Genomic DNA, 55,887 nt, shown 5'->3' on the forward strand with positions numbered 1-55,887 from the left:
CCCAGCCCCGCCTCGGTGTACATGTTGGCGGGGTTCACCACCGCCGGCATGCCGGGCACGGTGGTCACGGCCGAAGCCGCCAGGGCGGTGCCGCCCAGGCACGCTGCGGCAAGCGCGAACGGTGCGAGACGGAACAGACGGGAGGAGCGCAGGGATTTAGCGATGGCCATGGGTCACAACTTGGTTGAGTGATACAGGGGGAAGTCGTTCAGTGCGCCTGCGTGTCGCGACGCAGGGCGTTGGCGGTATTTACCACAATAGCATCCACGCCCAGCTGACCGAGGTCAGCCGAGGAGCGGCGAGGGTCGCCGCCGTAGACGCCGTCAGCCGTGCCCAGCTTCGGGCCGTGCTGCAGGCGATCCAGCCGTACCATCTGCGGAGCCACGGCGAGCTGCAGCGAGGTATCGGCCAGGCCGGCGTGCGTGCCGATCTCGTCGTCCTTGATGCCGTGCTGGCGCAGGATCTGGTTGAAGCCGTCCGACGAGGTGGCGTAGTACTCCGGCGGCACGATGGCGCGGGCCTTGCCGCCCCACGCCTTGTTCAGCTTTGCCGCCACGCGGTCCAGGTCTTTCTGGTAACCGCCGTGGTCGCCCAGGAACACCACGTTGCGGAAGCCGTGCACGGCAAAGCTCTGCGCGGCAGATTCCAGCATTTGCTCGAATGCAGTGTCCGATACGGTGATGGTGCCCGGGAAACGCATGTGCGAGCTGGGCGGCGCGGTATTGCCCTCGGGCACGTACGCCACCACAGGGGCCACCAGGGCATTGCCCAGGCGCTCGGCGATCTTCTGCGAAAGATAGGCCGCCCGCGCGTTGTGCTTGCCCACGGCAATGCCCGGGCCACTCTGCTCGGTGCCGCCGATGGGAATGATGATGGTGGTCTTGCCGGCCTGGACCTGGTCGCGGATCTCGGTCCACGTGAGGTCTTCGAGCTGCACCGTGCGCGGGGTCTGGGCCATGGCAGCTTGCGCGCCCAGCAGCAAGAGCCCGCACAGCAGGGCTCGCAACGACGGGTAAGGCATTGGATCGTCCTGAAAAACCAGACGCCAAGTGTAAAGCCCTGCCTGTAGGAGCGCACCCCGTGCGTGACCGCGGCCGGCCTGCGTCCCGGTTCGTCGCGCTCCCCACAAGCGTTACCGCAACAAGGGCTTACCCGCTACACAGGCCTTTCATGCCGGCCATGGTCTGTTCCAACCCAGCGGCATTTGCCCTCGCCCTGCCACGGAGCTGCCCATGCGTCGCCAGATTCTCGCCGTTGCCCTCGCCCTGTCCGCATCGATGGCCACCGTCTCGTCGTATGCCTGCACGCGCACGCTGTACGTGGGCCAGGACAACACCGTCATCACCGGCCGCAACATGGACTGGTCCGAAGACATGGACTCGAACATGTGGATCTTCCCTGCGGGCATCCAGCGCGACGGCAACGCCGGGCCCAACTCGCCCAAGTGGACCTCGCGCTATGGCAGCGTGATCGTTGCCGGCTACGACATCGGCAGCGTCGATGGCATCAACGAGAAAGGCCTGGTGATGAATGCGCTGTACCTGGCCGAAACCGACTTCGGCAAGCCCGACCCCAAGCGCCAGCACCTGGCGATCAGCCTGTGGGGCCAGTACATCCTCGACAACTTCGCCAGCGTGGACGAAGCGGTGAAGGTACTGGCGAAGGAGCCGTTCCAGATCATCGCGCCGCCGCTGCCCAACGGAAAGCCGCTCACCATCCACATGTCCATGTCCGACGCCAGCGGCGATTCGGCCATCCTCGAATACATCGGCGGCAAGCTGGTGATCCATCACGGCCACCAGTACAAGGTGATGACGAACTCGCCGGTCTACGACGAGCAGCTGGCGCTGAACACTTACTGGGAAGGCATTGGCGGCCTGAAATTCCTGCCGGGCACGAACCGCGCGGCCGACCGCTTCGTGCGCGCCTCGTTCCTGCTGGATGCCGTGCCCAAGAAGCCCGACCCCAACTACATCAAAGGCGTGCCCAACCAGAACTACCAGTACCAGGCCGTGGCCGAAGTGCTGAGCGTGCAGCGCGCGGTGAGCGTGCCGCTGGGCATCTCCACGCCGGACCAGCCGAACCTTTCCTCGACCATCTGGCACACCGTGGCCGACCAGAAGAACCTCACCTACTACTTCGACTCCGCCACTACGCCCAACACGTTCTGGGTCGACCTGCACAAGGTCGACCTGAAACCGGGCGCGCCGGTGAAAAAGCTCACCATGGCCGGCGGCAAAGTGTATGCAGGCGAGGTGTCGGCACAGTTCGTGGAAACGCCGTCGTTCAAGTTCATGCCGGCGCCGGCACCGTAGCGAAACCCCTCACCTGTAGGAGCGCACCCTGTGCGCGACCGCGGACTGGATGATGACCTCATGGGAGCGGTTGTCGCGTCAGGCTAGCGCCGGATCGAGAGGTGACTCTGCCACGGGACGGTCGCGCACAGGGTGCGCTCCTACCGTTGGAGCCCTGGCCGGGACGGTGTATGTGGTCTGGGTGAGGGCACGGTTCATGGAAACGCCGTCAGTCAAGTTCATGCCCGCGCCGGCACCGCAGCGAAAGCCCTCACCTGTAGGAGCGCACCTTGTGCGCGACCGTCCCGCGGCAGGATCACTTCACCGGTCTGCACACCACGCGAAGACCGGCCACTGATGTCACTGTGAATTCTGCGGTCGCGCACAAGGTGCGCTCCTACAGTTCAGGACTCAGCCGGGTGATTCGCACAGTCCGGGGGAAAAGCCGTCGTTCAAGATCATGCCGGCGCCGTAGTCACGTCCAGCGACACCTGCGGGGAACGACAACGGTGGGAGCGCACCCTGTGCGCGACTGCGGACTGGATGATGACTTCAGAGGTCGGTTGTCGCGCCAGGCGAAAGCCGCATCAAGAGGTAATCCTGTTGCGGGACGGTCGCGCACAGGGTGCGCTCCTACAATTCGCGCCTCAACCGGGCGACTCGCCCGGATGCCGCTCTTTCCACGCGGCAAGCGCTTCGCGATAGCGCCCCATGGCTTCGTCATAGAGATCGAAGATGCAGGGCACGCAGCCCTGGCCGCAGCAGTCTTCGTCGTCGGGGCGCTGCGGTGGCGTGGGCGATGGATCGTTGGAGGGCGCGCCTGCGCCCTCCGCCTTCGTGGTTTGCAGTGGATCAGTCAAATCGGGAATACCAAACAATTTTAGCCGGGCTTGCGGAATCGATAGACGAACTGGTCGGTATGACCGCGGATCGACTTGTCGAATACCTTGATGTTGTGCGGATCTTTCGGGTTGCGCAGCACGTCGCTCTCGCCATCGAACACGAAGCCGACCGATTCGACCTGCTTCTTCACGATGGCCGGGTCGATGCGATGCAGCGTGTCGGTGTCACGCATGCCCGAGCCGGCTTCGGCCACGTGGTCGATCACCACGAACAGGCCGCCGGGCTTGAGCGAATCGAACACCTGCTTGTCGAACACCACCGGATCGACATTGCCCATGAACTTGTCCGGGTAGTCGTGGTAGTTCTGCGACGTGAAGACCAGGTCAACCTTCTCCGGCGTCTTGAACTCCTTCGAGGGCACCATCAGCACGCCGACGTTGGAATAGTGCGGATTGGCGACCAGCGCCTTGGACGCCTGCACATCGGAGGTGGCCTCCTTGCCGTACTCGTTCGGCCACACCGCGTACACGCGCCCCTTGGCACCGACGATGCCGCTGAACACGCGGGTGAAGTAGCCACTGCCCGGGATCAGGTCCACCACCGACTGGCCGGGCTTCACCTGGGCGAAGGTCATGATGTCGGCAATCTTGCGGCGGTCATCAGCCCCGGTATCGTCCTTGCGGGCGGGGTCGCTGACGGCCGCGGTGACGTACGAGGGAACTTCGGTCGACGCCGGCGCAGCGGCCAGCGTGGCGGTGACAGGGAAAGCGAGAGCAACCAGCACGGCAAGGGCGGTGGGACGCATATCGAACTCCGTCTCGGATGTGGGGGCGCCAGTTTGCGCCCCCACAGGATAAACCGCGACACCCCTTTCGGCACGGGCACCCGTCGCGTTATTTCGCCGAACCGGGCCCCGCCAGCAGGGTCAGCAGCGCGTGCCAGTAGGCCACGTCGTCATAGAAGGACTTCACCGGCACACGCTCGTTCAGGCCGTGGGCGAAGGAATCGCTGTTCTTCATGAACATGCCATTCACGCCATACGTGGGGATGCCGGCGGCCCGGAAGTAGATGCCGTCGGTGGCACCCGATTCCTGCACCGGCGTAACCGTGACGCCCGGGCGGATCGTATGCACGGCCTTGGTGACGGCATCCACCACGTCTGGACGCAGCGGCGAAGCGTCGCTGGCCACGGCATGGCCGATCAGGGTGACCTCGACTTTCGGGCCCACTTGATCCTGCAGTGTCTTGCGCACCGTTTCGATGGCCACACCCGGGAACACGCGACAATTGATGTTGGCCGTCGCCGACTGCGGCAGCGCGTTGTCCGCGTGCCCCCCGCGCAACATGGTCGCCACGCAGGTGGTGCGCGTCTTGCCCACTTCCGACGGCTCGGCAGCGAGTACGGCAGCCGCCGCCGCGTCATGCGGATCCTTGGCGAAGTCGCGCATCGCCTGCCCCACCTTGCCCTGCGTCGTCGCACCCAATGCCTTGAACGATGCGATGGTGGTGTCGTTCCACATCACCGGAAACGCGTAACCCTGCACCTTCTTCAACGCATCGGCCAGCTCATAGATGGCGTTGTCGGCGCGCGGCAACGAGCTATGACCGCCGGGGTTGCGCGTGGTGAGCTCGAAATCCGCATAGGCCTTTTCAGCCGTCTGCAGGCCGAACACCAGCGGCTTGCCGTCTTCGCCGAGTTCGCCACCACCGGCATCGGTGTTGAGGGCGAACTCCGCGTCGACCAGGTCGCGATGGTTCTTGACCAGATCGTCCATGGTGTCCTGCGAGGTTTCCTCGTCACCGGTGTAGACGATGATGAGGTCACGCGTGGGCACGAAGCCGGCCTTCTTCAGCTGGATGAAGTTGGCCGCCAGCACGGTGACGCCGCTCTTGATGTCCTCGGTACCGCGCCCGTAGAAATAGCCGTTCTCTTCGATCAGCTTGAACGGGTCGCGCTGCCAGTCTTCCGGCTTGGCGGTAACCACGTCCATGTGCGCCATCAGCGCGATAGGCTTGCCGCCCTTGCCGGTGCCGCGGTAGCGCACCACCATCGCGGCGGTCTCGCCGTGCGGAATGATATGGATGTCCGAATCGGGAAAACCCGCCGCACGGAACTGATCGGCCAGGTAGTTCGCCATCACCGGCACCTGCCCCTGCCCGATCTCGGTCTTGAAGGCGATGAGGTGACTGAAGATATCCCGTGCACGGGCCTGGTTGGCGTCCAGTGTCGCCCCCATGGCAGGCAGCGCGACGGAACAGGTCAGCAGGGAAACGAACAGGGGCTTCAGCATTGGCGGCTCAGCAGCGTCGGAAGGAGACCGGAGTATGTCGCCTCCCACGCCTGTGCGACACCGCGCCATGGCTTGGGATCAAACGAAACCATCTGCGGCATCGCACCACCAGATGGCCGGCCTTGCGTGCCTCCCCGGCAGCAGGAGTAAGCTGCAGTCGCCGGCGCATCCCCAGGCCCGGCATCCCACATCGATGCAACATCACGCCGTCAGGAGGAAGAACATGGCTTTCTCTGCTCGCGCTTCCGATGCTCCGCTCGCCCAGATCAACGTGACACCACTGGTCGATGTCCTGCTGGTGCTGCTGGTGATCACCATGATCACCTCGCCCGTGCTCACCCACAAACTGAAGCTCGACCTGCCGCAACCGGGCACCGTGGACAAGGCAACGCCCACCGAAACCGTGCAGCTGTCCATCCATGCCGATGGATCGATGACCTGGAACGACAGCCCCGTCGATGCCGCGATGCTGTCCTCTCAACTCGCCGTGGCCGCACACCGGTCCGAACAGCCGAGCCTGCTGATCGACCCCGCGGACGGCGTGTCCTACCAGACGGTTGCCGACGTGATTGCCGATGCCCGGCGACAAGGCCTGCAGAAGATCGATTTCATGGGTTCGCGCTGAATCGAACGCATGGCCTGCGAAGGTGCCTGCGCACCTTCGCAGGAGTCGCGTGGCTCATGCCTGCGGCAAGGCGACCTCGCTCGATGCATCCAGCGTTATCCGGTGGACGGTGTGCAAGGGCCCCAGCTGATCACGCGCATCGAAAGTGACGTACTGAATTTCGTCGACCACCATCGACAACGGCGGCGCATCGAGGGCCGCCAGGCGCTCGCGCACCACGGCCGCAGGCACGCATTGGCGATACAGGCCCAGGGTAATGTGAGGCACATACGCCGCCTGCCTGATCTCGCGCGCCGCCTGCCCCAGGACACGTCGCCAATCCGCCAGCCGCTCCATGGGATCGCCCACGGGAACAAAGGCGGCGCTGGCGAAACTGTCCGGTCGAGCCAACGGCAAGCGGCACGAAGCGCCTGCGAAACGTTCCAGCGACGCCTGCTGCTGCGCCAGACCGCTGGCGGGAAAGTCATCATCCAACGGGCCCTCGCCCGGGAAGCCGCAGACATACAGGGTGAGGTGGGGCTGTCGACGGGGGCTGGGGTGGATCAGGTCGGCGAGCTGCGCGCGCGCCGTCTCGAGGTATCCGAGCAAGTCGGCATCCTGCACCGGCACCACCCAGACACCATAGCGCCGGCGTCCCCGGTGCCACTCGGGATAATCACGCAGGTCGGCAACCAGCGTTTCGGAGGGGCCCGCCTGAAGGTCGGAAAAGAGCATGACCTGATGGTACCGGTTCCCTCGTACACGCTGCGCCCCTGCGTAACGTCATGTCGCCGGCGCGCGCCCGGCCCGCTAAAGTGACCCGGCCAGACGCCCAGGAGAATGCCATGCCCCGCTCGCGTCATCCCGTACTCGCCGCCATCCTCTGGGGTGGCTTCGTCGCCGGCACGCTGGATATCGGCGCCGCCTCGCTCATCAGCGGCTACAGTCCCATGGTGATCCTCAAATACGTCGCCGGTGGCGTGCTGGGCAAAGGCTCCCTCGCCGGCGGGCCCGCGGAAGCCGCGCTGGGCATGGTGCTGCAGTGGGCCATGTCGTTGCTGATCGCCGCCATCTTCGTGCTCATCGTCGGCCGACGCGTGGCCGCCACGCGCCAGTGGCCCGTCTGGGGCGTAGCCTACGGCGTGGTGGTGTTCTTCGTGATGAACTACGTGGTGATGCCGCTCTCGGCGCTACAGAAAGTGCCGCACTTCAGCGTCTTCAGCTTCATCGCCAACTTCGCAGCGATGCTGCTGTTCGGCTGGATCATTGCGCTCTTCACGCGCAACAAGCTCGCTGGTTGAGGCTCGTCGCGCACATCTTGGCAGGAGCGCCCCCGGGCGCGATCGCGACAATTCAAACGCAAGGCAGGCCTGATGTTGCCATCGCGCCCAAGGGCGCTCCTACATTGCCGGCGTCGGATGCGGCACACTGGCGGCGACTGAACGCTTTGCCTGCCCGATGCCCTATCCCCCACACATCGCCACGCCTTCCGGCACCTGGTGCCTCTACCTGATCGAGTGCCGCGACGGCTCGTATTACGCGGGCATCACCAACGATCTCGATGCACGCTACCAGGCGCACGTGGACGGCAAGGGTGCACGCTATACACGCTCTCACCCTCCCCTGCGCCTGATCGGTTCGCGCGTTTATGAAAACCGTTCGGCGGCATCGCGTGCCGAGTGGGAGATCAAGCAGCTGCCGAAGCAGCGGAAGATTGCATACCTGACGGCGCCGGCAGGTTGAACGCCGTCAGGGCCGGAACCAGCCGTATACGAGATTGAGCAGGTCACCCGCGGTCGACTCCGGCCGGGTGTAGCCGCCGAAGAACTTCACGTCCCGGCCATCCCACAAACGCACGTAGGACACAGAGTGCGGCGGAACCGGGGCGCCCTCGGGAATTTTCGGCGGAGGCGCGGACCAAGCCTTGTTGGCCAGGCAGGTGAAGGCAGCGATGTCGCCCTTGTCCAAAGGCCGTGTTTCCAAGGCCTCCCATTGCTCGAACTTGTTGCGCACCACACGGTGCGTCACCAGTTGGGCGCGCTTGGCGAAACGTGCCCACAGCGCATCGTAATCGGAGGATCCCTCGCTGCAGCGGTGGATCTCCGCAGCACGTGCCCTGTCCAGATCGACGATCAAGGTCGTCGAACATCCCCAGCCCCATGAGGTCAGGGTCAGGCCACGCGATGGGCGTGGTGCCGCCTGGTGATCGTCGACCGGAAACCATTTGTCGTTCGCATCGGGCGGGTTCTCCACACCCTGCTTCACGACCGCACCAAATGGGCGGTGATCGCAGTCATCCTGAGCGACCGCCGCAGTTGCAGCGAACGCCAGCAGGCAAGCCGAAGCCCATACGCGGCAACGCTCCATGTCACTTTCCCTGTCCAGACCAGACCACGCATCCTACGTGATCCGGCCTGTGCAGGAACAGCAACGGCAGGCTGGCGATCAGGACGGCTTCTTCAGCATCGCCGTGATCTTGTCCAGCTGCTCGCGATATCCGTCCAGTGTTTTCGCGGTGACTTGCGCGAACTGGCTGGCCTCGTCCCAGCGACGTGCCTCGATGGCTTCGCGCACGCCCGGCACGGTCTTCACGCCGTAACCGGTGAGCATGCCGGGCGCATAGATCATGTGCTGGAACCACGGGCGCCCCGGCAAACCCTCACCACGGGTGAGCGCATGCTCCATCTGCCCCATCAGCGCGTTGACCTGCTCCTGCTGCGCGGCCGACAGTTTGAAGCCGGCGGACGCACGCTCGTTGTAGGCCACATCGAATGCCTGCGCGCTCTTCTTCAGTTTCTTCGCGGCATCGTCCAGCGGCGCGAGCTTGATGTCGGGCACATCGGAATCACGCTCGGGCGGCAGGATCGGACGCGTCGGGTCGGACACCAGCGCATAGGCATGCTTGTCCAGCAGCTGATGCTGCTGCTCGGTGTCCTTGCGGGTGTCCTCCACCAGCTTGTGCAACTGATCCACGTAGCGATCCAGCGTGTCGCTGAAATCGCCGAAGCGCATTGGCAGCACGCTGGCATCGGCGGTGCGCAGCACGATATGGCCGGCCACCTTGGACAGCGCCACGCCGTACTGGAAATCCGGATCGCCAAAGCGCACGTAGTGGTCGAACGTATCGTACGCGGAGTGATACACGCCGCCGCTTTCGTCCTCACCATTGAAGCCGATATCCAGCGAAGCGACGCCCACGTGCTGCAGGAAGGCACTGTAATCGGAGCCCGAGCCCAAGGCTGCGATCGGCACGTCGCCGCCCGCCGCGGCGAGCTTGGCGAACTCCTTGGTTTCCGCCTTGGCATCCTTGCTGCTGCCCTCGACCATCACATGCGCGCGCATGCGTTCGAGCACGCTGCCCTTGGTCTCCGGATCGGTCACGCTGCCTGCCACCTGGTTCACCAGATGCTGGAAGGAATGGCTGCCGCCCGCCTCCAGGAAGCCGCGCCCGTTGGTATCGGAGTTGAGGTAGAGCACGGCCTTCTGCCGGAGCTCGTCCGCATGCGTTTCGGCCCATTCGGTGGAACCGAGCAGGCCGGCTTCTTCGCCGTCCCAACTGGCATAGACCAGCGTGCGCTGCGGCTTCCAGCCCTGCTTGTAGAGCGTGCCGATGGCTTTCGCTTCAGCCAGCAAGGCCACGTTGCCGGCCAGCGGATCCCATGCACCGAACACCCAGCCGTCATGGTGGTTGCCGCGCACGATCCAGCGATCGGGCTCGGTGGAACCCTTGATGGTCGCGATGACGTCGTACACCGGCTTCTGGCCCCAGTCCGACAGCACCGTCAGGTGCACGGGCGCCGAGCTCGGTCCGATGTGATAGGTGATGGGCAACGCACCGCGCCAACCGCCAGGCGCCACCGGACCGGTCAGCGACTTCAGCAACGGCGTGGCGTCGGCATAAGAAATTGGCAGCACCGGAATCTTCAGGACGGTCTTGGCATCCTTCAGCGCCAGGCGCTTGGCGTCGGGCGTGGAGCCGATGCCGGGTGTCAGCGGGTCGCCGGGATACTGCTGCATGTCGGCCACCGAGCCGCGCTGCACGCCGTCTTCCGGGCGCCAGCCGCCCTTCGGATAGGTGTCGCCCTCGGCATAACCATCGTCGCGCGGGTCGGAATAGATCAGGCAGCCCACTGCGCCATGCTCCTGCGCCAGCTTGGGCTTGAGGCCGCGCCAGCCACCGCCGTAACGCGTGATGACGATCTTGCCGCGCACGTCGATGCCGCGGCGGGCGAGATCCTTGTAGTCATCGGGCATGCCGTAGTTGACGTACACCAGCGGCGCGCTCACGTCGCCGTCGCCGCCGTAGACGTTGTACGGCGGCAGCACGTCCTGCTTGATGGCGGACGAGGCATCGCCAGCCACGGCCGGCTCATGCAGCTTCGCGGTATACGGATGCGGTCCCTTCAGTTCCAGCGCCACTTTCTTCGGCGTGGGATAGAGCACGTTGAAGGTTTCGATGTGGGCATCCCAGCCCCACTCCTTGAACTTGGCCAGCATGAATTCCGCATTGGCCTTGTCGTGCGGCGAGCCCACCTGGTTGGGGGCCGAGGACATCTGCTTGAGCCACTCGCGCTGGTCGGCCGGATCGAGCAAGGCATCGAAGCGCTGCTCCAGGCTTTGCTGCGCGGTGGCACCGTCGGCGCTGAAGCCGAGCATGCCCGCGTCCTTGTGGCTGTTGTCATCCGCGGCCAGGGCGCCGCCCATGGAAGCGAGCAGGCAAGCCGCCAGCAGCGGCCGTATCGTCAAACGGGTCATGCGTTGTCTCTCCCCAGCGGTGGCACGAATGGTTACCGGCGCGCTCTCCCTTCGCGCCGACGTTCAATGCTGTCGCGACACTTATACCCTCTCACCTGTCCCACGGCGTTCGCCTAGGGCAAAAGTCATGCTTCCGGGATGCCGCCGCTCAGGATGCGGGCAAGCGCGACGCCTTCCATGCGGCCAGCCGCTCGTCAATGTAGCGATCCACCTCCGCCTCGGTCTTCAGTACCGGCATCACGTGCCCGGTGTTGCCCTGCGCATCGGGTACGGGCAGGCGCGACACCAGCTCGGCGTAGACCTGTTGCAGATGCGAAGGCTCGCCTGCCGCCGGGTTCTTGCCCTTGGAGGTGGGCGGCATCACGCCGGCCAGCGGATCGTCGGTGCGCGGCGTGGCGAGCGTGAGTGCATCGCCCACGTCGGGCGCCGCCGCGTCGCGGGCGGTCAGCGCCGCCACGCCCCAGCGTGTTTCCACCGTGCGCAGGATCGAGGTGTGGTCCAGCGCCATGCTGCCGGCGGGCACGCGGAACACCGTGCCGGCGGCAATCAGCGGCGAGATCAGCAGCGTGGGCACGCGTGGCCCGAAACGTTTGAAGTCGAAGCCGTATTCGCCAGCCGTCGCATCGGGCGGAACCGCGTTGGTCGGCGGCGGCACGTGGTCGTAGCAGCCGCCGTGCTCGTCATAGGTCACGATCAGCAGCGTCTGGTTCCACAGCGGGCTGCTGCGCAAGGCGGTATAGACGTCGTGGATCAGCTGCTCGCCCAGCGACACATCGTAGTTGGGATGCTGGCTGTTGCCGCTGGAACCCCAACTGGGTTCGAGGAACACGTAACTGGCCAGCGTGCCATGGGCAGCCGCCGCCTGGAAATCCGCGAACTTGCCGAAGTTGGCGTCCGGCGCATTCACCAGGTCGCTGTACGACACGCGCGTGAGCGGTTCGGCGTTGTAACCGTAGACGGCCCACGACACGCCTTTCTCCGACAGGGATGCATAAATGGTTGGCGCGGTGAATGACTTGGTGGCGTCATCCATATGGCCCTGCGACGTACCCGTCTGCGTGAACGCGCGATTGGGCAGCGTTTCGGTGGGCGCCGAACCGAACCAGTGATCGCATACGGCAAAGCCGCGCGCCAGCGCCGACAGCACCGGCAAGGTCTGCGGCGTGTGCATGCCCATGATGTCGGAGGCCACGGTGCCGGCCAGGATAGAGCGCTTCTGCTGCGCCTCCCACGCCAGCGTGGCGGCGAAATTGCTCACGAAACCGTTGTTGCCGGCCACCGGCGGCGTGGGCGCCGTGCTGCTGCCGAACAACTGCGCATTGGTGGCGCTGTAGCCCTCGCCGGGATCGGCGCCCGGCATGAAATAGGTGCTGGTGGTGCCCTGCGCGATGGGAAACACGGTCACGGCACCGCTCGCACCCGGGTTGCTCTCCTTGCCGGTCAGCCCTTCGAACGGCTGTCCGGTGGGCGATACATTGCCGGTATCGGCGTAGAGGTAGCCCAGCATGTGATCGAAAGAACGGTTCTCAAGCATCAGCACCACGATGTGGTTGATCGCAGACAACCGGTTCGCCTTCGGAGTAGCCATGTCGCCGCCTTGGGATTGCGGGGGGATGGGGCCTGTTTCGCCGGCCGGCCTGTATGCATTCCATCATCGCAAGGTGTCTGGTGCATTACCCGGCGGCCCTCGCGGCGCTCAGCTTCAGGCGGACTGAAGTTTCGCCACGCCACGCCGATAAAGCCCACGTCGCCTGATGAACCGGGCGCCGACCACCCTTCATGGCGGAACACGCATGCTGCAAACGGCACCGGACATCGCTTATCTCAAGGCCGCATGGGCCGCATTCGCGGGCATCAGCGGCGCCAACGCCCAGCAAAGCTACGAGGCGGCCGGCCTGAGCTTCACGCGCATCAACCACTCCACCCTGGTGCGCAAGAACAACGTTCAGGTGTCCACCATGCCTCTGCACTACACGCGCCATGACTTGCGCGTGGGCTTTCTTGGCCGCATCGAGAATGAAGTGCGCAAGGCGGTCAACGAGATGGATGCCGTGTTCTGGCGCGACCTGTGCGTGCCCGAAGGCCATCGCGTGGTGGTCGAGCTCGAAGAATGCCTGCGCATGCTGCGTCGCCGCGGCAACCGTTCGCTGTCCATCCTGATCCAGCCCGATGGTAACGCCTCCGACACCCGCGTGCAGGTGGAGATACGCGTGTTCCTGGACTCCCCGCGCGCCTGCCTGTACGCCCATGCGGCGGACGCCACCACCCATGGCTTTGTCGACCTGCTGGAAGATGTCCCCAAGCGCGCGCGCATGCCCCGTGCCCGCGACTACGCCGAGCTGGCCAGCCAGGTGAGCGCCACGCTGAACGAGGCCATCGCGGCCTTCCCGCGCGCCCAGCTGGCCGCCTGAACGGCTATTCGGCGGGACGTCTATTCGACAGGAATGTAGATATCCGTTTCCGAGGCCGGGTCATCCGGCCCGGTGAAGCGCTCGTCGTAACGCTCAAATTCCACCCCGGACCGCGAACGCAGCCCCAGCTTGGGCAGCAGGCGGGTATGGATGGCCTGGAAGGCTTCACCAATGCCCGCCACCACGCCGCGGTGGGTGAATACGCCGTACTTCTGCGCGGGCACCGTGAACTTCACCATGCCATCGGGCACGGCCGCATCGTGCGCCACCGGAATGCCCGCCACATACCGCAGCATGCCGTCCGGCATGGCCGCGCACACGCCATAGGCAATGCCGGGTTCCACATTGGGGCCCACTTCCTGCTCACGCGGCAGGAACCGGTCCCACAGCGCCCCGATGCCCGTGGGGCTGCGCGAGATGTACTCCAGTCCGACAACCGTAAAAGCGGGCAACGACACGATCCGATGATCCATGGGGGCGTCCCGGCGACAGCGATGAACGAAGCCCAAGCCTAAGCCACACGCCGCCCAGCACAAGGGGGATAAATGGGCTACGTGCGCCATTGGTCCCGATGCGTCTCGCCCCGTGCGGAGATGTCGAAACCGGCGGCCGCCGTTCGTCGCAAGGATAGACGCGGCCTTCGCCCCCGGCGGCCGAGGATGCGTCCACCCTCACACCGTCCCAGCGCCCGAGGCCCGTCATGTCCCAAGCGTCCCCCGTGATCCCTGCCCTGCTTCCTGTTGCCGAGCTGGTCCAGCGCAACGGCAGCAGTTTCAGCGGCGAAAGTCCCGAGTACCGCCATGCCCGCAACGCGTTGCTGGCCGAAGAACTGGAGCTGCGCCGGCACATTGAACGCGTGGCCGAGCAACGCCGCGCGCTGCCGCCAGGCCCCGAGGCAAAGGGCGACTACCGCTTCATCGGCGAACACGGCCCGGTGGACCTGGCCGGCCTGTTCGGCGACAGGCAGACCCTGGTGACCTACAGCTACATGTTTGGCCCCCAGCGCGAACGGCCCTGCCCCATGTGCACGTCGTTGCTGGGTGCATGGAATGGCGAAGCCCGTGATATCCAGCAACGCGTCGCCCTGGCGGTCATCGCCCGCTCGCCACTCGAACGCCTGGCCGCCTTCAAACAGGAACGCGGCTGGAAGGATCTGCCGCTGTATTCGGACCACAACGGCGAGTTCAGCCGCGACTACCACGCCATCGCCGACGACGGCAGCGACATCCCTGCGTTCAATGTCTTCACCCGACGCGATGGCCGCATTCGCCTGTTCTGGGCCGGAGAAATGGGCATGGCCACCGCCGACCCCGGCCAGGACCCGCGCGGCGCCCCGGACCTCATGCCGATCTGGACCATCCTGGACTGCGTGCCCGAGGGCCGCGGCACCAGCTGGTATCCGAAGCTGGATTACGGCAGTTGATCGACACGGAACGGGTCGCCACGCGGCGGCCCGTCCGGGTGATCCATCACCCCATCGTCTTCAGGCAATTGACCATCCACGCCTTGCCGAAGCGGTCGGTGAGCATGCCGAAGCGATGCGCCCAGAAGGTTTCGGCGATGGGCATGGTCACCTCGCCGCCTTCGGACAAGGCCTTGAATACGCGTTCGGCTTCGGCCGGGTTGTCGACGTCGATGTTCACGCATCCCCTGGAGATGGCCGCGTTCGGCGGCGCGTCCGCACCCATCAGGATGCTGTGGGGCGTTTCCAGTTGCGAATGCATCACGCGCCCGTGGGTTTCCGGCGGCATGTCCTTGGCCATGGGCGATTCGCCGTAGGTCATGCGCATGGTGATCTTGCCGTTGAACGCCTTGGCGTAGAAATCGAACGCTTCCCGCGCCTGGCCATCGAAATCGAGATAGGGAATGAACTTCATGCGGCGTCTCCTGCCTGGTGGGTACCGTGCGCCTCCCGGCCGGCCACGCGCACGCGGCAACCGCCATCGAGGTCACCCATGGAACCGCGCCAGTCATCAGGGTGGTCAGGCGCGCGGTTCATCAGAATGACGAACGCGCGTCTCATGGATCGACATCAGGCCACGCACCGGGCGAGCCCGGCGCCCGGCCGGGCGATCAGGCGCGGGCCATGCCGTGCAGTTCGGTATCGGCAATCACGCGGTTGCGACCGGTGCGCTTGGCGCGATACAGCGCGGCGTCCGCTTCCTTTCGCAACAGCCCCAGCTCGTAGCCGGAGCTGTCGGTGGAGGCCAGGCCAATGCTGGCCGAGAACGTCACCAGGCGACCATCGCCATCCACCGGGGTCGATTCGATGGCAGCGCGGATGCGATCAGCAATGGCCACGCCCTGCTCGCGCGTGCAATCCGGCAGCAGGATGCCGAATTCCTCGCCGCCCAGCCGGCCGAACAGGTCGGTAGGACGAAGCTGGCGCCGGCACAACGCCACGGTATGACGAAGCACCACGTCGCCCACGGCATGGCCGTGGGTGTCATTGATCAGCTTGAAGTGATCCAGGTCGATGGAGATCAGGCAGGCCGCACCGGACTTCCGCTCCGTCTGGTGCAGCACGCGATCGGCCTCGCTCACGAAATGCTGGTGGTTGTAGATGCCGGTCAGGCTGTCCTGGTACGACAGCATCTTGAAGCGCAGCTGCGAGCGCTTGATGCGGAACAGCCAGAACACGATGGATACCATCAGCATGATCAGGAAGGCGATGTAGAGCCGGCTGGTCTCCACCGCCTTGGTGTCCAGCTGCTGCTGCAGGCGCAGGATGTTGTTCTGCTTGCTCAGGCCTTCCGCCTCCAGCCGTTGTGCAAGCAGATGCTGCTGCACGGTGGCATAGGCCAGCGACCGGGCGCTTACGTCGTTGAGGTAACCCTTGTCCTGCGCCACGAAGTGTTCGTAGTAGGCCAGCGATGCGGCGGCGTTACCGCGCTTTTTCTCGACCTTGTAGAGCACCTCGTAGGCGTTCCTCACCCACTGGCTGACTTCGTCCTGGCCGCTCATGGACAGCACGGCCAGCGCCGCCTTGCGGGCGTTATTGTCGTCGCTCAGCTTTTCATAGGCCTGGCCCAGCTGCACCTGGGCCGCCCGCATGTGCGAGTAGTAGCCGTTGGCGTTGATGCCGGGCAGGATGCGATGGATCAGTTCCAGCGTCTTGGCGGGCTGGTCTTCGCTCAAGTAGAGATCGCCCTTGATCAGCATGAGCGTCTCGGCGAATACGGGTTGCCCGGCCGCGGTGCAGGTGTCGATCGCCTCCAGCAGCTTCTGGCTGGACGAGGTCAGCTTGCCGCTGTTGTTCAGCGCAGCGACTTCGATCGACAACGGGTTGCACAGGCTTTCGCCCGGGGGCAACGAATCTTCCATCATGCGGGCGTACTTGATGGCCAGGTCGCTCTGCTCCGCGAACATCATCAGCTGCGACAGGTTGGACAGCACGGTGAAGCGCGCGAGCCGGTCGCTGATGCTGGGCAGGTCCGAAGCCAGCTGATTGGCCAGGCCGAACGCATCCTCGTAGCGGTTGCCCAGGCCGTAGTTGTGCATGAGCAGGGCCGTGGCCTTCGCCTGCAGGGTGACATCGCCGGAGTGATCCATGATGTCCCGCAGCATGGCGTTGGCCTTGCTGGTGTCGCCTTCGAACGCCAGCTGCCAGGCATCCAGGTAACGCAGATACCAGCGCTGCGCCGAGGTCAGCTCCGGGGCTTCGTCGTGGATCTGCGCCAGCATGCGCAGGAAGCGCGGATGATCGGTGGTCCGCACGCCTTCCGTCTGTTCGAGAAACGCCGTCGGGTCGGAGACGACCTCGACGGCGTTTGCCGTGCCCAGCAGCGCGCAGGCCACCATGCCCGCCGAAGCGAGCCGTAGCAGAACCCTGTGCCACTGCCGGTGCATGCCGATGGCCTAGCCGTTGAGCACCGAAGCGTCGGGCTCCGTCGGCTGGTCCTCTTCCTCTTCCTCTTCCTCGGGGAAGGTCTGCGAGCTCTGGCTGCCGTACATGGAAAGCGGCGTACCGAACTCCTGCGCAAGCCACGCGCTGTCACCGGACGCCACGGCAGCCTTCAACGCTTCGGATGCGTCAGCCGCATCAAGCGTGTCGACCAGCGAATCACTCGAAGCATGACGCAGCGTGGCGTCCTGCCCGATGGCTTCAAGCCAATCCATCGTATCAGTCATACATTGTCCCCCTCGTTTTAGCTGTGATGGTATTGCAACGATCACTGCTCCCTGCGCGCCTCAATCGCACAGGCCTAGCTTGCCGAAACACGATGACAAGCGTCACCGTTTTCTCTGATCACGCCCCGCGCCAGCGGCCCTCTCCGCCGCGCCGGGTCACTCACGTCTTCAGGCCGGTTCGCCGGCCGCTTCCATGGCTTCCAGTTCCGCCAACCGGGCACGCACGGCCTGGTTCGGCTTCATCGCACGCGCCGGGGGCAACACCACGGTTTCCTCGGCGGTCAACTCGATATGCGGCAGTTCGCGCAGCGCAAAGCGACGGATGCGCGGCTGCTGGATTGGCAGCGTAGCCGCCCGATAGACGATCAGCTCGTGGTCGAGCGGATAGTCCTGGGCCAGCAGGTCCACGAACAGTTGCCGATAGGCCGGCCCCGTGGCACGGAACCGCGCCAGCGACTGGTCGCCCACATGCCCCACCTGCCACAGCACCAGATAGCCGGTGGGGTCGATGCGGCGTTCAAACAGCAACAGCTGGCTGGCCTCGAAATGCTGGCAGCCGAAGCGGCCGGGATCGATGCCCAGGTCCGCATAGAGGCAATCCTCGGCGGAAATGCCGGGCTCCATGTGGGCGTGGAATCCCTCGGCGCGGGCCACCTCGATGACCTTGTGCGGCGACCAGGCAAAGATGCCGGGATGCCCGTAGAACACGCCGCAGACGCGCTTGCCGGCGCGCACCTCGGCCATCATCACGGCGACCCACTCTCGGTAGGTGGTCGCGCGCGACTTGCCTTCGCGGTAATAGGGCTGGAGGCTGCGCACGTCCGCATGCATGCGCTGTAGCCAGGCTTCCACGATGCCATCGGACAGACCGGCAAAAACCACGTCCGACTGGGTGATGTGGCTGCGCGCCAGCGGCGTCAGGTGCGACCCCAGGGTCATGCCCAGCCCGACACACGCGAGGCTGCCGCGGCGTGTCTCTGTCGATGTCGACATCGTGGAAGGTTCCATCCGTCGATATTAAGGCAATTTTCAGCTGCCGGGGGCTCCATGCGGTCTATGACAAAGAGCTACCCGATCCAGGCTCACGCCGCGGGGTTGAACCATGGGCGCGAAGCGCTGCGAAATAGGCATGAAGCACGAGGCAGGCAGCAGAAATCGAGCCCCTTCGCGCAGGCAACCTTTCGATGCCAGCGGGGCACTCACGCAGGTTTGGACAGCCGGTGCGCCACCCGCGCCGGCGACCGGACAGATATGACAGCGTTGGACATGGCCGGTAAAACTCCTGGCTCTTGCGGCAGCCCGGCGGATACGCGCATGGTTGCCTGCCCGGACCCCCGGCCGACTGCCCCGGCACGGGCCGCCCGCCTGTCTCCCTCCACGTGCATTTCGAGGTTTACCGCAATGAACAAGCGCCTCATGGGTTCCCTGGCCACCGCCGCACTCGGCGTCGGCATGATGCTCGCCTCGCCCGCCTTTGCCGCGATCAGCCAGGGTGCAACCGCTCCCGCCTTCACCGCCCAGGCCAGCCACGACGGCAAGAGCTCCACCGTCTCCCTGGCGGATGCGCTCAAGAAGGGCCCGGTCATCGTGTACTTCTTCCCCTCGGCCTATACCGGCGGCTGCGACATCGAGGCACACGCCTTCGCCACCGAGGCGGCGAAATTCGCCGCTGCCGGGGCCACCATCATCGGCGTCTCCGCCGACTCCATCGACCGGCTCAACAAGTTCTCGGCCGACCCGAGCTACTGCGCCGGCAAGTTCCCGGTGGCTTCCGACCCGGACGGCAAGATCGCCAAGCAGTTCGACGTGAAAATGTCTGCCGCCGAACCCGGCGCCAAGGACGTGCAGGGTGAAGCCATCGAACACGGCTTCATCTCCCGCGTGACCTTCGTGATCGGCAAGGACGGCAAGGTGGCGGCGGTGTTCTCTTCCGAAGCCGACCACCTGCACCCGCAGGAGCATGTGAGCAAGTCGCTCGCCGTGGTGCAGCAGTTGCAGGCGGGCAAGGCGCCCTGAGGTTCGGGGCATCGGGGCAAAGGCGCTGGGTGACCAGCCCTTCGGCTGTTGAAAAGCGCCTCCCGCTTCCGCGGGAATGACGGTGAGGATACCGGGCCTCCACCAGCGCCTCACCGCGCCCCGTCACGGAATCGTCGCTTGCAGTCCCACGGGGCACCCGGCAAGCTTCCGCGTTTGACCAACCGGAGCCCCCATGTCCTCGCAAGAAACCATCATCCAGATCATGCCCGCCACGGGTTGGGTTGCCGTGTTCGACGAAAGCGGCGACGAGAGCGCGGAAGCGCTCGTGTGCTTCGCGCTGGTGGAGTCCGTGCAGAACGGCACCACGCGCCGTGACGTGCGCCCGATGCTGGTGAACGGCAAGCAGATCAGCTTCGCCGACGCCGCGCCGAACTTCCTGCGCGTCGAAGAACTCGAAACCTTCGAGGACGAAGAGGAAGAAGACGAAGAGGAAGACGGCGAGGAGTAATCCTCACCACTCCGCTTCATCCACGACGGCCGGCAGCCTTGCCGGCCTTTGTTTTTTCAGGGTGCCACTTCCACGACGACCTTGCCGCGCGCTTCCCGCCGCTCGATCAGGGCGTAGGCATCGGCCACGGAGGCCAGGTCGAAACGGCGCGGGTCCACGAACGGCGTGATCTTCCCCTCATCCGCCAGCCGCGCGACATTGCGCAGGATATGGCCATGGTGTTCGCGGCCTTCGCCTGTCAGCAACGGCAGCAGGGTGAACACGCCCGAATACGTGCCGGCGCGAAACGACAGCGGCGCCAGCGCATGCGTGCCCCAGCCCAGCGCGCTCACCACGTGGCCAAAGCGCTTCACCGCATTGAACGACGCATCGATGCCGCTGCCACCCACCGTGTCGTAGACCAGGTCGAAACCGCGTCCGCCCGTATGCTCGGCCACGTACTGCTCCACCGGCGTGTCGCGATCGATCGGCGCGGCGCCCCAGCCGCGGATCTGCTCCGCCTTGGACGCGCCGTCCACCGCGAAAACCGTGGCGCCAAAAGCGCGCGCCAGCTGGATCACGGCATGGCCCACGCCGCCGGCACCCTGCACCAGCACGGTCTGCCCGGCCTTCACCTGGGCGCGATCGACCAGGCCTTCCCATGCCGTGATGTACACCAGCGGCATCGCCGCTGCCTCGGGCACGCCGATACCGGATGGGCGTGGCGCGAGCAGGCGCGCGTCCGCCGCCTGGTATTGGGCCAGCGAACCGGGCACGCCACCGACGCCACCGGTCATGCCGTACACCTCGTCACCGGGGCGGAAGTCGGAAACGCCCGGCCCGACACTTTCCACCACGCCGGCCATGTCGATGCCGAGGATGGCCGGCAACGGCTGCGCCGCGTGACCGGCCTTGCCGGCGCGAATCTTCAGGTCGAGCGGATTGACCGCGCTCGCCCCCACGCGCACCAGTACCTGCCCGCGCCCCGGCACGGGACGCGGCACGTTGGCCACCTGGAAGGCGTCATCGTGTTGGGTGAGCAAGGCAGCCTGCATCGACGGAACAGCATTCATCGCACGGTCCTCATGATTCAGCGGTACGAACCCCGCATCGCCTCGCGCCCGTTGCGCACCAGCGATACCGGTTTGCGCAACAGTGCGCCCAACGGGTGATTCGACACATAGGCCGCGCGAATCAGCGCCATCAGCTGCTGGGAGTAAAGCGCGCACCCCACCAGCACCTGCAGCTCCAGCACGGCAAGAAACGCATCAATGCCCACGGAGTCGATGGCCAGCGCAGCGGGCGCTGACTCCGGGTGGCACAGCAATGCCAGTACCACCACCGTGGTGGCCACGCCAATCAACCACTTGCGTATGTCCTTGCGCCGCCACTCGGCCGACAGCGCCTCCAGCGTGAACCACTGCGGATCCAACCAGGCCATGACACCTCCTTGCGGGCTCCCCCGCCCGGTCCTGCCCTGCATATAGGCGTCGATCTGAAAACAAAAGGGGCCCCGGCGGGTTTGTATCCGAATGTATCCCCGGGCCCCTCGGGTACACGACCTTTCAATACCGCCGCTTCTCCACACAGAGGCGACACATGCGGATGGTCTTCTATACGCCTGCCCACCGGAGAAAGACCCGCCATGTCCGACCTGATCAACCCCAAGCGCCGCAGCTTCCTTGGCGCCACCGCCCTTGGCCTGGCCATGGCACCGTTCGGCTTCGCTACGCTGGCCCGTGCCGAATCCAACGGCCCGGCCGCCGACGGCGCCGCCGGCAAGCAGGTGCCCAGCGGCGGGCGCACCTCGTTCAAGTCCATCAAACACGTGAAGGCGGGCGTGCTGGACGTGGCCTATGCCGAAGATGGCCCGGCCCACGGCACACCCGTGCTGCTGCTGCACGGCTGGCCGTATGACATCTACAGCTTCGTGGATGTGGCCCCCGTCCTGGCGGCCGCCGGCTACCGCGTGATCATTCCCTGGCTGCGCGGCTACGGCGAGACGCGCTTCCTCTCCGCCGACACCCCGCGCAACGGCCAGCAGGCAGCACTGGCGCAGGACGCCATCGACCTGCTCGATGCACTGAAGATCGACAAGGCCATCGTCGCCGGCTTCGACTGGGGTGCACGCACGGCCGACATCCTGGCCGCGCTGTGGCCGGAACGCTGCAAGGCGCTGGTGTCGGTCAGCGGCTACCTTATCGGCAGCCAGGAGGCCAACCATGCCCCGCTGCCGCCCAAGGCCGAGCAGCAGTGGTGGTACCAGTACTACTTCACCACCGCGCGCGGCGAAGCCGGCTACGCCAAGTACACGCACGACTTCGCGCGCCTGATCTGGGAAACGGCCTCGCCGAAGTGGGGCTTTGACGACGCCACCTTCGCCCGTTCCGCCGCCGCGCTGGACAACCCCGACCAGGTCGCCGTGGCCATCCACAACTACCGCTGGCGCCTGGGCCTGGTCGAGGGCGAGTCGCGCTTCGACGCGCTGGAGAAGAAGCTCGCCGCCTTCCCCACCATCGGCGTACCCACCATCACCATGGAAGGCGACGCCAACGGTGCCCCCCACCCGGATGCCAGCGCCTACGCCAAGAAGTTCACCGGCAAGTACGAGTACCGCCTGATCACTGGCGGCATCGGACACAACTTGCCGCAGGAAGCACCACAGGCCTTCGCCAAGGCCGTGATCGACGTCGACCACTTTTGACCGGCTACCTGGACTCTTCGATGAAAACCTTGCTGGCTACCACGGCCGCCATCGGAATGATGATGGCGGGCATTCTCGCCGCGACCTCGCATGCCAGCGAGCCGGCCGCCACGCCCGCCTCGCCCGTCTACGGTGTCACCCTGCCCCAGGGTTATCGCCAGTGGGAACTCATCGCACCCGCGCTGGAGGATGCACCGCTCAACGAACTGCGCGCGGTGGTGGGCAATGCCGTCGCGGTGGATGCCTATCACCGCGACAGCCAGCCCTTCCCCGACGGCACCGTGCTGGTGAAACTCGCCTGGAAGCGCCAACCCTCCGCCGAGTTCGCCAGCGCCACCGTGCCCGGTGCAGCCACCACTGTGCAGGTAATGGTGAAGGATTCGAGGAAATACGCCGCCACCGGCGGCTGGGGCTTTGGGCGCTTCGTCAATGGCCAGCCCGCCGACGAAGCCCAGCACCGCACCTGCTTCGCCTGCCACGAGGCGCGCGCCAAAGGACACGACTATGTGTTCACGAGGTATGCGCCCTGAGCGCTGAAAGGCGTTATCCGGCGTCCGGTCATCGGCCCGATCACGGGGACTCGACGCAACGGTGATGCGGCAGGGCCTACCCTCCAGATGAAAAGCAAAGGCATGCCTGACACGTCTGCTTTCAAACGGACAGGGAGCTGCGTATGCAAGTGGAATACCGGGAAGTTCCCATGCTGGCACGGTGGCAGCACTCCAACCCGCATCGCCCCGCACCGCCCGACCTGGGTAGCGGGCAGATCCGGAGCTGGGAGTGTCGGATCGACTCTTCCACCGTCGGGCATTGCTCCGGCAACGCGCGCACTGGCCAGGTGCTGGGCCTGATGGTTGAGCACGGCCATGAGGGCAAGGGCATCGGCACCCAGCTTCTTTCGCTGGTCGTCAGCTGGCTTCGCGCGGAGCAGGTAAAGAGGCTCTGGCTTGAAGCACCCTTGTCGCCCCAACCGCGTGCCCGCCGGTTCTATCAGTCACGCGGGTGGGTTTCCACCGGGCGCAGGGTAGGTACTGAGATGGAGATATTCGAACTTCGGAACGAATAGCCGGCGACCCGAACTTTGCCGGGCCGACACGGTCCCAACCCCGACTGCTCCATACCTGCGGGACACCGCCGGCACTGGCTGCGCCCTTTCCGGCGCGGACAGGGAGGGGGCAGGCAACGCTGCCGAACGGAGTTCGCAGATGGGGATGGAACAAGCCACGTCGAATGACCCTCACCCATCCGCCCGCCGGGTGGTGGCCCTGGCCGTCGCCATCAGCACCCATCTCGTCATCCTGCTGGTGATGCTTCGACCCGCAGCCCCGGGCGCCGATGCACCGGTGAAATCGGAAAGCCGCCCAGCCACGCTGAAGCTGCGCCTTGTTTCGCAACCGCGGGTGGTGTCTGCCTCGCCTCCCCCGCTACGTACGGCGGCCACATCGTTCGACCGTGCACAGCGCCCAGGAAAAGTGAAGTCACCGCCTCCCACACACGCCTCACCGCCGGTTGTCACCAGCGCGCCGGAAACGGAGTCCCGGCCCCTGGCATTACCCGCCGTCGCCACCGGGCAGCCCGCGAACTTGGCACCCACCGACGGCGACGGTGGATTCCGTGACCGCATGCGCAACGCCCAGCACGTGCAGGATATCCATGGCGTTCCCGGTTCAGACCGCGCCGTGGCGCCAGGCATGGCGTTGATCAACCCCATGGATCAAGGCATCGGTGCCGTGGTGCGAAACGCGCAACGCCTGTTCGGCGTCGCCGACCATCACTGCATCGACGTTGATGTCTGGCTGCACCTCAGCGCCGACGAACTCATCGCACGACACCTCACGGTGGCCGACGTCGACAAGGTCTCGGAGAAATACCACTGCAACCGACCGATGGGGCTCAACTTCTGACACCCTCCGGTTCAGACGTACCGGGTGATCCAGCCCTGGCGGCGCAACCGTCTATTGAGGACAGCCGAGGGTGTATGCGTTCGACCCGAAGCAGACATGCTCGTCGCCGGAGACCCGGAGCGAAAGCATGACAGTGCAAGCGTGGATCGGCTCTGGAACGAGCGGAGGCGCCTCACTGCAGCCCCTCAAGCCCGCACGTACTCCACGTTGTTGAAGGTCATGCTGGGAACACCCACTTCGACCATCGACAAACCCGGTTACACGCCAATTTTTCGCACGTGGTGCATGATTCGCTGGTTCGAGCTCGTACCCCGCCCGGGTTGTCCGCATAGCAGGCTGAATTCAACCGGAAGGCAGCGCCCAGTCTGCTCACGATCAACGGGGGCACTTCTGATGGAGGTCGGCCCGGCTGACAGATACACGTGGGTGACCATGCAGTCGGTCACCGACGAGATTCACGAATCCGGTCATCAAGAAATCATCGATCGAGGCGGCCATGCAGCACGACGATTTCGACCTGGGCACGTCTCTCAGGATTCTGGCACTGCGGGATGGCCGGATAGTTCACGTGCGGACGATTCAGTCGCAGGACAAGGATATTCTTGACGACGCTTTTCAAAAACTCGGCAGTGAATCGCGCTACTCGCGCTTTTTCGGGACGGTGCGCGAGGTGCCGGACGATATCCTGCAGCCCGAGGCGCCGGGCCCCCATGGCCACGTCGTGGCGCTGGTTGCGCTCAGCAACGCGGGTGCCGGGGACATCATGGTCGGCGGTGCACGCTACGTGACCAGCCCTTCGGGAGAGAACTGCGAGTTTGCCGTCACGGTTGCCGACGACTGGCGTGGCCTCGGCCTTGCCCGTCAGCTCATGCAACAGTTGATCAACACGGCGCGCGAGCGCGAGGTTCGCCAGATGGAGGGCACCGTGTTGGCAACGAACACCGGCATGCGCGGATTGGCAAAACGACTTGGCTTCAAGGACGGTCCTTACCCGGGTGACTATTCGCTGCGGCTCGTCACGCTGGAGCTGTAAAGGGAGCAAGGAGCGCCGGCCAGGACACCCCCGCCTTCCACACGCGCGGCCCTTGTCGGCGGCCTGTGGATTTGCGCCTGCTTCACGGTCCCGGGTAGATGCTCCGGCAGTCCGGACAGTCGCTCCCAATCACTCGGCAATACTCCCTGCGTCAGGCAACGAGGTCATCCCATGGATGCACGCCACGCGAAGTACCAGCGACTCATCGATCGTTGCCAGAGCATGCCGCCTACGCCTACTGCCGTGGCGCATCCTTGTGACGGATCGTCTCTGCAGGGAGCGATGGAAGCGGCACGGCTCGGCCTGATCGCGCCCATCCTGGTCGGTCCGCTGGACCGGATCAGGGCGGCTGCCGCCGACAGCGGCATCGACCTTTCAGGTGTCGACATGGTCGACGCACCGTACAGCACCGCCTCGGCAGCGGCAGCGGTGGCCCTGGTACGTGAAGGCAAGGCCGAAGCGCTGATGAAGGGAAGCCTGCATACCGATGAACTGATGGGCGCGGTGGTGAAGCGCGAGACGGGGTTGCGCACCGCTCGCCGGGTCAGTCACTGCTTCGTGATGGACGTGCCGGGGCATGAAGACGCGCTGATCATCAGCGATGCCGCGGTCAACATTGCGCCCACGCTGGAGGAGAAGGTGGACATCCTGCAGAACGCCATCGACCTCGCCCACGCCCTGGGCGTGCCCGAGGTGCGGGCGGCCATTCTCTCGGCGATGGAAACCGTCAATCCGAAAGTACCCTCCACGGTGGAAGCGGCGGCCTTGTGCAAGATGGTGGATCGCCATCAGATCACGGGCGCGATCGTCGATGGTCCGCTCGCGCTGGACAATGCCATCAATCTTGAAGCGGCAAAGATCAAGAAGATCGAGTCGCCGGTGGCTGGGCGCGCGAACATTCTTCTGGTGCCGGACCTGGAAGCCGGCAACATGTTGGCCAAGAGCCTTACCTTTCTGGCCGGAGCCGACGCGGCGGGCATTGTGCTGGGTGCGCGCGTGCCCATCATCCTCACCAGCCGCGCTGATTCCGTCATGAGCAGGCTCGCGTCCTGTGCGATAGCGAGCATGGTCGCCGCGGCCCGCCGTGAGGGCGGGAAGATCCTGGGGTAATGCCATGGCGGATGTCGTCCTCGTCCTCAACGCCGGATCCTCCAGCATCAAGTTCAGTGCCTTTGACGGAGGCAAGGCAAGCTTGCCATTGATTCTTCGCGGACAGGTCGAAGGCCTGTATACCGCGCCGCGCTCGCTTGCCAAGGATGCCGCGGGGGCCGAGATCGAATCGAAATCGTGGAGTGACAACGCCACCTTTGGGCACGAAGAAGCCATTGCCTATCTGATCGACCTTCTGCGTTCGCAGCGGGGCGACCACCGGCTGGTCGCCGTGGGCCACCGCATCGTCCATGGGGGCATGTTTTTCGACAGGGCCACGCGGATCGACGAAGGCGTGATGGCCAAACTTCAGACGCTGACGCCACTGGCACCACTGCACCAGCCGCACAACCTCAAGGCGGTCGACATCGTCACCCGGATTCGCCCTGATCTTCCCCAGGTCGCCTGTTTCGACACAGCCTTTCATCGGACGCAACCCGAATTGGCGCAGGCCTTCGCCCTGCCCGCCGCCATTACCGATCGCGGCGTGCGCCGATACGGATTTCACGGTCTATCGTATGAATACATCGCCAGCGTCCTGCCGACGTTCGATGCGAAAGCAGCGCGGGGGCGCACGGTGGTGGCACACCTTGGCAACGGCAGCAGCATGTGCGCCATGGTGAACGGCCGCAGCGTGGCGAGCACCATGGGCTTCACGGCGGTCGAGGGTCTGCCGATGGGAACGCGTTGCGGCAGCGTCGATCCCGGCGTCATTCTCTATCTGCTTGCCGAGTTGAAGATGGACGCCAAGGCCATCGAGGATCTCATCTACAAGCGCTCGGGCCTGCTGGGCGTATCCGGCCTGTCCAGCGACATGCGTACCTTGCTGGCCAGCGACGATGCACGCGCGGCGTTCGCCATCGACCTGTTCACCTATCGCATCGCGCGTGAGCTCGGCTCGCTCGCCGCAGCCAGTGAGGGCATCGATGCCATCGTGTTTACCGCGGGCATCGGCGAAAACTCACCCGACATCCGGCAGCGTGTCTGCGAGCGCGCGGCCTGGCTGGGCGCTGTCATCGACGAGGATGCCAATCGTGCAGGCAGTGCTTGCATCAGCACGCCGTCCAGCCTTGTCTCCGTCTGGTCCATTCCGACCAACGAAGAGCTGATGATTGCCCGGCACACGCAAGCGCTTCTGGCCGAAGCGTGAGACCCGGAACGGGTTGACGGCCATGCTTGCCCTGGTCGCCGCGCTACGTCATCACGAGAAAAACGCCGGGACAATGTTGACGAAGAGGATCTTCACGATGGTCATGCCGGGAAAGATCATCGCGTAGCCAAGGTCGGGCCGGTCCGTGGGCGTAAGCTTGTTCGCATAGGCAAGAATCGCAGGATTGCCGCACGCACCGGCAACGATGCCAGCCACCTCGTCGAACGGCATCTTGTACATCCACAAGCCCATGATGAGGATGGGAAGCACGAGCACCATCAGGACAATGGCGCCAAGGCCGAGCATTTCCAGCCCGGTCTGGGTCACGGTGGCCGCGAATTTCGGGCCGGAGGACATGCCCACCTGCGCCAGGAACAACGTCAGGCCCAGATTGCGCAGCACCAGGCTGGCTGACAGCGGGATGGTCCAGCTGAGCCCCGCCGTACGCCGTTGCCGTCCAAGCACGAGTGCCACGATGAGGACACCGCACAATCCAATGGCGAGCTTGCCGATACCCGGCAACGGAAACGGGATGGCACCCAGCAGAAAGCCAATCGCCATGCCGATGCCGATGGAGATATAGCTGAATTCGGCCGTTGCCTTGATGGAGTCGCCAAAGTACTTCCGTAGCGCCGCGAAGTCAGCGCGGCTGGCCAGCACGCCCACGCGATCGCCAAACTCAAGCACGAGATCAGGCCGTGGCGTGATATCGGCATCGCCGCGTCGCACCTGCACCACGATGTTGGCCGCTTCTCCGGGAAGCTCCAGTTCGCTGAGGGTCCGCCCGACCACGGCTGGGCGCGAGGCAAAGATGCGCACGTAGTCGATGTGGCTGCGGTCGCTCAGGATTTGTCCGGGCGCCGTTTCCCCGAGATAACTGCTGGCCTGCTGCAAGGCTTCCTGATCAGGGCTGACGACAAAGACGACGTCGTTCTCCGCGACCACCCTTTCGGGCGAGGCGGCCTGGCTGCGATGTGCCGTGCGCAGCGCGACGATCTGTACACTGGCAGGGAGCTTTGCGGCAATTTCCCCGATCGTCCTTCCCAGGGCGGCTTCATTGCGCACCACGATCTCGAGAAACTGCAGCCCGGCTGGGGCGGAGGGCTGGATCTTGGGCTTGAGCGCCATGAAGGCGAAGTACAGGAACAGGATGGGACCGGCGACGCCAAACGGATACGACACCGAATAGCCGACGGCGGGATCGTCATTGCCCAACGTTGCGATCGCGGCCTGCAACGTCGGCGTGCTGGTGCCGGAGCCCGCGAACAGACCCAGCGAGTAGCCCAGCTTCACATCCAGCATCTTGGTGAACAGGATGCTGACCACGCCCGCGAGTGCCACGCCGATGAGGGCCATCAGGTTTGCCCGTCGACCCGCGGCGCTGGTCAGTCCGGCGAAAAACTGCTTCCCGTATTGCACGCCTACCGTGTACAGGAAAAGCGCGAGACCCAGCGTACCGACCATGGGTGCCGGCACGGACTTGGGCGCGAACCAGCCCATGGCGAGCGCCACGAAAAGCACGGCTCCCACGCCAAGGGAGAAGCCCTTGATGTTGATTTCGCCGACGAGATAGCCAATGGCGATCGTGAGGAACAGCGCCATCATGGGTTGCTGCTCAAGCAGCGTCTTGATGACATCCACGGCCCTTCTCCTTACGGATCAGTAGACGGTCAGACCCCTGCTGCGAAACTGCCCGCGCACGCGTTCTGTCAACGCCGCATCCGGGGCTTCGCAGTCCTTCAAGGTGTAGTCGAGTCCCAGTTCCTTCCACTTGTCGCTGCCCATCTGGTGAAAGCGCAGTACCTCCACGCGTTCAAGAGACGTCAGCTGCGCGCAGATATCCGCGACTTTTTCCACGTTGTCATAGCTGTCCGTCAGGCCGGGCACCAGCACGTAGCGAACCCACAGGGGACGACCCAGCGCCGAAAGGCGATAGGCATAGTCGAGCGTGGGTTGCAGTGGTTGCCGGGTCACCTTCTGGTAGATCTCCGGGTCGCCTGATTTGATGTCCAGCAGATGCAGGTCGATATCCATCAGATCCTGGTCGGTGAAGCGATCGCCCAGTCGCCCCGAGGTGTCCATGCAGGTGTGCAGGCCAAGCTCCTTGCAGCGGCGAAAAAGGCGCAGCACGAATGGCCGCTGGACCATGGGCTCGCCACCCGAGAGCGTGATGCCCCCGCGGCAGGTCTTGAGCACGTGGGCATACTTGGATATCTCGCCCATGGCGCGCGACACCGTCACGGGATACCCGTTGCGCTTGTGCCAGGTGTCGGGGTTGTGACAGTACTGGCAGCGCAACAGGCAACCGCTGAGAAATGCCACGAAGCGGATACCCGGCCCGTCCACGGTGCTTCCCACCTCATACGAATGCACGTAACCCAGGAGGTCGCCCTCGTCCGCGACCTCCTCCACGTCGCCCGGGTGCACGGCGAAGTAGTCGTGCGCCACGGCCGATTCGTGGGCGCCCTCCTCGTCCACCTTGAGCTCATAGCGGCTGCCGACTCGTGGCTCGGTCATGGCCGGTGTCTACAAGGCGCCATGGAACGTGCGATTGATCACATCCATCTGCTGCTCACGCGTAAGTCGGACGAAATTCACCGCGTAACCGGACACCCGTACCGTGAGTTGCGGGTACTTTTCGGGGTGCTTCATCGCATCCTGCAGCGTCTCGCGATTGAGCACGTTGATGTTGACGTGGAAGCCGCCACTGGAGAAATACGCGTCCAGCGCATCGACGCCTCGCGAAATGCGGTCATCCTCCTGGCCGAGCGCTGCCGGAACCACCGAGAGCGTCAACGAGATGCCATCTTCCGCATCGTCATAGGGGATCTTGGCCACCGACATCAAGGCAGCAAGTGCACCGTGCGTATCCTTGCCGTTGGCCGGATTGGCTCCCGGCGCGAAAGGCTCGCCCATCTTCCGCCCGTCCGGGGTATTGCCTGTCGCCTTGCCGTAAACCACGTTCGAAGTGATCGTGAGCACCGACTGCGTGTGCGTGGCACCGCGATAGCTCGGATACATGCGTATCTTGTTCATCATCATCGAGACAAGCATCTTGGCGATGTTGTCCACGCGGTCATCGTTATTGCCAAAACAGGGGAAAGTCCCGTCAATGTGGTAATCGGTGATGAGTCCCCGATCGTCCCGTTGCACCGTCACCTTCGCGTACTTGATGGCAGACAGACTGTCGGCGGCATGGGAAAGCCCGGCGATACCGCAGGCCAGCGTGCGCAGCACATCGCGGTCGTGCAGCGCCATCTCGATTGATTCGTAGCAATACTTGTCGTGCATGTAGTGAATGATGTTGAGCGCATTCACGTAGGTCTTGGCCAACCAGTCCATCATCGGATCGAGCCGCTCCATCACCTCTTCGTACTTGAGGACGTCGCCGGTGATGGGGGCGAGATTGGGCCCCACCTGCTCGCCGGTGACTTCGTCACGGCCGCCGTTGAGTGCATAGAGCAAGGTCTTGGGCAGGTTCACGCGGGCGCCGAAGAACTGCATCTGCTTGCCGACGCGCATGGCCGAGACGCAGCACGCTATGGCGCAGTCGTCACCCCATTTGGGTCGCATGAGGTCGTCCGATTCGTACTGGATCGAACTGGTGTCGATGGATGCCTTGACCGCAAAGCGCTTGAAACCCTCGGGAAGACGGGGGGACCAGAACACCGTCAGATTGGGTTCGGGGGCCGGACCGAGGTTGTAGAGCGTGTTGAGCATGCGGAACGCGGTCTTGGTGACCAAGGTTCGCCCGTCCTCGCCGTTGCCGCCGAGCACTTCCGTGACCCATACCGGGTCGCCCGAGAACAGCTGGTTGTACTCCGGCGCTCTAAGGAAGCGCACGATGCGCCACTTGATCACCAGGTCATCCACGATTTCCTGTGCCTGCGATTCGTTGAGGGTCCCCTCGCGCAGGTCACGTTCGAAATAGATGTCCAGGAAACTGGAAAGCCGACCGGCCGACATGGCCGCCCCATTCTGCTGCTTGATCGCCGCCAGGTAGCCAAAATAGGTCCATTGCACGGCTTCCTTCGCGTTGGCAGCCGGACCGGAAATGTCATAGCCATAGTGCGACGCCATCACCTTGAGTTCTTTGAGCGAGCGGATCTGCTCGGCCAACTCTTCCCGCAGGCGAATCACGTCTTCGACGGAGTGACGATCGTCCAGTTCACTCTTCTCGCGCTCCTTGTCCTGGATCAGGAAGTCGACGCCATAGAGCGCAACGCGCCGATAATCGCCAATGATGCGCCCGCGCCCATAGGCGTCCGGAAGTCCGGTCACCACGCCTGAAGAGCGTGCCTTGCGGATGTCAGGGGTGTATGCATCAAAGACGCCGTCGTTGTGCGTTTTCCGATACTTGGTGAAAATCTCGCCGACCGCGGGATCGGGCGTACGCCCATACGACTCGAGGCTGGCTGCCACGACACGCCAGCCGCCGAAGGGCATGATGGCCCGCTTGAGCGGCGCATCCGTCTGCAGGCCGACGATGATTTCGTTGTTCTTGTCGATATAGCCGGCGTCGTGCGCCAGGATGCCTGAGGGCACCTGAGACACATCAAGGATTCCCTTCTCCCGCTCTTCGGCAAGCAACGGCTGCAACGTCTGCCACATGCCACGGGTGCGTTCGGTGGCACCCTGGAGGAAGCTGTCATCGCCCTCATAAGGCGTGTAGTTGCGCTGGATGAATTCGCGAACGTTGACACGCTCTTGCCAGGAACCCGGAGCAAAGCTCCGCCAGGCGGATTGATTCAAGCCGCCCAGCTCAAATGATGCTGCTGCCATGGCGTACCCCTAACTTGGCCTTTGCCAAGGTGATTGGTGGATCTCTCTGATGCGCTGAGCTCAAATCGATACCAACGGCGACCCGGTTGGACGCGAGATGGCCAACGGCCAACTCCTTTCTTTCCCCGTGCACCGCCACCCCTGCATTTGCGCCGATGGCCGCCTTACTTCGTCGCATAAACGACGTCGCTTTCCTGACCATTTAATTTGCGCTCAGGTGCCTAAAGACCCCGTGAAGGCAACCCGACAACGCGGGTCTATCTCTCTCTGATTTCTCCCTTTTCTTTCGCAGGACGCTTCGGCCGCGAGCTTGGTCGCTGGCCAGCATGTGTAGACCCACGTACTTTTACGCAAACGCTGGAACCCTGCGTTCTGGCGCCGCAAACGTGAGCCAAAGCCCAGGCCCCCGGAACCGTAATCTTCTCGTCGCTGGGGAGTCGCAAGGCGACCGTCGGTCAGGCCGTCGCACTAGAGGTCAGAGACACCGGTCCACCGTTGGACCGGTGTCGCAATTCCTTTCGGCTCTCACGTATCGGGCATCGACGGGCTGCCGCGTGCGTGACGTGTCCAGACAGAGCCCCTGGTCGCCCGAACCCAGACATAAGCCACCAACGAGGAAAGGCCAGGCGGTCGTGACGTGTACCGGCCACCGGGTCCGATGTGGTTCCTGGTCCGCGCATCCGGGAATAAACACAGGCGCAAACCGCCCAGGTTTTTTCCGTTCTTTTGACAAGTGAATGGCGAAAATCAAGGATCGGTTTCGATAGCCGAGCCTCAGGGGATCGAGATGCTCTCTCCCGCATCGTCCGCCATCGTCACCTTCTTCGCCTTGGTTGCCGCCGCACTCATCGGCACGGGCATCAGGCGGGCCTTGCCCGAAGAGCACAAGGCACAGGAAACAGTCCAGCTGGTCCAGTTGGTCATTGGCATGCTCGTTACCTTTGCGGCACTCATGCTCAGCCTGCTGACGGCCTCGGCCAAGACGAGCTTCGACACGGTCACGGACGACTTCCACGTCTTTGCTTCGGATCTGATCCAGCTGGACAGCACCCTTCGTGCCTATGGAGGAGAAGCCGATCGGGCAAGAGAGCTGTTGCGCATCTACACGGCGGCGGCGACGGCGAGTACGTGGCCCCATGAACGCCCGCCACCCGGTGACTACTATCCCAAGGATCTGGATCCCAAGGATACGACCGACAATCTGGACGACGTGCGACTCGACAAGCTGCTGGACACCGCGGGAAACGAAGTACGTCGACTCAACGCAACCGACCCTTATCACGAAGCACTTCGAACCGAGGGGCTGGAGCAATTTGCCCGGGCTACCACCGCCCATTGGAAACTGATCGAAGAAGCACACAGTTCGATTTCATTGCCATTCTTCCTGACCATGGCGTTCTGGCTTTTCGTGATCTTCCTGAGCTTCGGCCTGGTCGCACCCCACAACGCCCTGGCACTCGTCACGGTGGGGCTCGGGGCCATACTGCTGGCTTCGGTCGTCTACGTGATCGTGGATTTCGACACCCTGTTCCGGGGTCTCATCATTGTTCCTAGCCAGCCAATGCGCGATGCGCTGAACCACCTGTCGCTCTAGGCGAGGCCTTGCTGGTGTCCGCTTTCGTCGCGAAGCGGACCTTGCCCGGCGCAACAAGCGTGCCCTTTTCCAAAGGCCCGGCCACGCAGAATCGACGCGCCGACATCCTTCTTAGCCTTTAGTAGATTTACTCACCGCCGCCAGAGTAGAAATACAGTCGCGCCGGGGTTGTCCGGTTGTGCAAGCTTTGCTCGTCAAGGCGGGTCGCAGGGGAAACAGGGCGCCACCGCCAGGTGCCCTGCATGGTTAGGGGCCCATCCTTATGACGCTATCCCGGGGCATTCGATTCGAAGTTCTGACGACGGGTCGCATATGACATCGACGACGCGCAAGACCAATCACGAGCTCCTCCAGAGCGCGCAGAACTTCTCGGTGGTTCTTGGCGGCCCTCTCTTCCAGCTTTTGCGTCGAGCGCACCTGTCGGATGACTCGCTGTCCCTCTTGCGCAAACGCATCATCGTGATCGCTCTTTTTGCGTGGTTGCCACTCCTGGTGCTCTCCGCGCTGGAGGGTCATCTATGGGGTGGCGGCGTGGCGGTGCCTTTCCTCAAAGACATGGAAGTCCACATCCGTTTCCTTGTCGCGGTGCCCTTGCTGATCGTTGCCGAGGTTGAGGTCAACCGGCGCCTGCTTCCGATTGCCCAAACCTTTCTTGACAGGAACCTGATTCCCGAAGACGCCGAGTCGCGCTTCGATGACTCGATAAAGTCGGCCTTTCGCCTGCGCGACTCGGTGCTTGCGGAAGTGCTGATCATCGTCGCCGTCTATGCGGTGGGGGTCTTGATCGTATGGCGCCACTACACCGCGCTCGACGCCGATACATGGTACGGATCGTCTTCCAGGACGGGCTCGGAGCTCTCGCTTGCGGGCCTATGGTATGGCTACGTGAGCCTTCCGCTGTTTCAGTTCCTGTTGGTTCGCTGGTATTTCCGCATCTTCATCTGGACGCGATTCCTCTGGCAGGTATCGCGCATCAAGCTCAGCCTGGTTCCAACACACCCGGACCGGCTCGGCGGCCTGGGATTCCTGCCGGCCACGGCGTATGCCTTCGGTGTGTTGCTGATAGCGCACGGTGCCATGGTTGCCGCCCAGCTTGCCAACCGCATCATTCTTCTCGGGGCCAACCTGTTCGAATTCAGGGTCGAGATCGCGGTGATGCTGGTGTTCCTGTTGTTCGTGGTCTTTGGCCCATTGCTGGTGTTTTCGCCCCAGCTGGCGTCTGCGAGGCGAATCGGCCTGCGGGAATACGGCACGCTTGCCGAGCGCTACGTGCGCGACTTCGATCGAAAATGGCTGCGAGGTGGCGCCCCCGATGATGAGGCTTTCGTAGGTAGCTCCGACATCCAGTCGCTGGCGGATCTGGGCAACAGCTTCGAAGTCGTCCGGAGCATGCGCATCATCCCCGTAACGCGGGACGCGCTTATCCAGCTCGCGGCGTTTGTCCTGGTACCGATTGCGCCACTCGCGCTGACCATCTGGTCGCTGGAAGACCTGGCGAAGAAGCTGTTTGGCATTCTGTTCTAGCATGGTGTGAGCCCCTTCCCGCCAGCCATCGATCCGGATAAGCCTTGCGAAGCGGTCGCGCGGCTTTCACCGAACGGCCTCGCGACCCATCCATACGGTCATGAAAGCGACGGCCCCGGGCATCGTCAGGCTGCCCGAGAGGCCAGCCTTTCGACCCAAGCGCCACCCTGCCTGACGCACTTCCCCTGCGGCTCATTGCATCGATGGGGCGTGCGTGTCCAGGAAATGGCCAATCAGGTTCGCCACCGCGTCAGGGGCGTCCAGGGTGGCGAAATGCGTTGAATCGATGACATGGACTTCCGCATCAGGCACGGTGCGCTGGTACGCATACGCCCCCGGTGTCGTGAAGAACGGATCACGGTTGCCCCATAGCACCAGCACCGGCACATGCAGGCGAGCCAGCAGCGCCTGCCATTGCGGGTAGCGCCTGACGTTGCTGCCATAGTCGTACCAGAGGTCATTCCGGGCATCGATCACTCCCGGGCGTTGCTCCGCCGCCACCATCTGCATCAGCGCATCCGGGCCTGCATGGTCTTCGTCGTCCACGTGGCCAAACGTTGGATAGCCCAGGGACCGCACGTAGTCCGCGCGGCGCTTGTCCACGGCCGGGTTGCGATGCGCCCAGTGTTGCCGCAGTTCGCCATGGGGATCCTGGGCGGCCGGGAAACCGTCCAGATGGATCACGCCGTTCTGCACCATCACGGTCTGGATGGCATCGGGATGCAGCGCCATCAGTCGAAAGCCGACGGGCACGCCATAGTCCTGCATGTAGAGGCTGTAGCGGCTGATCCCTCGCGCCTTCAGGAAGGCGTCCACCGTTTGCGCCAGGTGGTCAAAGGTATAGGCGTAAGTGCGGTGATCCGGCGCGTCCGAGTAACCGAACGAGGGGTAGTCCATGGCAATCACGTGCACGTGCCGCGTACTCGCCAGGGTTTCCATCACGCGCGCATACATGATCGACGAGAGCGGATTGCCATGCAGAAACACCACCGTCGGCGCATGCGGTTCACCCGCTTCCCGGTAGAACACTTGCATGCCATCCACCGCCTGCCACCCCTCACGCAGGGCTTCGGAACGCGCGGGGAACGACAGGAGGCTGCACAACAGCAAGGAAAGCAGACCGGCAATTCGCATATATTCTCCATCCGCCTGAAAGGCATGCACGCCCCGCCCCGACAATCGCGTGGTGGCAAGGCAGGAAAGGGTCACCGTGGGGTGGCATGCAGTATCAGCGCCCCGAAAAACGGCGTACATCGATATCTCCTCAACCACGGTTGAGCTGCTTTCAACGCAAGGAACAAGCATGCCCCGCACCCTTCCGCCCATGCACACGCTCAGCACGTTCGAATGCGTCAGCCGGTTGCGCAGCTTCACGGCGGCAGCGGAAGAACTGCACCTCACCGTGAGTGCCGTGAGCCACCAGATCCGGTCGCTGGAGACCTTTTATGGCACGCGGCTGCTCCAGCGTGGCCATCGGGATGTCACCCTGACCAAAGCCGGCGACATGCTTTGCAGCGTGGTGGAAGAGTTGCTCGAGAAGCTCGGCACTGTAGGACGTGCGTTGCGCAGCCAACCGGGTAACCGGCTTTCGCTGAGCGCGCCACCCTCCTTCGTGAGCCGGTGGCTGATGCCCCGGCTGGCAGGGTTTCTCGATGCGCATCCGGATATCGATTTCACCTTGAAGGCAACGACCGAGCTGGTGGATCTGGAGAACGACGAAGTGGATTTCGCCATCCGCTACGGCGATGGAACCTGGCCGGGCCTGCAGGGAGAAAAGCTGCTCGACGAAGAACTGTTTGCCGTAGCGTCGCCCGCTTATCTGGAAAAGGCCGGCATTCGCGACGCAAAGGATCTCGGCAAGGGGCTGCTGCTGCGTGACGACTTCTTCAGCTGGGCAGCCTGGCTGGGCCACATGGGGATGACGGACGTTGCCACGCCATCAGGGCCGGTCTACGGCGATTCGTCCCTGCTGCTGCAGGCCGCCGAAGAGGGTCATGGCATCGCCCTTGGCCGCAGCGTGCTGGTGGAAACCGCGCTGGCCAGCGGCAGGCTCGCCCGGGCGGGTTCAAAGGCGCTGAAAGTGGACCGAAGCTATTACCTGGTCCGCTCGCTGGCGATGCCCAGCAGCCCCACCATGGAGCTGTTTCGCGCGTGGCTCTTTGCACAGGCCCAGCGCCTGCCGGCCTGAGCGCAAGGCCAGCGGCCGGGCACGCCGACAATCAGCCCAAGGGGAATGCCAACCCGCCCTTCACAGAAGCGCGAGGGTTTGCGCGCGAAGATGCCCGCGCCAGACGGGGGTTCCTCCTGTCGGGGGGGATAGGGGTCGCGGGGCACTCACGGCGGCGAGTCGAGCCGAAAACCGCAGGGGCAACCGGCAACCCGCGCAGCATCGATGCCTGGATAGCGACAGACGCAAGGCCGTGGTGGCGTTCCACAACCTTCGGGGGAATGATCATGCATAGCACCAAGCGGCACGTGGCCGGTTTGACCGCGCTGGCAGTCACGGTGGTCTCGGCAGGCGTTCTCGCCCTGCCCCTGTCATCCGACAACTGGGGATCGCAGCCCCATTGGGCCTACGCGGGCAACCACGATCCCGCGCATTGGTCCGACATGGACCCCAAGTTCACGGCGTGCGGCAACGGCCAGGCTCAGTCACCGATTGACCTTGAGTCGCGCGATGCCAAAACCGGAAAGGCCGGCGAGTTTCATATCGACTATGAAAAGGGCGCGGTGTCCCTGGTCAACAATGGCCACACCATCCAGGCCAACGTCAGCGATGCCAAGGACACCGTCGTGTTCGATGGCGACACCTATCACCTTGCCCAGTTCCACTTTCATGCGCCAAGTGAACACGTGACCGACGGCAAGCGCTTCCCGCTGGAGCTTCATTTCGTCAACGAAGATGGAAGGAAGGTGGCGGTCATTGGGGTTCTGGTGAAGCTCGGCGAAAAGAACGAGACCCTCGCGCCGGTGCTCAACAGCCTTCCCGCGACAGGGCCCGTCAGCTTGAAGAGCACCAAGCCACCGGTCACCGTGGACCTGGCCTCCGTACTTCCCCACGATCACAAGGCCTTCGTCTACACCGGGTCGCTGACCACCCCGCCCTGCACCGAAGGCGTGCACTGGATCGTGCTCTCGGAGCCGATTCAGATGTCGAAGGACCAGATCGAATCCTTCACCCACATCTTCCCTGACAACCACCGGCCGCTGCAGAAGATCAACGGAAGAGAGATCGACAACGAGTCGGAGTGAGTGGCGCGGATCATCGCCGTCGCTCGTTCACCGACCGGTTCGGAGGCAACGGGTGCACCCAGCCGGCACCGAGGTGTCCGCTTCAGGCCCGAAGCGGACGCCGCACGTTCGGCTCCCGCGGCCACGAAGCACATGGCAACCTCTTCCATCGCAGTCGCAGGGCGGACCAGGTCTTTAGCCGTCCGTCCCGCCAAGGGGTGCTGATGTCCCGGTGGCGATCACACCATTGAGAATGTCTTTCACTGCGACCAGCGCATTGCGCACGGCGGCCCCGCCTGCATAGAAAAGCAGCTGCAGGATGGTCTCGATGACTTGTTCCCGCGTAGCGCCCGCCCGCAGCGCCGCCTGGGTATGTGCACGCAGCTGCAGCACCGGATGCCCCAGCGTGACGCACGAGGCGATCACCACCAGTTCCCGCGTCACCCTGTCGAGCCCCGGGCGGCAAGCCACGCCGCCCAATGCCCACTCGATCGACATGTCGGCGAAGTCCGGGCACAGCCCATCCATGTCGCTGATCAGCGCATCCGCCGCGCCATCGCCAAACATCTGCTCCAGATAAGCCATGCCCCGGGGGCGTAGTTCCTGGTTGGGAATCAAGGCACGTCTCCTTTGTCCGCTGATGTGCATGGCCGGTGCCGACCATGTGGCAAACCTTATTCCGCAGCCGACAGTAGATAAATGGCGATTTGCTTCAGGCTTTCGATAACCCGGGTTTATAATCATGGACACGCTGAAACCCTTGGCCGCCTTTGTCCGTGTGTTCGAGCGCGGCAACTACACCGCCGCCGAGGATTTCCGGATAACGCCCGCCATGGCCGGCGTCCACGTGCGCGCGCCGGAGCAACGCCGGCCGTGTGGATGTTCGCTTTCAACCCTGGGCGAACCTATTTGAAGACAGAAAGCGAGCATCTTCCTCCGGTAGATCTACGTAATCCGGGGCCGCCGGTCCACGGTCGCGCACCACGTCCCGTGGCGAAACCTTTGTCGCCGACGTGACCTAAACTATGCATTCGTAGGCTTGCCGTCCCGCTTGAGGACGACCACGGTCATCCCGCGAGAATGTGGCCATGATTAAGGATCAACTCGGATTGGCCCTTGGCTCTTCGCGCACGCGAGAGCGAATGAGTTGGCTCAAGTGGACATTGCCCGTACTCGTGGCGCTGGCGTGTTCGAATATCGGTGTGCGCGTATGGCAATCGTGGAAGGAGCGCGCCGACGTCGAGGCTCTCGCCGCCAATCGGGTTTCCGTGCTTGCCACGCTTTCGGCCAGCATCGTGCAGAGCCACATTTCCAGCATCGATGCGGCCTTTTCACTGACGACCGGGGCGATTGGTTCCCAAACGGTCAGCGATGACACGCTCGGCAAGATCACTCAATCGCTTAATCCGCTGCTCAGGGATTTTGTCGTGTCGGTTTATGGCAACGATGATCGGCTCATGGCCACCTCCCGGCGGCTTCAGCATGTCGACGCGCCCACGATCGCATCCCTGCTGGAAAGTGCGGGGAAACAACCGTCGGTGACTCATGTCATCGTGTTGCCGGGCGATGGCGAAGGCGTTCTGTACTTTGCCAAAGCCCACCTGGATGGTGCCGGCAGGCATGACGTCACCACCATCGTGACATTGCGCATGACGCAGAGCCTGTTTGTGGGCATGAACCTGGCGACTCATACGATGGCCATTCTCCACGTTGGAGACCAGGTCATTGCCAGGATCCCTCCTCTCCCTGGCATGCCCATCGCAAGTTTCGTCCCGCTGGGTCAAGAAAGGCGCCATGCATCGGTGCTCGGGACTTACTACAGCACGTTGCCGCTGGATGGTCAGGAACGGTTGTTCGCTCAGCGCGACATCCTTCTGGATTCGGGGAGACAGCACTGGCGACTGGACGTCGGCTATGCCGTGGATACCTACCGGAGTGCATGGAGGCGAGGCTTCTATCTGAACCTTGGCGCCATGGTGATCGTGGCCGCCCTGCTCCTGGGCGGCTACTTCATGCTTCGCCGCGAAAGGCAGATCCGGAGCGAAAGGGCCGCATGGACCAGGATCACCAATATGATCCTCGAGAACATGCCGATGCCGGTCCTCGTGGTTGCAGCAGGTGACGGCGCCATCATTCTTGCCAACGATGCGTCATTGGGCCTGTTTGGAGCCATGGCATCGCCGGGCCAACCCTTCCCCAATCTGTTTACGGTGGTGTCGGCCTGGGAGGCTATCCATGATAGCGATGTCTCGGAAACCACAAGCATGCAGACACGGAATGGACCGGTGGACATGCTGATGCGATGCCGGGAGATCGACTCTCCCGGGAACCTTGGAAGCATGTTGCTGGTCACGCTGACCGACATCAGCGAGCAGGCACAGCAGATGCGGCAGTTGCAGACGGCTGCCGATCTCGACCCGCTGACCGAGTTGCCGAACAGGCGCTACTTTGACAACGCAGCCGAACGGCTGACCACCATGGCAAGAGAGCAGCCATCGAGCCTGGCCGTGATCGAGCTCGACCTCGATCACTTCAAGCGGGTCAATGACAGTTACGGGCATGCCGCGGGAGATAGAGTCCTTGGCGTGGTCGCCAAGTTGATTCGAGGTGCAGCCAGAGAAGCCGATGTAGCGGCGCGCATAGGCGGCGAGGAATTCGCCATGCTTCTCCCTGACACATCGCTGGAGCAAGCCGAGACGGTGGCCAACCGCCTGCGACGCTCGGTGGAAGGCACTCCGATCCTCCTTGAGGACGGCACCACCATCGTGCAAACGATCAGCATGGGTGTATCGGTATACCTATCGCGAGAGCCCGGTATCGACGCCGCGCTGGCCAGGGCCGATGCCGCCCTTTACGAGGCAAAGGCAAGCGGGCGAAACCGGGTCGTGGTGGCACCCGCTGACGTTGCGTCGGCTGCGGACTAGCGATTTCCCTACGGGCGAGGAAGCCTGTTGCACGTGCTGCCTGAAGTGATCATGCCGACGAGTTCCTGCAGCCCAGCACGTGTCTTGTCGAGGGGCATCCGCTTGCCTGGTCGTACCGAGGATTCCAGCCCCAACCCGTGATAAGGCGCCCTGATCCCTTTACTCTGGCCGTTGACCCAAGGCACCTATCACCCGCGAGGATTCAGTCAGCGGGAGCCATTCCCCTGGATGCGTCCGCGATCTGATCACCGGGTTCGAAACCAGGGCAGCCATGCTTCGCTGGACACCATCGACTCGACGAAGCTCGTGCGTGTGCTGCACTTGGGCTAGTCCACCCGCCAGGCCTGCCCGGAAGCCGGTGCGCGTTCGATATACGGGATCGAAAGATGGGCGGGCAACCTTGCATTGATCGCCGCAACGCAAGCACGGAAGTCCTCGAGGGTCTCCCCTATACCGATATGCATGCCGTTGCTGGCGTGGAGGACGATCTGTCCGCTGTCACGGCCATGGACGTACGTTGCTCGAACAACATCGGCAAACCTCATCTTCCGCAGGAAGAAGCTGCCCGCCTGTATCGATGTGGCGTCAAGAATCACGCGAAAGCGATAGAGATGTAGGCAGAACAGCGTGGCCACGAAGAAGTACGACGCAACAGCCACCTTTCCGGCGAAGACATGGGTGAGCTCTGGCTGCGCCGCCAGCAGGACGCCCAGGGCGCAGAGGCCGATGACGCCGAAGAGCGGCGTGCCCCTGGGCCACACGTAGGTCAACGGTTCGTCTGTCATAAGCCTGTACTTCGTCACCGTGATCAGCACGCCGTCATGCGTGGGATTCCCGGACGACCGCCGTCCGGCGTCGCTGGGCTGGGCGTTGCAGGGCTCTTCCCGCGCGTATTGCTGGAACCCTGGCGCGAGTATTTGCCACCGCCCGCCGCTTTTGAAATAACAAAATGGCCGGAAAATCTGACCGTAGGGCATAAGCCCCGGCATTCGCCGGGTGATCAAGCCTTGGCGCTCGACTGCCAAATGAAGCTGAAGCCCCCGTCGCCGCACCGTTGCCCGGGCCGGCCTGGAGACCCGGCGCGCATCCCGTAGCCCGGATGAAGCGCAGCGAAAATCCGGGATCACCGCACCCGGGCAACCATGGCATGCAGCGCTTCGGTCCATCCCGGATTCCGCCGATGGCTCCATCCAGGCCACAAATGCTGAAGCGTCCGCTTTCGACCCCAAACGTGACTTTGGAGGTGCGGGGCGCAGTCCGTAGCCCGGATGAAGCGCAGCGAGAATCCGGGATCGCCGCACCCGGGCAACCATGACATGCAGCGCTTCGGTCCATCCCGGATTCCGCCGATGGCTCCATCCGGGCCACATATGCTGAAGCTTCCACCTTCGACCCACATCGGACGTCGGCACCCTACCTGGGCAAAACGCCGGGCGGGTTCTCGCGCAGCGCCTTTTCCAGATCGTGGCGAGCCTGCAGCAGCAGCCAGTAGATGGCGCTGGTCTTGAGCGCGGCGGCCAGGCGCAGGGCTTCTTCGGCATAGATGGGCGCGCCGTCGAGCAGGCGGCGGACTTGCCAGGCGGGGATGCCGGAGCGGCGTGCCAGTTCGTCGGCGCTCATGGCTTGGGGAAGCATGTAGTCGTCGCGGAGCACGGCGCAGGGGGCGCGTAGTTCCGCGGTGGTGTCGAGCTGCATGGACGGATGCAGTACTACCTTGGGCGGCGGAAGTTCGTGGCGCATGGATTGCTTTCCTTCGGGATGCACGGAACCGGCGGATACCAGTGACGGAATCCGTGTAGGCAAAAGTCGGGCTGGGCTGTCCGCAATGGCCGGGTGTGGCGCGCCGTCAAGGAGGCGACACGCCACAAGGCTCGATCATTCCGGTCGCTTACGCGCTCGTCACCTGCCCGCTGCCGAGCTGCCGGGCGTACTGCGCCAGACACTGCATGGCCACCGTGACGCCTTGCTTGAAGTAAGTGGCCAACGGCAGCAGCGGCGGCATATCAGGGTGCCGCCCCGCATGACGTAACCGCTCGTCATCCCGGCAAAGCAGTTCCAGTGCATGCAGTGCAAACGCCACGTCATCCAACGTGGAAAGCCGAAGCGATGGCGACGTGTGGTCGTGCGCCGGTGGATCGGCGGCGGGCGAAGCGCGTGAGGCGTTGCCCATTGGAATGGATAGGCACAGGCGTGCCGTATGATCGACTGTAGCCATGATCAACTCTCGTGATAGTTGGTGATGGTTAGCGGGCCGCAGGTGTTTCAGCACCTGCGGCCCGCGACTCACGGCATGACTGCCGTGGCCGCTCGCAACCCCGTCCGAAGACACCCGCGAGCAGCCATTCCACCCTAGCGGAGCAGGTCAGGCGGCGTCATTGGGGATTCGCCTTTGCGACGTGTGGGGTTTATCCAGACTCGCGGGTCGTGGCGGCAATAGCGGGGTGTCAGTGAATGGGTGACGTTGACTGCTTCGTAGCGGTCGAGGCGATTTGTTGTGTCGTTGTGTCGTTGTGTCGCTCTGTCGTTGTGTCACTCCGTGATGACACCAGTCCCCCTCACCGTCATTCCCGCGAAAGCGGGAATCCAGCGACTTCAGGCTCTTCCGCATGCTGCAAAGGCACTGGATTCCCGCTTTCGCGGGAATGACGGTGAGGGGATCGGATGGCCTCAGGGAAATGACGGTGAGGGGATCGGATCGCCCGAGGGGAATGACGGTGAGTGAGCCGGATCGCCTTCGTGGAAATGACGGTGAAGATGCCCGATGGCCCGAGAGGGATGACGATTAGGACGCCCTTATGGCCTGAGGGTCATCAGCGTAACGAGGCGCAGGGCAGACGGAGTCCAGCCGTGGTGACGCTCACGACAGCGCAACCTTCGAGAGGAACACAGGCGGCCAGTCTCGCTGGCGCGCCTGCGCCCTGCCCCACACCGTTACTTGGTTAGCGCCGATGCCACCGGCTTGCCGTCGATGAAGTTGTGCACGGCCGGAATGACGATGGCCGGCGCTTCTTCCATCAGCCAGTGACCGGCCTTGGGAACGACCAGTTCCGTCACGTTGGTCGCGGCGTTGCGCATCACGATGGCTTCGTTTTCGCCGAAGGATTTTTCACCGCCCATCGCCAGCACGGGCATGGGGAGCTTGGTGGCCAGCCCGGCCTTGTTGTCTTCGGCGTCCTTGCGGATGGAACGGAACTGCGCGAAGGCGTCGTGCATCGCATGGGGGCGTGCATACAGTTCGGCATAGTGTTGCCGCGTGGCTTCGTCCACCTTCGACGGATCACCGGCAAACTCGTTCCAGAAGCGGTCCAGATAGATGCGCTCGCGCCCGGCCACCAGGCGTTCCATGTCCGGGCCGCCAAAATCGAAATGCCACAGGGCGGGCAGTCGCACGATCTGATCCCACGGCGGGATGCCGGGAACCGGTGCATCCATCACCACGAGCCGATCGGTCTTGTCCGGATAGCGGGCGGCATAGGCGTAGGCCACCATGGTGCCGATGTCATGTCCCACCACGGCGGAATGATCGATGCCGAGCTTGGTCAGCACGCTGCGGATATCGGCCGCCTGGGTGCGTTTGTCGTAGCCGCCCTCCGGATGCGAGGACAGGCCCATGCCGCGCAGGTCGGGCACGATCACCGTGTGGTTGCGCACCAGGTCAGCCGCCAGCGGCGCCCACATGTCGCCGGTGTCGCCAAAGCCGTGCAGGAGGACCACGGCAGGCCCCTTGCCGCCGACGCGAACATGGATGGTGGCACCGTCCGTGGCGATGTCCTGCACGCGGAACGACGGGGGAAAGGGTTCAACCGTTGCGGCGGCCGGCAGGCTGATGCCCGCGATCAGGCACGCCAGGACAAGCAGGCGAATCATCGACATGACTCCCTAAGACAAGGATGGAATGGGTAGCTCCCCTGAGCGGGCGGGACGCACTGCGCCCTCGCCCGGCCGTAGTTCAGTGGAGAACCCGTTATGCGGGCGTGATCGGGGCAAGGCGCCGCCCCGCGTTCGGCCCGCGTGGGAGAACGCAGGACGCCGTCAGGCCGGCACGTAGGTCAGCCGGATCACATCGTTGGCGATCACCTCGCTGGCGACCAGGTGCAGGCGTGGATGCGTGCCGGAGAAGTAGGGTTTGCCGTGGCCAAGCACCAGGGGATGCAGGTAGAGGCGGTACTCATCGATAAGGCTCAACTCGGCCAGGCTCTGCGCCAGCACGGTACCGGCGATGTCCATTTCGCCGTCGACCTCGCTCTTCAGCCTGCGCAACGCGGCATCGATGTCATCGGAGATCAGCGTGGCATTCGGGCCAACGGACGAAAGTGAACGCGACACGACCCATTTGTGACGGCTCCGCCATGCGGTGGCGTAGTCGTGCTCGTCGGCTCCCCAGTTGTCGCCGTCTTCGTCCCAGTAGCGCATCACCTCGTACATCTGGCGGCCATAGACCATGCCGGCGAGGCCACGTACCTGTGCGACGAAGTGCCGGAAGAGCACGGGATCGGGAACACCCATGCGCTGGTGATCGATGTAGCCATCCAAAGACACGTTCAATCCGTAGACAAACTTCGCCATGGAATGTCTCCACGCAAGGTGTGTGGTGCCATGCATGCTGCGGCAGGCGATGGCGGGCCGATGAACCTTGGGGAGTCTACGCCTGACAGGGTCGCGTGAACCGCCGGCGGCATTCGCCATGCTGGCTGAACGGCGCGGCAGCATCACGCGGCCAGCAAGCGACCTGTCAGCTTTATCTGCGATAACCAGCTGCCAGCCATGCGCCATGGCGACAACACGCGACACTGGTTCGGTTTGTGTGGTTTTCCAGATCAGGAGGCTTGCACAGATGCCCCATGCAACGATTGATGTCCGCGGCGCGGGGAAATCGCCCCTGCTGCCACTCCGTACCCGGCTTTGCTTTGGTCTTGTCGCCGCCTTCGTGCTGTGGGGTGGATTCGTGCTGTTGCCGCTGCTGGTGCCGGGCTACGACTCGATCAGGCAGACCGTCAGCGAAATTGGCGAGCTGGACTCCCCTGCCCGCGTGCCGTTTGCGGTCATGCTCTGCATGGTCAGCGTGTGCGTGCTGCTGTTTGCCAGTGGCCTGAGGGATGCGTCGCGCAGGCTGGGTCGCTCGTCCGCCGCCGCCTGGTTGACCGGCTTCATGGCCATGTCGTCGGCGGGTGTCGGAATCTTTGCGTATCCCCATCCGCTGCATGGCGTGTTCGGCCTGTCGGAGTTCGTCGGCTATCAGGCCCCGTGGGTGTTCGCGCTTACCTGGCGCCGTGAAACGTCGGCGGCCGGACTGGTGCGGTTCTCGTGGGTGATGGGCGTGCTGATGTGGGTGGCGATCACCGCGAACCTGAGCGTGCTCGATCTGCACAGCCGTCTTTGGCAGTTTGAGCGGCCGTTCTACGGCATCGTGCAACGCATGCTCTTTTTCACCTGGTGCCTGTGGCTGGCCGGCGTCAGCCTGGCGCTGACGAAGAACCGGAACATCGTGGATGACTCGCCACGCACGGCTGCATCCGTGGCGGAGTGACCTCGTCGCATGGCATCTCGTAGCCCGGATGAAGCGCAGCGCCATCCGGGATGGCGGCGTGCGGTATCCGGAAAGGTGGCGTCCCGGATTGCGCTACGCTCCATCCGGGCTACGGGGTTACGCCGCGGGTGTCGATTTCGGGCGGCGTCGTTCGTCGTTGCAGTACAGGACCGACAAAGGCTCCAACGAGGAGACAGGCGATGCGCGTGATGGTGCTGGTGAAGGCAACGGCCGATAGCGAAAAGGGCTTCGTCCACACGCCCGAATCGCTCGAGATGCTCGAAGCGATGGGCAAGTTCAACGACGAGCTGGTCAAGGCCGGCGTGCTGCGCGCCGCCGATGGTTTGCGGCCATCATCGGATGGCAAGCGCGTGGCGTTTGACGGCGCCAGTCGCACTGTCATCGATGGGCCGTTCACCGAAACCAAGGAGCTGGTTGCCGGCTACTGGTTGTGGGAAGTGAAAGACATGGACGAGGCCATCGCCTGGGTGAAGCGTTGCCCCAACCCCATGCCGGGCCCCAGCGACATCGAGATCCGACCGCTGTATGAAATGGCGGACCTGATGCCTTCGTCCAGCGACTGAACCCTGCTCACGTGATCGACTGGCCCGGATGGATCACAACGACATCCGGGCCTGCGGTCAGGCGACGTCGGCATGGCGCGTGGCGAAGCGGATGACCTGTGGGACTGTCTGCAAAAACGTAAGCTGGCATGGTGGATATCTGAAGGCGCCTTGGCTTAGATAGGCTCAGCACGCCGACGACGAGCGGCGTTCCACCCTCCCGGAAAGGTTTGATCATGTTCAAAGCCCCCTCGCTTGCGCGACACCTGATCCATGGTTTGATCATGACCGCCGTCTCGCTGCCCGCACTCGCATCCCCATCGACGCCGGTGGTGGGCACCGCCAACGGCCCGTTGTCAGGCGTGAGCGATGCAGGGTTGAACGTGTTCAAGGGCATTCCCTATGCCGCGCCGCCGGTGGGTCCGTTGCGCTGGAAGCCGCCGCAGCCGGTGAGCCCGTGGCAAGGCGTGCGCACGGCCGATCATTTCGGCCCGCGCTGCATGCAGCGCCCCGTCTACAACGACATGGTGTTCCGCTCCGACGGCATGAGCGAAGACTGCCTGTACCTCAACGTGTGGACGCCCGCCGACAGTGAGGGCAAGAAGCTGCCGGTGCTGGTGTACTTCTACGGCGGTGGCTTCATCGCCGGCGATGCATCGGAGCCGCGTTACGACGGTGCAAGCATGGCGCAGCACGGCGTGGTGACGGTCACCGTGAACTATCGCCTGGATGTGCTCGGCTTCCTGGCCACCCCGGCACTGGCGGCGGAATCGCCGGCACACGCCGCGGGCAATTACGGGCTGCTCGATCAGCAGGCGGCATTGCAATGGGTGCGCAGCAACATCGCCCGGTTCGGCGGCGATCCCGACAAGGTCACCATGGGTGGTGAGTCGGCGGGATCGATGTCGGTGTCGGCACAGCTGGCTTCGCCCTTGTCGAAGGGCCTTGTGCGCGGCGCCATTGGCGAAAGCGGCGCCATGCTCGGCAACCTCAAGCCGATTCCCCTGAGCGAGGCCATGCATAGGGGCGAACAGTTCACCCGGCTGGCCAAGGCACATTCCCTGGACCAGCTGCGCGCGATGAGCGCACAGGCCCTGCTGGACGTGTCGGGCCGCAAAGACGCGCCCTCGTTCCGCCCCACCGTGGACGGTTACTTCTTCCCGCGCTCGCCCGAGGCGATCTACGAGGCCGGGGATCAGGCGCGCGTTCCCCTGCTGCTGGGCACGAATTCACAGGAAGGCAGCTATGCCAACCTGCTCGATAACCGGGCACCGACGCCGGCCAACTATCGCGCGGCGGTGCAGAAGCTGTTTGGCGTCCACGCCGCCGAGGCGCTGAAGCTCTATCCCGGCAGCACCGAGGACGAGGTCAGGCACTCGGGAACGGCCCTTGCGGGCGACCGCTTCATTGCCTGGTCCACCTGGCGCTGGATGGAACTGCAGCGCCGCACGGGGGCGCCGGTGCACTTCTACTACTTCACCCGGCCGCGCCCGGCCAAGCGCGACGGCAGCGGCGGCCCCGACGAGGGCGCGGTGCACAGTGCGGAGATCGAGTACGCGCTGGGCAACCTGCCCGGCAACGCTGTCTTTGCCTGGACCGACGCCGACCGCCAGGTCTCGGCACTCACCCAGGGGTATTGGGTCAATTTCATCAAGACAGGCGACCCCAACGGCCCGGGCCTGCCGGCATGGCCCGCCGTGGCCGAGCAGGACGGGGGCCTGCTGCGCCAGCGTATTGGCGAGCACACGTCCACGGAAGTCGATCAGGGGGCCGCCCGCTACCGCTTCCTGCTGGCCAACGACCCGGGCGGAGAGCGCTGAGACGACGGTTTCGCCCTACCTGTCGCCAGACTGTCGCACGACCCCAAAGTGTGCGGAACCCGCCAAAAATCAGCATCAAAAGTAGGAAAAGGCCTGCCCAAAAGGGGTAGGCCGTGTGCCGGATCTATTTCTGCTTGGACTTTAGGCCGGCGATTCGTTATTGTGCGCCGGCTGAGTTTCAAGGGTCACCGTGAATTGTGGCCGCATGCTGTAGATCGCAATTTCACTACGCCGTTGCACTCCATTCCTCCTTGTGACCAGCTTTTTCGCCGCTTTGCGGCTTTACATTTTCCAAGGAGAAATATCATGTCCCAGGCAGAAACCGGCACCGTCAAGTGGTTCAACGACGCCAAGGGTTTTGGCTTCATCAGCCGTGACCAGGGTGGTGACGACGTGTTCGTGCACTTCCGTGCGATCCAGTCCAATGGCTTCAAGAGCCTCGCCGAAGGCCAGAAGGTGTCCTTCGTCGTGACGCAGGGCCAGAAGGGCCTGCAGGCCGACCAGGTCAAGGTGCTCTGATCAGGCATTAGCCTGTAAGAAGAAAAAACCGGCCTTGTGCCGGTTTTTTTTGCCTGCGATCCGGCCCCCGGGCCAGCTCCGCCGTATAGCCCGCGTCACACGGGCCACCGCTCTCTTCCATCGATGAGACACGGCTAGTCGGGCAGTCTGCGCCTGGCAACCTGTGACGGGCTCAGGCCCAGCACCTGCCGCATGCACCTCGCCAGATGGCTGGCATGGGCAAAGCCGGTTTCCAGCGCCACGTCCATCACGCTGGCACGCCCCTGCTGCAACAGCCAGCGCGCCCGCTCCACGCGGCGCTCCAGCACGAAGCGATGCGCCGGCTTGCCGGTGGCCTCGCGGAACAGCGGCTTGAAGTGGGACACACTGAAGCCTGCCACGGCCGCCAGTTCGGCCAGCGTGAGGTCCTGGTCCAGATGGGCCTCGATGTATTCGACCACCTGGTTCAGCCGCCACGACGGCAGCGCGCGTGGCGCGGACTCCTGCGCGCGCCGATGACGGGACTGCAGGGCCAGCAGGCGCGCCGCCAGCGCGGAGGCCAGGCTGTCCACGAACAACCGGCCGCCCGGATACGCATGGTGATCTTCGGCCTGCATCATCCAGCCGATTTGCTCGATCTGTGAGTCGCGGACGTGGATGGAGGGCGCGAGCTCGCCGTTGTGCCCGGCGAGCCCCATGGTTTCACCGGTTTCCCGCAGCAACGAGGGCGACAGCCGCAGCAACAGCGAGCGCGCCGGGCCCGACAGGGTCCACACGGTACTGGAGCCCGCCGGCACCACGCAGAACTGCCCGTGCAGGCGCGTGCCCTGCCGCTCCACCCGCCCGGCCCGGTACGACACCGGCACCGGCTCCCCCAGATGCAGGCAGAGCACGTGACGGGTATCCACTGGCGAAGGAAACAGGCCGGTGGGCACCGGGGACGTCAGCACATCAAGCAGCGGCAGGCGAAGCCCCTCCGAGCCCGACGACAGTGCGGCGGGGGGCGTGGGGTAGCACGAGGGCCGGTCGTTGCTCACGTGGTCCTTGTAAGGGCGATTTCCTGCGGTGGCAAGGCACCAAAGTCATCCCTTTGTATCCGGCAGCATCCGAACGTGCGCGCGGCGGCATGGCGCGATCGCCAAGCTGGCTTCATCACCAACCCATGGAGTATCACGATGAAGCGCAGGCAATTCCTGCAGTGGAGCAGTGCCGGCCTGGCCGCGAGCGTGCTTGGCCCCGCCCTGCTCGGCACCCCGCCGCTGGCGCTGGCCCGGGGCGGCGAAGCCTCTGGCGTGTCGGATGCCGCCTGGTTCCACGCCTCCCGCCGCTACGCCAGCCTGCCATTCGGGCGCATTGCGTATGTCGAGCGTGGCACCGGCGAGGCAGCGGTGTTCCTGCACGGCGCACCGCTGAATGGCTTTCAGTGGCGCGGCGCGCTGGACCGGCTGTCGTCGCAGCGGCGCTGCATCGCGCCGGATTTCATGGGCCTGGGCTACTCCGAGGTGCCGGAACACCAGTCGCTGTCCGCCGACGCCCAGACCGACATGCTGGCCGCCCTGCTCGATCACTTGCACGTGAACAGGGTGGACATCGTGGCCAGCGACATCGGCTGCGCCGTGGCGCAGCTGTTCCTGGTGCGCCATCCGTCACGCGTGCGGTCGATGCTGCTGACCAACGGTGACGTGGAGCCCGACAGCCCGCCCGCCGGCGCCAAGCCCGCCATCGACATGGCCAAGGCCGGCACCCTCGCGGATGCCACCGCGAAATGGCTCACCGACCCTGCATTGGCCCGCGCCACCTTTGGTGCGGCAGTGTTCGCCCGACCCGGGCAATTGAGCGCGGAGACCATCGCCTATTACGTGACGCCATTGGTGAGTTCGCCCTTGCATCGCAAGCAGTACGAGGCGTTTCATCTCGCACTGGAACCCAATCCGCTCGCCGGGATCGAAGCCGCGCTGAAGAAGAGCCAAGTGCCCGTGCGCATCGTCTGGGGCGCCAGCGACACCGTGTTCAAACAGGCCGATGCTGGCTACCTCGACCACCTCTTCCCCCGCTCGCAAGGCATCCGCCATGTGCCGGAGGGCAAGCTGTTCTTCCAGGAAGAATTTCCGGACGTGATTGCCGAAGAGGCAAGGCGCCTGTGGAACGTCGCCTGATCTGATCCCCCGCGTGTCCCGTGTCCCGTAGCCCGGATGAAGCGAAGCGGAATCCGGGAAGCCACCTACGAAGTCCAAAACGGCACAAGACCCCCAAACCAAAAAGCCCGGCACAAGCCGGGCTTCTTCTCGATCACGCCAGCCACCTACCGTTTCGACGTATCCAGCTTCCACACAAACACGATCAGGAAAGCGACCGTCAGCCCCACCATGCTGGCAACGCGCACACGGTGATCAAGCTGTGCGCCCATCACATCCGGCAACACCATCATCAGCAGCGCATACAGGCCAATGGCCGCCCATCCCTGCCACGACCGCGGCCCGAAGCCGATGCCGACACGCTTGGGGCCGAACCAGTAGGTCTTGTCCGTTTTCATGGTCCCTCCTGTCACCATGGACGCGGAGTCTACTCCTCGCACATCGCCGGACCGACGCCACACAACAGGCCCCTTGAACACCTGCGACAATCCACCGGATGAAACCCGAAGACCTGCAACGACTGGTCACCATGACCATGCCCTATGGCAAATACCAGGGCCGCCTTATCGCGGACCTGCCTGGCGCTTATCTGGCCTGGTATGCCCGCAAGGGCTTCCCCAAGGGGGACCTGGGCAATCTTCTGGCGTTGGCGCTGGAGATCGATCACAACGGACTGAAGTCACTGCTCGATCCGCTGCGCAAACGCAGGTAGCGGCCGCTGCGACTGCAACCGCCAGGATGACGTCACGCGTCCGTCGGCGGTGGGCCGGCGTGCTCGGGCGCGCCCTTGAGCAGATCGGTGCGGCGGTCCGTGGCGAGCAGCATGTAACGCTCGTACTGACGCAGCACGTCCGCGATGATTTCTTCCGGACGCAGGTAGCTGATGATGTAGCCCTCGCGTCCGTCCGCGAAAAACACCGACACGTCATACGCGTGCGGGCGCTCCGGATCCGGCTCGGCAGCCTCGCGCGGAAGGAACGCCGGCACACTCTTGATGAGCACGTGGGCGCCATACACGAAGTCCCGCTGCCCTGATGCAGGCACCGTGAGCTGCACGCTGCCCCCGCTGCCCGCGTCCACCTGAGCCGGCACGCCCGCCGCGCGCAGTTCCTCCCCCACGTTTTCCAGCGCAGGGGCCACGGTCTGCGCGATGAACTCGCGGGCATCCGCCTCGGAGTAGCGATGGAGCATGCGCGACAGCCGGAACCGCCAGTGCTGTCCTGACCAGAAGCTGGTTGCCGGCGCCATGTCCTGCGAGTAATGCGCCTGATCCGCCTGCAGGCCGCGCCATAAGCCATAACAGAGCGCCAGCATGATGATGGTGACGGGCAGCGCCGAGATCAGCGTCATGGCCTGCAACGCCTTCAGGCCGCCGGCCACGATAAGCACCACCGCGGTGACGCCGAGCAGGAACGCCCAGAACAGGCGCTGCCACACCGGCGAGTCAGGCGCACCGCGCGTGGCAATGGTATCGATCACGAAAGCACCGGAATCGGCCGATGTCACGAAGAACACGCCGATCAGCACGATGGCCACGATGGACAGCGCGCGCGTCAACGGCAGGTAATCGAAAAAGCGGAACAACAACGCATCCACGTTCGTTGCCGTCTGCGCGAGCGCCCCGCCGGCCTCATGCGTGTCCAGCCAGATGGCGCTGTTGCCGAACACCGTCATCCAGATCAGGTTGAATGCGGTGGGCACCAGCAGCACGCCGACTACAAACTGCCGCAACGTCCTTCCGCGTGAGATGCGCGCGATGAACATGCCGACGAAGGGCGACCACGACACCCACCATGCCCAGTAAAGAATGGTCCAGTTGGCGAACCAGCCTTCCTCCTGCGGAGGCTGATAGGCATACGTGTGGAAGGAAAGATCGACCAGGCTGGACAGGTAATTGCCGATGTTGTCGCCCAGCGCACGCAGGATGTACGACGTGGGTCCGGTGACGGCAACGAATACCAGCAGCAGGATCGCCAGCAACAGGTTCAGTTCGGAAAGGCGGCGCACGCCCTTGTCCAGACCGCTGGCCGCGGACAGGCCCGCCAGCCCTACCACCACGACCACCAGTCCGATGCGGAAGACCGTGCTTTCGGTATTCCAGCCGGCCACCTCGTGCAGCCCGGCGCTGAGCTGCATCACGCCGAACCCCAGCGTGGTGGCGATGCCGGCAATGGTGCCGATCAGGGCGAAGGCGTCCACGGCATGCCCTATCCATCCGTTCACGCGCTCGCGCAGGATGGGATAAAGGCCGGAACGGAACGTCAGCGGCAGGTTGTAGCGAAAACCGAAGTACGCCAGCACCAGGCCCATCACGCCATAGACGGCCCATGCACTGAAGCCCCAGTGGAAGAACGTCATCAGCATGGCTTCGCGCGCCGCGTCGGGCGTGCCGGCCTGTGCGCTCGGCGGTGACAGGTAATGCTGCATCGGCTCGCCGACGCCAAAGTACATCAGGCCGATGCCCATGCCGGCGGCGAACAGCATGGCCGTCCACGACAGGAAACTGAAATCAGGTTCCACATCGTCCGGCCCCAGTTTGATATCGCCGAACTTGCTCATGGCGATGATCACGAGGAACGCGAGGAACGCGGCCACGGAGAGCACGTAGAACCAGTCGAAGCGCGCAATGACCCACGCCTGCACCGACTGGAACCATTCCCCGGCCTCCTGCGGCCATAGTCCGCACACCACCAGCAGGGCGCCAATGACGACCAGCGATGGAACGACCACCGGTGCTTTCAGCGTGGTGATGACTCGCCTGGCTGGGGTCTGCATGACCGGGATACTCCGTCAAGGAATCCGATGTCGTTTGGCCATCCCGACAGGGCTCGCGTGCCTGCCGCACCACGGCGTGCCGGCCCAGGGATTCCGGCCGCGCCGCGATCGTTCGAGACTAAGCGAAAACGCGGACTGCGGAATCCGCAAATTGCAAACCCAATGCTAGGTAGTTCTACCTAAAGCTGATCCACAGAACACCGAAAACCAACGCGATGGACGAAAGTGCAGACGAAGGCACGGGCGAACCGCTAAGGTTCTTATCAACCTCCCGACGCATGAGCCGCACCATGTCGATGAAAAAAGCGCTTGCCGTGTTCCTGCTCATGTTTGGCGGCGCGGCGGCGGGGCCCGCTGTGGCGGGCGTTCCCTTCCTCAACGCAACGTGCCCGGGTGGCATCGAGCTGCATGCCGACGATGGCGGCCCGGTGTTCGTCAATGGAAGGGAGGCCAGCCTGAAGCGCTTCAGCGACAGCTACTACGAGGCACGCGACGGGCAATCGGGCACGACCATCTCCATTTCAACCGGCGACGGCGGCACGCAGCTCAGTTACACGGCCCGCGGCGGCGCGCACGGGGTTTGCCAGATGGCCGAGGGCACCCATGGACAGCAGGCGCGTAGCGACAGCCATGACGGGCACGACAATGGCCCGCTGCCATCGAAAGTCACTTGCGAATCCAGCGATGCGAAGCAGGTGTGGTGCGACATGGACACGCGCGGCAACGTGCACATGGTGAAGCAGCTGAGCCACACCGACTGCCGCGAAGGCCAGAACTGGGG

57 protein-coding genes (2 of these 57 cut by a window edge) are annotated in these 55,887 nt (G+C 64.2%); 28 read left to right on the forward strand and 29 right to left on the reverse strand.

Features of this window, described 5'->3' with window-relative positions:
- Together H8F01_RS02740 and H8F01_RS02745 are read right to left on the reverse strand one after the other, a co-directional pair.
- On the reverse strand, positions 1–170 hold the 5' end (the start) of the coding sequence (locus tag H8F01_RS02740; RefSeq protein ID WP_187057556.1) for a YncE family protein. The gene continues 1,006 nt to the left of window position 1, outside the view; the window shows 170 of its 1,176 coding nt (coding positions 1–170); the start codon lies at positions 168–170; its stop codon lies off the left edge, out of view.
- 38 nt (positions 171–208) lie between these two features.
- Positions 209–1,021, reverse strand: coding sequence for a creatininase family protein (locus H8F01_RS02745; protein WP_187057557.1), 813 nt, complete (start codon positions 1,019–1,021; stop codon positions 209–211).
- 211 nt (positions 1,022–1,232) lie between these two features.
- Here H8F01_RS02745 and H8F01_RS02750 point away from each other — a divergent pair, with 211 nt between their 5' ends.
- Complete coding sequence (locus H8F01_RS02750; RefSeq protein ID WP_187057558.1) at positions 1,233–2,315, forward strand: linear amide C-N hydrolase; 1,083 nt, start codon at positions 1,233–1,235, stop codon at positions 2,313–2,315.
- A gap of 626 nt (positions 2,316–2,941) precedes the next feature.
- On the opposite strand, the gene H8F01_RS02755 is transcribed toward H8F01_RS02750, so the two are convergent.
- The 3 genes from H8F01_RS02755 to H8F01_RS02765 all read right to left on the reverse strand — a co-directional run bounded on the left by H8F01_RS02755 (position 2,942) and on the right by H8F01_RS02765 (position 5,428).
- A complete protein-coding gene (locus H8F01_RS02755; protein WP_238481123.1) occupies positions 2,942–3,154 on the reverse strand; it encodes an oxidoreductase-like domain-containing protein in 213 nt (70 codons plus the stop codon).
- A 20-nt stretch (positions 3,155–3,174) separates the two neighbouring features.
- Positions 3,175–3,942, reverse strand: a complete 768-nt coding sequence (locus H8F01_RS02760; RefSeq protein WP_187057559.1) for a class I SAM-dependent methyltransferase — start codon at positions 3,940–3,942, stop codon at positions 3,175–3,177.
- 88 nt (positions 3,943–4,030) lie between these two features.
- Positions 4,031–5,428, reverse strand: a complete 1,398-nt coding sequence (locus H8F01_RS02765) for a M20/M25/M40 family metallo-hydrolase (protein WP_187057560.1) — start codon at positions 5,426–5,428, stop codon at positions 4,031–4,033.
- A gap of 223 nt (positions 5,429–5,651) precedes the next feature.
- Between H8F01_RS02765 and H8F01_RS02770 the strand changes: the two genes are divergently transcribed.
- Positions 5,652–6,053, forward strand: coding sequence for an ExbD/TolR family protein (locus H8F01_RS02770; protein ID WP_187057561.1), 402 nt, complete (start codon positions 5,652–5,654; stop codon positions 6,051–6,053).
- Positions 6,054–6,107: 54 nt separating this feature from the next.
- Here the strand turns inward: H8F01_RS02770 and H8F01_RS02775 are convergent, their stop codons facing one another.
- Entirely contained in the window at positions 6,108–6,767 is a 660-nt protein-coding gene (locus H8F01_RS02775; RefSeq protein ID WP_187057562.1) for a 2'-5' RNA ligase family protein, read from the reverse strand.
- Positions 6,768–6,877: 110 nt separating this feature from the next.
- Between H8F01_RS02775 and H8F01_RS02780 the strand changes: the two genes are divergently transcribed.
- On the forward strand, positions 6,878–7,333 hold the full coding sequence (locus H8F01_RS02780) for a hypothetical protein (RefSeq protein ID WP_187057563.1): 456 nt from the start codon (positions 6,878–6,880) through the stop codon (positions 7,331–7,333).
- A 157-nt stretch (positions 7,334–7,490) separates the two neighbouring features.
- The gene (locus H8F01_RS02785) at positions 7,491–7,775 is read left to right on the forward strand and encodes a GIY-YIG nuclease family protein (protein WP_187057564.1); all 285 of its coding nucleotides are present in this window, start codon (positions 7,491–7,493) and stop codon (positions 7,773–7,775) included.
- A gap of 6 nt (positions 7,776–7,781) precedes the next feature.
- Here the strand turns inward: H8F01_RS02785 and H8F01_RS02790 are convergent, their stop codons facing one another.
- The 3 genes from H8F01_RS02790 to H8F01_RS02800 form a co-directional block, all read right to left on the reverse strand.
- The gene (locus tag H8F01_RS02790) at positions 7,782–8,399 is read right to left on the reverse strand and encodes a hypothetical protein (RefSeq protein WP_187057565.1); all 618 of its coding nucleotides are present in this window, start codon (positions 8,397–8,399) and stop codon (positions 7,782–7,784) included.
- 78 nt (positions 8,400–8,477) lie between these two features.
- A complete protein-coding gene (locus H8F01_RS02795) occupies positions 8,478–10,787 on the reverse strand; it encodes a transferrin receptor-like dimerization domain-containing protein (protein ID WP_187057566.1) in 2,310 nt (769 codons plus the stop codon).
- Positions 10,788–10,935: 148 nt separating this feature from the next.
- Positions 10,936–12,375, reverse strand: a complete 1,440-nt coding sequence (locus H8F01_RS02800) for an alkaline phosphatase family protein (RefSeq protein ID WP_187057567.1) — start codon at positions 12,373–12,375, stop codon at positions 10,936–10,938.
- 205 nt (positions 12,376–12,580) lie between these two features.
- Here H8F01_RS02800 and H8F01_RS02805 point away from each other — a divergent pair, with 205 nt between their 5' ends.
- Entirely contained in the window at positions 12,581–13,198 is a 618-nt protein-coding gene (locus tag H8F01_RS02805; RefSeq protein ID WP_187057568.1) for a hypothetical protein, read from the forward strand.
- 20 nt (positions 13,199–13,218) lie between these two features.
- Here H8F01_RS02805 and H8F01_RS02810 read toward each other — a convergent pair whose 3' ends face one another.
- Positions 13,219–13,671, reverse strand: coding sequence for a GyrI-like domain-containing protein (locus H8F01_RS02810; RefSeq protein ID WP_187057569.1), 453 nt, complete (start codon positions 13,669–13,671; stop codon positions 13,219–13,221).
- Between the two features lie 227 nt (positions 13,672–13,898).
- Between H8F01_RS02810 and H8F01_RS02815 the strand changes: the two genes are divergently transcribed.
- On the forward strand, positions 13,899–14,621 hold the full coding sequence (locus H8F01_RS02815) for a DUF899 family protein (protein WP_187057570.1): 723 nt from the start codon (positions 13,899–13,901) through the stop codon (positions 14,619–14,621).
- Positions 14,622–14,667: 46 nt separating this feature from the next.
- On the opposite strand, the gene H8F01_RS02820 is transcribed toward H8F01_RS02815, so the two are convergent.
- The 4 genes from H8F01_RS02820 to H8F01_RS02835 form a co-directional block, all read right to left on the reverse strand.
- Positions 14,668–15,075: a VOC family protein gene (locus H8F01_RS02820; RefSeq protein WP_187057571.1), complete on the reverse strand. Its 408-nt coding sequence runs from the start codon at positions 15,073–15,075 to the stop codon at positions 14,668–14,670.
- 196 nt (positions 15,076–15,271) lie between these two features.
- On the reverse strand, positions 15,272–17,047 hold the full coding sequence (locus H8F01_RS02825) for a tetratricopeptide repeat-containing diguanylate cyclase (RefSeq protein ID WP_187057572.1): 1,776 nt from the start codon (positions 17,045–17,047) through the stop codon (positions 15,272–15,274).
- 9 nt (positions 17,048–17,056) lie between these two features.
- Positions 17,057–17,329 carry a hypothetical protein gene (locus H8F01_RS02830; RefSeq protein ID WP_187057573.1) on the reverse strand — a complete coding sequence of 91 codons (273 nt, stop codon included), beginning with the start codon at positions 17,327–17,329 and terminating at the stop codon, positions 17,057–17,059.
- A gap of 168 nt (positions 17,330–17,497) precedes the next feature.
- Positions 17,498–18,322, reverse strand: a complete 825-nt coding sequence (locus tag H8F01_RS02835; RefSeq protein WP_187057574.1) for an SAM-dependent methyltransferase — start codon at positions 18,320–18,322, stop codon at positions 17,498–17,500.
- Between the two features lie 408 nt (positions 18,323–18,730).
- Between H8F01_RS02835 and H8F01_RS02840 the strand changes: the two genes are divergently transcribed.
- On the forward strand, positions 18,731–19,345 hold the full coding sequence (locus H8F01_RS02840) for a peroxiredoxin (protein WP_187057575.1): 615 nt from the start codon (positions 18,731–18,733) through the stop codon (positions 19,343–19,345).
- 193 nt (positions 19,346–19,538) lie between these two features.
- The gene (locus tag H8F01_RS02845; RefSeq protein ID WP_187057576.1) at positions 19,539–19,814 is read left to right on the forward strand and encodes a hypothetical protein; all 276 of its coding nucleotides are present in this window, start codon (positions 19,539–19,541) and stop codon (positions 19,812–19,814) included.
- Between the two features lie 56 nt (positions 19,815–19,870).
- Here H8F01_RS02845 and H8F01_RS02850 read toward each other — a convergent pair whose 3' ends face one another.
- Positions 19,871–20,866, reverse strand: coding sequence for a zinc-dependent alcohol dehydrogenase family protein (locus tag H8F01_RS02850; protein WP_187057577.1), 996 nt, complete (start codon positions 20,864–20,866; stop codon positions 19,871–19,873).
- A gap of 17 nt (positions 20,867–20,883) precedes the next feature.
- Positions 20,884–21,234: a hypothetical protein gene (locus H8F01_RS02855; protein WP_187057578.1), complete on the reverse strand. Its 351-nt coding sequence runs from the start codon at positions 21,232–21,234 to the stop codon at positions 20,884–20,886.
- A 204-nt stretch (positions 21,235–21,438) separates the two neighbouring features.
- Here H8F01_RS02855 and H8F01_RS02860 point away from each other — a divergent pair, with 204 nt between their 5' ends.
- From H8F01_RS02860 to H8F01_RS02890, 7 genes are all read left to right on the forward strand, one after another.
- Positions 21,439–22,497 (forward strand): alpha/beta fold hydrolase, encoded by a 1,059-nt coding sequence (locus H8F01_RS02860; RefSeq protein WP_187057579.1) that lies wholly within the window; start codon positions 21,439–21,441, stop codon positions 22,495–22,497.
- A gap of 20 nt (positions 22,498–22,517) precedes the next feature.
- Positions 22,518–23,027: a cytochrome P460 family protein gene (locus tag H8F01_RS02865; protein ID WP_187057580.1), complete on the forward strand. Its 510-nt coding sequence runs from the start codon at positions 22,518–22,520 to the stop codon at positions 23,025–23,027.
- Positions 23,028–23,170: 143 nt separating this feature from the next.
- On the forward strand, positions 23,171–23,563 hold the full coding sequence (locus H8F01_RS02870) for a GNAT family N-acetyltransferase (protein ID WP_187057581.1): 393 nt from the start codon (positions 23,171–23,173) through the stop codon (positions 23,561–23,563).
- 517 nt (positions 23,564–24,080) lie between these two features.
- A complete protein-coding gene (locus H8F01_RS02875) occupies positions 24,081–24,401 on the forward strand; it encodes a hypothetical protein (RefSeq protein ID WP_187057582.1) in 321 nt (106 codons plus the stop codon).
- Between the two features lie 496 nt (positions 24,402–24,897).
- Entirely contained in the window at positions 24,898–25,434 is a 537-nt protein-coding gene (locus tag H8F01_RS02880) for a GNAT family N-acetyltransferase (protein ID WP_187057583.1), read from the forward strand.
- A gap of 171 nt (positions 25,435–25,605) precedes the next feature.
- On the forward strand, positions 25,606–26,544 hold the full coding sequence (locus H8F01_RS02885; RefSeq protein WP_187057584.1) for a phosphate acetyltransferase: 939 nt from the start codon (positions 25,606–25,608) through the stop codon (positions 26,542–26,544).
- A 4-nt stretch (positions 26,545–26,548) separates the two neighbouring features.
- Positions 26,549–27,733 (forward strand): acetate/propionate family kinase, encoded by a 1,185-nt coding sequence (locus tag H8F01_RS02890; RefSeq protein WP_187057585.1) that lies wholly within the window; start codon positions 26,549–26,551, stop codon positions 27,731–27,733.
- Between the two features lie 51 nt (positions 27,734–27,784).
- Here the strand turns inward: H8F01_RS02890 and H8F01_RS02895 are convergent, their stop codons facing one another.
- The 3 genes from H8F01_RS02895 to pflB are packed head-to-tail and all read right to left on the reverse strand — an operon-like array spanning position 27,785 to position 32,515.
- On the reverse strand, positions 27,785–29,374 hold the full coding sequence (locus H8F01_RS02895) for an aspartate:alanine exchanger family transporter (protein ID WP_187057586.1): 1,590 nt from the start codon (positions 29,372–29,374) through the stop codon (positions 27,785–27,787).
- A gap of 18 nt (positions 29,375–29,392) precedes the next feature.
- Positions 29,393–30,250 (reverse strand): pyruvate formate-lyase-activating protein, encoded by an 858-nt coding sequence (pflA, locus tag H8F01_RS02900; RefSeq protein ID WP_187057587.1) that lies wholly within the window; start codon positions 30,248–30,250, stop codon positions 29,393–29,395.
- Positions 30,251–30,259: 9 nt separating this feature from the next.
- Positions 30,260–32,515 (reverse strand): formate C-acetyltransferase, encoded by a 2,256-nt coding sequence (gene pflB, locus H8F01_RS02905; protein WP_187057588.1) that lies wholly within the window; start codon positions 32,513–32,515, stop codon positions 30,260–30,262.
- A gap of 787 nt (positions 32,516–33,302) precedes the next feature.
- Between pflB and H8F01_RS02910 the strand changes: the two genes are divergently transcribed.
- Together H8F01_RS02910 and H8F01_RS02915 are read left to right on the forward strand one after the other, a co-directional pair.
- On the forward strand, positions 33,303–34,109 hold the full coding sequence (locus H8F01_RS02910; protein ID WP_187057589.1) for a bestrophin-like domain: 807 nt from the start codon (positions 33,303–33,305) through the stop codon (positions 34,107–34,109).
- A 312-nt stretch (positions 34,110–34,421) separates the two neighbouring features.
- Entirely contained in the window at positions 34,422–35,633 is a 1,212-nt protein-coding gene (locus tag H8F01_RS02915; protein ID WP_187057590.1) for a hypothetical protein, read from the forward strand.
- A 192-nt stretch (positions 35,634–35,825) separates the two neighbouring features.
- On the opposite strand, the gene H8F01_RS02920 is transcribed toward H8F01_RS02915, so the two are convergent.
- Positions 35,826–36,767: an alpha/beta fold hydrolase gene (locus tag H8F01_RS02920; protein WP_187057591.1), complete on the reverse strand. Its 942-nt coding sequence runs from the start codon at positions 36,765–36,767 to the stop codon at positions 35,826–35,828.
- A gap of 169 nt (positions 36,768–36,936) precedes the next feature.
- Here H8F01_RS02920 and H8F01_RS02925 point away from each other — a divergent pair, with 169 nt between their 5' ends.
- The gene (locus H8F01_RS02925; RefSeq protein WP_187057592.1) at positions 36,937–37,821 is read left to right on the forward strand and encodes a LysR substrate-binding domain-containing protein; all 885 of its coding nucleotides are present in this window, start codon (positions 36,937–36,939) and stop codon (positions 37,819–37,821) included.
- A 266-nt stretch (positions 37,822–38,087) separates the two neighbouring features.
- Positions 38,088–38,885 (forward strand): carbonic anhydrase, encoded by a 798-nt coding sequence (locus tag H8F01_RS02930; RefSeq protein WP_187057593.1) that lies wholly within the window; start codon positions 38,088–38,090, stop codon positions 38,883–38,885.
- Between the two features lie 174 nt (positions 38,886–39,059).
- On the opposite strand, the gene H8F01_RS02935 is transcribed toward H8F01_RS02930, so the two are convergent.
- Positions 39,060–39,482: a carboxymuconolactone decarboxylase family protein gene (locus tag H8F01_RS02935; protein WP_187057594.1), complete on the reverse strand. Its 423-nt coding sequence runs from the start codon at positions 39,480–39,482 to the stop codon at positions 39,060–39,062.
- A gap of 124 nt (positions 39,483–39,606) precedes the next feature.
- Between H8F01_RS02935 and H8F01_RS02940 the strand changes: the two genes are divergently transcribed.
- Positions 39,607–39,777, forward strand: coding sequence for a hypothetical protein (locus H8F01_RS02940; protein WP_187057595.1), 171 nt, complete (start codon positions 39,607–39,609; stop codon positions 39,775–39,777).
- 175 nt (positions 39,778–39,952) lie between these two features.
- Complete coding sequence (locus H8F01_RS02945) at positions 39,953–41,788, forward strand: sensor domain-containing diguanylate cyclase (protein ID WP_187057596.1); 1,836 nt, start codon at positions 39,953–39,955, stop codon at positions 41,786–41,788.
- Positions 41,789–42,114: 326 nt separating this feature from the next.
- Here H8F01_RS02945 and H8F01_RS02950 read toward each other — a convergent pair whose 3' ends face one another.
- The 5 genes from H8F01_RS02950 to H8F01_RS02970 all read right to left on the reverse strand — a co-directional run bounded on the left by H8F01_RS02950 (position 42,115) and on the right by H8F01_RS02970 (position 46,354).
- Complete coding sequence (locus H8F01_RS02950) at positions 42,115–42,765, reverse strand: hypothetical protein (protein ID WP_187057597.1); 651 nt, start codon at positions 42,763–42,765, stop codon at positions 42,115–42,117.
- Positions 42,766–43,201: 436 nt separating this feature from the next.
- Positions 43,202–43,528 (reverse strand): helix-turn-helix transcriptional regulator, encoded by a 327-nt coding sequence (locus H8F01_RS02955; protein WP_187057598.1) that lies wholly within the window; start codon positions 43,526–43,528, stop codon positions 43,202–43,204.
- 148 nt (positions 43,529–43,676) lie between these two features.
- Complete coding sequence (locus tag H8F01_RS02960; RefSeq protein ID WP_187057599.1) at positions 43,677–44,003, reverse strand: hypothetical protein; 327 nt, start codon at positions 44,001–44,003, stop codon at positions 43,677–43,679.
- A 716-nt stretch (positions 44,004–44,719) separates the two neighbouring features.
- Positions 44,720–45,655, reverse strand: coding sequence for an alpha/beta hydrolase family protein (locus tag H8F01_RS02965; RefSeq protein ID WP_187057600.1), 936 nt, complete (start codon positions 45,653–45,655; stop codon positions 44,720–44,722).
- Positions 45,656–45,820: 165 nt separating this feature from the next.
- Positions 45,821–46,354, reverse strand: a complete 534-nt coding sequence (locus H8F01_RS02970; protein WP_187057601.1) for a dihydrofolate reductase family protein — start codon at positions 46,352–46,354, stop codon at positions 45,821–45,823.
- A gap of 118 nt (positions 46,355–46,472) precedes the next feature.
- Between H8F01_RS02970 and H8F01_RS02975 the strand changes: the two genes are divergently transcribed.
- The 4 genes from H8F01_RS02975 (at position 46,473) to H8F01_RS02990 (ending at position 50,217) form a co-directional block, all read left to right on the forward strand.
- The gene (locus H8F01_RS02975) at positions 46,473–47,315 is read left to right on the forward strand and encodes a DUF998 domain-containing protein (protein WP_187057602.1); all 843 of its coding nucleotides are present in this window, start codon (positions 46,473–46,475) and stop codon (positions 47,313–47,315) included.
- Between the two features lie 200 nt (positions 47,316–47,515).
- The gene (locus H8F01_RS02980) at positions 47,516–47,899 is read left to right on the forward strand and encodes a YciI family protein (protein ID WP_187057603.1); all 384 of its coding nucleotides are present in this window, start codon (positions 47,516–47,518) and stop codon (positions 47,897–47,899) included.
- A 215-nt stretch (positions 47,900–48,114) separates the two neighbouring features.
- On the forward strand, positions 48,115–49,698 hold the full coding sequence (locus H8F01_RS02985; RefSeq protein WP_187057604.1) for a carboxylesterase/lipase family protein: 1,584 nt from the start codon (positions 48,115–48,117) through the stop codon (positions 49,696–49,698).
- Positions 49,699–50,004: 306 nt separating this feature from the next.
- On the forward strand, positions 50,005–50,217 hold the full coding sequence (locus tag H8F01_RS02990; protein WP_187057605.1) for a cold-shock protein: 213 nt from the start codon (positions 50,005–50,007) through the stop codon (positions 50,215–50,217).
- Positions 50,218–50,351: 134 nt separating this feature from the next.
- On the opposite strand, the gene H8F01_RS02995 is transcribed toward H8F01_RS02990, so the two are convergent.
- Positions 50,352–51,233 (reverse strand): helix-turn-helix domain-containing protein, encoded by an 882-nt coding sequence (locus tag H8F01_RS02995; RefSeq protein ID WP_187057606.1) that lies wholly within the window; start codon positions 51,231–51,233, stop codon positions 50,352–50,354.
- A gap of 138 nt (positions 51,234–51,371) precedes the next feature.
- On the opposite strand from H8F01_RS02995, the gene H8F01_RS03000 reads away from it, so the two are divergent.
- On the forward strand, positions 51,372–52,352 hold the full coding sequence (locus H8F01_RS03000) for an alpha/beta fold hydrolase (RefSeq protein ID WP_187057607.1): 981 nt from the start codon (positions 51,372–51,374) through the stop codon (positions 52,350–52,352).
- A 146-nt stretch (positions 52,353–52,498) separates the two neighbouring features.
- On the opposite strand, the gene H8F01_RS03005 is transcribed toward H8F01_RS03000, so the two are convergent.
- A complete protein-coding gene (locus H8F01_RS03005; RefSeq protein WP_187057608.1) occupies positions 52,499–52,729 on the reverse strand; it encodes a hypothetical protein in 231 nt (76 codons plus the stop codon).
- Positions 52,730–52,827: 98 nt separating this feature from the next.
- Here H8F01_RS03005 and H8F01_RS03010 point away from each other — a divergent pair, with 98 nt between their 5' ends.
- Positions 52,828–53,043, forward strand: coding sequence for a DUF3820 family protein (locus H8F01_RS03010; protein ID WP_187057609.1), 216 nt, complete (start codon positions 52,828–52,830; stop codon positions 53,041–53,043).
- A gap of 32 nt (positions 53,044–53,075) precedes the next feature.
- Here the strand turns inward: H8F01_RS03010 and H8F01_RS03015 are convergent, their stop codons facing one another.
- Entirely contained in the window at positions 53,076–55,106 is a 2,031-nt protein-coding gene (locus tag H8F01_RS03015; protein WP_187057610.1) for a BCCT family transporter, read from the reverse strand.
- A 290-nt stretch (positions 55,107–55,396) separates the two neighbouring features.
- Between H8F01_RS03015 and H8F01_RS03020 the strand changes: the two genes are divergently transcribed.
- Positions 55,397–55,887, forward strand: the 5' portion of a protein-coding gene (locus H8F01_RS03020; protein ID WP_238481124.1) for a DUF3011 domain-containing protein. 280 nt of this gene lie beyond the right edge of the window; the window shows 491 of its 771 coding nt (coding positions 1–491); the start codon lies at positions 55,397–55,399; its stop codon lies off the right edge, out of view.

The sequence above is a fragment of the Dyella telluris genome (assembly GCF_014297575.1).
Taxonomy (GTDB): Bacteria; Pseudomonadota; Gammaproteobacteria; order Xanthomonadales; family Rhodanobacteraceae; genus Dyella; species Dyella telluris.

Coding starts and splice junctions, on each gene's coding strand:
- H8F01_RS02940 (WP_187057595.1), top strand. CDS start 39,607: ATGGACACGCTGAAACCCTTGGCCGCCTTTGTCCGTGTGTTCGAGCGC.
- H8F01_RS03000 (WP_187057607.1), top strand. CDS start 51,372: ATGAAGCGCAGGCAATTCCTGCAGTGGAGCAGTGCCGGCCTGGCCGCG.
- H8F01_RS02975 (WP_187057602.1), top strand. CDS start 46,473: ATGCTGGCTGAACGGCGCGGCAGCATCACGCGGCCAGCAAGCGACCTG.
- H8F01_RS02985 (WP_187057604.1), top strand. CDS start 48,115: ATGTTCAAAGCCCCCTCGCTTGCGCGACACCTGATCCATGGTTTGATC.
- H8F01_RS02945 (WP_187057596.1), top strand. CDS start 39,953: ATGATTAAGGATCAACTCGGATTGGCCCTTGGCTCTTCGCGCACGCGA.
- H8F01_RS02990 (WP_187057605.1), top strand. CDS start 50,005: ATGTCCCAGGCAGAAACCGGCACCGTCAAGTGGTTCAACGACGCCAAG.
- H8F01_RS02770 (WP_187057561.1), top strand. CDS start 5,652: ATGGCTTTCTCTGCTCGCGCTTCCGATGCTCCGCTCGCCCAGATCAAC.
- H8F01_RS02820 (WP_187057571.1), bottom strand. CDS start 15,075: ATGAAGTTCATTCCCTATCTCGATTTCGATGGCCAGGCGCGGGAAGCG.
- H8F01_RS02930 (WP_187057593.1), top strand. CDS start 38,088: ATGCATAGCACCAAGCGGCACGTGGCCGGTTTGACCGCGCTGGCAGTC.
- H8F01_RS02805 (WP_187057568.1), top strand. CDS start 12,581: ATGCTGCAAACGGCACCGGACATCGCTTATCTCAAGGCCGCATGGGCC.
- H8F01_RS02865 (WP_187057580.1), top strand. CDS start 22,518: ATGAAAACCTTGCTGGCTACCACGGCCGCCATCGGAATGATGATGGCG.
- H8F01_RS02815 (WP_187057570.1), top strand. CDS start 13,899: ATGTCCCAAGCGTCCCCCGTGATCCCTGCCCTGCTTCCTGTTGCCGAG.
- H8F01_RS02965 (WP_187057600.1), bottom strand. CDS start 45,655: ATGATTCGCCTGCTTGTCCTGGCGTGCCTGATCGCGGGCATCAGCCTG.
- pflA (WP_187057587.1), bottom strand. CDS start 30,250: ATGACCGAGCCACGAGTCGGCAGCCGCTATGAGCTCAAGGTGGACGAG.
- H8F01_RS02780 (WP_187057563.1), top strand. CDS start 6,878: ATGCCCCGCTCGCGTCATCCCGTACTCGCCGCCATCCTCTGGGGTGGC.
- H8F01_RS03010 (WP_187057609.1), top strand. CDS start 52,828: ATGAAACCCGAAGACCTGCAACGACTGGTCACCATGACCATGCCCTAT.
- H8F01_RS02950 (WP_187057597.1), bottom strand. CDS start 42,765: ATGCCCTACGGTCAGATTTTCCGGCCATTTTGTTATTTCAAAAGCGGC.
- H8F01_RS02980 (WP_187057603.1), top strand. CDS start 47,516: ATGCGCGTGATGGTGCTGGTGAAGGCAACGGCCGATAGCGAAAAGGGC.
- H8F01_RS02810 (WP_187057569.1), bottom strand. CDS start 13,671: ATGGATCATCGGATCGTGTCGTTGCCCGCTTTTACGGTTGTCGGACTG.
- pflB (WP_187057588.1), bottom strand. CDS start 32,515: ATGGCAGCAGCATCATTTGAGCTGGGCGGCTTGAATCAATCCGCCTGG.
- H8F01_RS03005 (WP_187057608.1), bottom strand. CDS start 52,729: ATGAAAACGGACAAGACCTACTGGTTCGGCCCCAAGCGTGTCGGCATC.
- H8F01_RS02880 (WP_187057583.1), top strand. CDS start 24,898: ATGCAGCACGACGATTTCGACCTGGGCACGTCTCTCAGGATTCTGGCA.
- H8F01_RS02825 (WP_187057572.1), bottom strand. CDS start 17,047: ATGCACCGGCAGTGGCACAGGGTTCTGCTACGGCTCGCTTCGGCGGGC.
- H8F01_RS02870 (WP_187057581.1), top strand. CDS start 23,171: ATGCAAGTGGAATACCGGGAAGTTCCCATGCTGGCACGGTGGCAGCAC.
- H8F01_RS02890 (WP_187057585.1), top strand. CDS start 26,549: ATGGCGGATGTCGTCCTCGTCCTCAACGCCGGATCCTCCAGCATCAAG.
- H8F01_RS02845 (WP_187057576.1), top strand. CDS start 19,539: ATGTCCTCGCAAGAAACCATCATCCAGATCATGCCCGCCACGGGTTGG.
- H8F01_RS02750 (WP_187057558.1), top strand. CDS start 1,233: ATGCGTCGCCAGATTCTCGCCGTTGCCCTCGCCCTGTCCGCATCGATG.
- H8F01_RS02850 (WP_187057577.1), bottom strand. CDS start 20,866: ATGAATGCTGTTCCGTCGATGCAGGCTGCCTTGCTCACCCAACACGAT.
- H8F01_RS02910 (WP_187057589.1), top strand. CDS start 33,303: ATGCTCTCTCCCGCATCGTCCGCCATCGTCACCTTCTTCGCCTTGGTT.
- H8F01_RS02795 (WP_187057566.1), bottom strand. CDS start 10,787: ATGACCCGTTTGACGATACGGCCGCTGCTGGCGGCTTGCCTGCTCGCT.
- H8F01_RS02745 (WP_187057557.1), bottom strand. CDS start 1,021: ATGCCTTACCCGTCGTTGCGAGCCCTGCTGTGCGGGCTCTTGCTGCTG.
- H8F01_RS02765 (WP_187057560.1), bottom strand. CDS start 5,428: ATGCTGAAGCCCCTGTTCGTTTCCCTGCTGACCTGTTCCGTCGCGCTG.
- H8F01_RS02800 (WP_187057567.1), bottom strand. CDS start 12,375: ATGGCTACTCCGAAGGCGAACCGGTTGTCTGCGATCAACCACATCGTG.
- H8F01_RS02970 (WP_187057601.1), bottom strand. CDS start 46,354: ATGGCGAAGTTTGTCTACGGATTGAACGTGTCTTTGGATGGCTACATC.
- H8F01_RS02760 (WP_187057559.1), bottom strand. CDS start 3,942: ATGCGTCCCACCGCCCTTGCCGTGCTGGTTGCTCTCGCTTTCCCTGTC.
- H8F01_RS02955 (WP_187057598.1), bottom strand. CDS start 43,528: ATGCGCCACGAACTTCCGCCGCCCAAGGTAGTACTGCATCCGTCCATG.
- H8F01_RS02920 (WP_187057591.1), bottom strand. CDS start 36,767: ATGCGAATTGCCGGTCTGCTTTCCTTGCTGTTGTGCAGCCTCCTGTCG.
- H8F01_RS02790 (WP_187057565.1), bottom strand. CDS start 8,399: ATGGAGCGTTGCCGCGTATGGGCTTCGGCTTGCCTGCTGGCGTTCGCT.
- H8F01_RS02925 (WP_187057592.1), top strand. CDS start 36,937: ATGCCCCGCACCCTTCCGCCCATGCACACGCTCAGCACGTTCGAATGC.
- H8F01_RS02785 (WP_187057564.1), top strand. CDS start 7,491: ATGCCCTATCCCCCACACATCGCCACGCCTTCCGGCACCTGGTGCCTC.
- H8F01_RS02775 (WP_187057562.1), bottom strand. CDS start 6,767: ATGCTCTTTTCCGACCTTCAGGCGGGCCCCTCCGAAACGCTGGTTGCC.
- H8F01_RS02835 (WP_187057574.1), bottom strand. CDS start 18,322: ATGTCGACATCGACAGAGACACGCCGCGGCAGCCTCGCGTGTGTCGGG.
- H8F01_RS02840 (WP_187057575.1), top strand. CDS start 18,731: ATGAACAAGCGCCTCATGGGTTCCCTGGCCACCGCCGCACTCGGCGTC.
- H8F01_RS03015 (WP_187057610.1), bottom strand. CDS start 55,106: ATGCAGACCCCAGCCAGGCGAGTCATCACCACGCTGAAAGCACCGGTG.
- H8F01_RS02855 (WP_187057578.1), bottom strand. CDS start 21,234: ATGGCCTGGTTGGATCCGCAGTGGTTCACGCTGGAGGCGCTGTCGGCC.
- H8F01_RS02885 (WP_187057584.1), top strand. CDS start 25,606: ATGGATGCACGCCACGCGAAGTACCAGCGACTCATCGATCGTTGCCAG.
- H8F01_RS02915 (WP_187057590.1), top strand. CDS start 34,422: ATGACATCGACGACGCGCAAGACCAATCACGAGCTCCTCCAGAGCGCG.
- H8F01_RS02860 (WP_187057579.1), top strand. CDS start 21,439: ATGTCCGACCTGATCAACCCCAAGCGCCGCAGCTTCCTTGGCGCCACC.
- H8F01_RS02960 (WP_187057599.1), bottom strand. CDS start 44,003: ATGGCTACAGTCGATCATACGGCACGCCTGTGCCTATCCATTCCAATG.
- H8F01_RS02830 (WP_187057573.1), bottom strand. CDS start 17,329: ATGACTGATACGATGGATTGGCTTGAAGCCATCGGGCAGGACGCCACG.